Raw genomic sequence first — 44507 nt, forward strand, 5'->3', positions numbered from 1 at the left:
CCAGCGGAAGAATCGGATCTGTTTGGGGGGATTATGCTGCGCAAACTGCGACGATGCAGCGGTCTGAGCGTCATCATTGCGAGCGCCGGCATGATGGATACCGGATGTATCGGAGGCCGACGTCCCGGGACGCTTCCCGGTCGCGGCTCCGGCCGTCTTTGAGTTCGTTGTCTTGTCGTTGTTCATACCTTTATAAGACCACGCTCCCGTATCACTCGTCTATGAGGGTTCGCCCTGATCTTTGCCTGACATTTGGTCATGATCGCCTGATCTTTGCCTGACATCGGCGGAGAATCGGCATGGCCTGACGTTGACTACGGTAGGACTGGAATCATGATGATCGTATGGAATTCCCCGATGCGTGTGATGCCGCGAGCCGATGCCCTCCGACTGGCCGCCGAGCATGGGCGGGACGACGATGGGCTGGGCAACACCGTCAACGAAACGGCGATGCCCCTGACACTCGCGTCCGCACCGCTGCTGCGTCCCGACCGCAGGCACGGCGGATTGCTGTGTGGCGTCTGTTCGGGACTGGCCGCTCACCTTGGTCTGCCCACGCCGCTGGTACGCGCGCTGATGGTATTGCTTGCACCGGTACTTGGTTTCAGCCTGGTGTTGTATGTGTTTCTGTGGGCGTTCGTTCCGCGTGGCGATCCGCGCGCATCCTCACACGAGCCGCCGGACTTTACGCAACTGCCACTGGCCAGGGGCAACGCGCGGATCGTTGAGATGGACGAACCGTCGAGCGTGAGCGCAGGCGCAGGTGCCCGATCATTCGCCGACATTTTGCACGACGCATCCACGATTTCAGTGGTCGTCGCCACCTACACGGCATTGATTCCCGTGTCGGCGATCGTGGGCATGCTGGTTCACGAATCGTCGCCCGTGCTGACGCTGCTGTTCGCGGCCACGGGCGTGCTCGCCGACTGGTCGCTTCGCCGGTATCCGCGGACTTCCGGCAGGATCAGTCTGGTCACCGGATGTTCGTTCCTGATGCTGGCGTTGCTGGCATTCGCCTCGTCGATCGGGTATGAGGATTCCCGCGGCATGCCGTTGCGCATCATCGTCTGCGTGATCATGCTGATGACCGCCGGCGCGATGATGATCCGTCCTCGTATCGCCGAAATGACCCGTCGTCTTGCCGATGAACGCGCGGCGAAGGAGCGCGAGGAGGAGCGCGCCGACATGGCCGCGCATCTGCACGATGGTGTGTTGCAGACGCTGTCGCTGATTCAGGTGAACGCCGACGATCCGGCGATCGTGCGGCAGCTGGCCCATGCGCAGGAGCGCGAACTTCGTTCCTGGCTGTACCAGAAGCGCGCGGTGGCGACCCAGTCGTTCGCCGCGGAGCTCAAGGACGTGGTGGCCGATATGGAGGCTCGCACCGGCACGACGATCGAGACCGTGACCGTGGGCGACGCGCATCCCGATGAGTCGCTCACCGCTCTGCTGGAGGCGACACGTGAGGCGTTGACGAACGCCAGCCGTCATGGCCGGCCGCCGATCAGCGTGTACTGTGAGGTGATGGACGACGGCGTTGATGTGTATGTGAAGGATCACGGTGATGGTTTTGATCCGTCGCTGGTTCCGGAAGGCCGGCTGGGGGTGCGCGAGTCGATTGTGGGCCGTGTGCGTCGGCGCGGCGGGCATGTGGATATCGATTCGTCAGCCCGGCTGGGCACCGAAGTGCATATGCATATGCCGATTGTCGGCGGACTGTCGTGAAGGACGCACAGGATCGTCTGGAATCATGCGGAACCATGCGGAATCATGAACCGCACGAAGAATGGGAGGAAGGGTGACGACGATGTCCGAGGCAATGATGGACAGCACTCAGCCCGATGAGCACATTACCGTGGCCATCGTGGATGATCATGAGGTGTTTCGAGCCGGCGTAATCACGATTCTCGGCAATCGGTTCGATGTGGTCGGTCAGGCTGCGGATGTGGAGGGGTCGGTGGCGATGATCACGCAAACCAGACCGGATGTGGTGCTGCTTGACGTGCACGTGCCGGGAGGAGAGGGCGGCGGAGGCGCGGAGATCATTCTGAAGTCGCGCAAAGCCTCGCCGAATTCCGCGTTTCTGGCGCTGTCGGTGTCGGATTCCGCCCAAGATGTGGGCTCGGTGATTCGTGCCGGGGCGTTGGGATACGTAACCAAGACGATCTCGCGTATGGATCTGATCTCATCGATTCATCAGGTGGCGCAGGGGTACACGGTGTTCTCACCAAAGCTGGCGGGATTCGTGCTGTCCATGTTCCAGGCCGGAGCGGCGAGCGCCGGCGATCCCGGATCGTCCAACGGCACGGCCAACGTGGGGTCCACACACCGCGCTGAATACGATGACGAGCTGAACCAGCTTACTCCCCGCGAGCGCGAGGTGATGCGTCTGATCGCCCGCGGCTACACGTATCGGGAGGTGGCGGCCAAGCTGTTCATCTCCATCAAGACCGTGGAAACCCATGCCTCGCGCGTGCTGCGCAAACTGCAGCTGTCGAATCGGGCCGAATTGATCCGTTGGGCGTCCGATCGCAACATCTAACGGAGAAAAAATCACACAACTGCAATGTACCCAAATTGGAGCATTGGGATTCCAACGGTCATTATGGCGTACATTGCAGTTGTGTGATTTTTTGAATGTGTATGGAAGGCAAACAGCAGCTTTCGACTTCGCGCACAGCCTTATATTCCGTCACCCCCGTAATACAGTGGATAAATATGAATCTTCGATTTCGTAAAAACGGCACGTTCCGAGTGCTGCAGATGGCCGATATTCAGGACGGTCCTGACGTCAATGAGGACACTATCCGCCTGATTCGTGCGGCGATCGCGGAAGGAGATCCCGATCTCATCGTGCTCACCGGCGATCAGATCCGCGGATATGATCCCGCCTACATTGACACGTTCCTGCGTCGTCGTGACGATGAGCCCGGCGAGCATATCCGTTCGGTGACCAAACTTGAGGCCCGCGTACGCGGCATCACGCCGATGGACGAGTCCGGCCCCGATGTGGACGCCGACGCCGCCGATCACAAGGCGCTGCTGGCCGCCGCCATGGACGCCACCCGACAGAAGGTTCGTCGCACCTTCGCATCGTTCCTGTCGCCTGCGATCGAGGCGCATGTGCCATTCGCGGCCACGTATGGCAATCATGACTTCCAGTGCGGCATTCTCGTGGACGAGCAGGATGATATGTACCGCGAGTTCGACGGCTGCCTCAATCCGAAAATCAATCCGAAAGCCGATACCAACACGAACGCAAACGGCGACCCGCTGACCTGCGAGCCCGGCACGTTCGCCCTGCCCATCGCGGCATCGGACGGCAGCGATCGCATCGCCATGAGCGTGATGATGGTCAACTCCGGCGACTACGCCGGCAAGGCCGGGGACGAGGACGGCGAGCCCGCCTCCTACATGGAAGGCACTCCGCAGGCCCTGCACTCCTTCACTCACGAGCTCTACGCCCGGCATTCCAGGACCATCGATCTGGCCGACAGCGCCGGCTACGGCTCCCCCAGCCCCGAGGCCCTGCAGTGGCTCGGTGACGTGCAGCGTCATCTGGGCGAGGCCAATGGCGACAACGCGCCGGTACCGTCCATCGTGTTCCAGCACATTCCCCCGCAGGAGTTCTACCGCTGTCTCAGGCAGGTTCCCGCGTGGACGCCCAACGCCGTGGAGGGCACGCGCGCCTTCGCCCACCGTTGCTACGTGATCGACGAGTCCATCTGCCGTCCCGGCGCGATACTCGGCGAATCGATCGGATGCCCGGATGAGGATTGCGGCGAGGTGGACGCCATGCGCAACGCCGGCGGCTATTTCGCCCTGTTCACCGGCCACGATCACAAGAACGCTTTCATCGGCCATGTGGACGGCATGGATCTGGGCTACGCTCCCACCTGTGGATTCGAATCATACGGCCCCAAATCGGCATTGCGCGGCATTCGTCTGTTCGTGTTCCACGAGGACGATCCGGCCGCCTACGACTCCCGCATGCTCACGTTCGGTGAACTGATCGGCCGCCACAGCAACAACGAGCTGCGCGTGTTCATCGGCGATCATCTCATGACCGATGGCGCTTCGGTACGCAATCAGCTGCGCCGTCCGAAGGTGTTCGCGGCGGCCCTGCTCACGGCCGCAACCACCGCCCATGTGGTCTGGCACGATGTGATCCGCCGCCTGTGGCGCAGATAGTCAGGTATCAAGTAGTTGAGGATTGCGCCCCCGTAACCCTTCTCATCTGGAGAACGCGCCGAACCCGGCAAGCTGGGCACGCGCGTCAAGCGCGTTGGTGAACACGAAGGAACGGAATCCTGCCTCCTGCGCCGCGTGCACATTCCATGTCTTGTCGTCGATGAACACGGACCGTCCGGGATCGATGTCGAATCGTTCCGCGGCCAGTTCATAGATCCGACGATCAGGCTTCTTCAGCCGTTCGGTGGACGAGACGACCACGTCACGCAGCAGATGCAACGACGGATACTTCCCCATCGCGTAGTCCACGGCGTCCTGCGTGAAGTTCGTCAATCCCCACAGCGGCACGCCACGACGGTCAAGATCGACAAGCAGCGTATCCATGCCCGTGATCATGCCGCGGAACGCCTGCTCACGATGCGCGTAATACACGTCGAACATGCGCTCACACGGCTCGCCCTGATGATGCGTCCGGTAGTCGGCCGCCGCCTCGGCCGGGTCGAGACCGCCGTCGAGCAGACCGTCGTAATGCCACATGCCGTACGGCGCATCCTCATCGTAGAAATCCCGCCAGGCGTCGATGCCAAACTCGGCGGTCAGCAGATCATACGTGCCACCCCGGGGATCCCAGTTGAGCAGCACGTCGCAGAAGTCAAAGACGACGTTCAATCCGTCGCGATCATGATTGTTCCCACTCATATCGGCGACACTAGCACGCACCGTCATGCCACGCCGGGCCTAGACTGGCCTCATGAGACGAAGTCTGATCGATCTGTACACGTGGCGACCGCAGGTGGTGGCCGCGCTGTGTGATGCCTTTGGCGATTCGTTGCGATGCGTGGGGCTGCAGGGCAGTTATCTGCGCGGCGAGGCCAATCCGGACAGCAGCATCGATTTGCTCGTCATTCTCAACGACATGGATATCGACGACCTGTCGACGCTACGACGGGTGATCCGCGATCTGCCGTACGGCGAGCGCGTGGTGATGTTCGCGTCCGGCCGGCGGCAGCTGGCGCACTGGCCGATGTATGAGCTGTTTCAGTTCGCACAGGGCACGGAAACGTGGTATGGCAGTCTGGAGAACAATCTGCCGAGCATGGAGCCGCGTGACACCGTGCTGGGCGCGCAGGCCAGTCTGGCGAGTCTGTATCATCTGACGAACAATGCGTTTCTGCGTCATGGCGATGATCTGGAATCCTGCGTGGAGACGTTGCATGCCGCGTACAAGCATTTCTTCTTCTCCCTGCAGATCATCGAGTATCTGCGGACGGGGCGGTTCCTGCCGACGAAGAGCGATCTGCTGGAGGTGTGCGTACGCGACGGGCATGACGACGAGGCCCGGATGATGGAGTTGAGTATCGACGACAACTCGATTCGTATTGCGATCGCCGATCATGATCTCAATGCTCCGTATCGTTGGCTGCTCGACTGGGTGAGTCGTTCGATGCGACTACTGGGCTGACCGACGTGCAGCGACGTGTAGCACAGCGCATATGCAAAGGGCTCCTCGGCAATCACCAAGGAGCCCGATCGCGGACAGAACGAGATTCGAACTCGTGGTGGCTTGCGCCACAACGGTTTTCAAGACCGTCTCTTTAGACCGCTCAGACATCTGTCCACGGAATTTGCGAGCGGGAGTTCCCCGAACGCAAAAGCACGCGAACCATCATAATGCAAAGCGGCCGGTTCGCCAAACCGATCGGTGTTCGCTCACTTGTTCTGGGCGGCCTCGCGGCGTTTGAGGTCCACGTTCAGCCACACGGCGGTGAGGAACGCGCAGACGGCGAAGATGGCACCGAACGGGCCGAGCCAGCGCATGCCGATGTGGTCGGTCACCAGACCGCCGACGGCCGACCCCAAGGCGATGCCGATGTTGAACGACATCGAGTTGAATGAGGATGCGAGATTCAGCGATCCGGGATGGGTGGCCGCGGCCACGTCCATGTACAGCACCTGCGACGACGTGTTCTGCAGATACATGAGGAAACCGAGGGCCAGCAGCACCACGCACCCGATGATGGGGTTGAGCACGGCGAACGGCAGTGCGACCATGAACACCGCCTGGATCAGGTAGATCGGACGCCCCTTGACCAGCGGCACCACGCCACGGCCACGGTCACCGAGCTTGCCGCCATACAGGTTACTTGCCAGACAGGCCAGACCGTATGCGGCGAGCGCGACCGAGATGTACTGCGAGGGAATGCCGATCTCCTGTTCGAGGATTGGCGTGAGATACGTGTAGAACACGTAGCTGGCAGCGGCCGCGAACACGACGGCGAGGATGCCGCCCCAGATGCGCTTCTCGGTGAAGATGAAGAACTGGGCGAGGAACCGCGACTTGGGGCCGTAGTGGTTCTTCGGCAATACGACGCACATGAGCACGATCAGTGCCACGGTGAGCACGTTGATGACGTGGAATGCCCATCGCCAGCCAAACGTGTTGGCGATGGATGTGCCGATCGGCACGCCGAACACGGACGCGATGGAGAATCCGGAGAACACCCAGGCCACGAATTTGGTGCGGTTCTTCGGTGTGGCCACGTCGTCGGCGAAGGTCATGGATACGGCCACGGTGGTGCCGGAGATCAGTGCGATCACGATTCGTGCGGTCACGAGCATGCCGTAGCCGACGGCGAACGCGCACATGATATTGCCGATGAGGAACACGATGGCGAGGAACAGCAGCGTGCGGAATCGTTCGAACCGGGAGCTGATCGATGCGCCGATCGGGGTAGCGGGCGCGTAGACGAAGGCGAACAGCGAGACGAGTCCGCCCACGGTGGTCAGGGATACGTTCAGACCTTCGGCGATGTCGGGCAGGATGCCGACGACGATGAATTCGCTCATGCCGAGCATGAAGCTCATGGCGATCAGGGAGATGACCGGCAGGGTGAAGAACCGATCATCGCGCAGAGCCGGAGCGCCGGCGGCCGATGCGGACTGAACAGCCGCACGGGAGGATTCGCTTTTGACGTTCTTCTGGCTGGCGAGTTTCGACTCCTGCGTCATATGGTGATCTCTTCCACATACGTCTCCGTCCATGCGATTGAGAACGGAGATCATCCTATAGGGACACGTAAAAAATAACGCTGTCTCCTGACAAGAAAAACGCCGGCCCCGTCGTAGCCAAGACAACGGAACCAGCGCTTGCGCAGAAACGGTCATCCGACGGTTCGACAGCGACCTGAGCCGGTCGCATTCCGTACAGACAACCAGACAAAAAGGTGGGGACTCCCCCGACTGGGGAATCCCCACCTTTACGCAAATCGGCTATGCGAAATCAGGCTTCCCAGGAGGTGGGTTCGATGACCTCGCGGCCGCCCATGTACGGACGCATGGCCTGCGGGATCACGATGGAGCCGTCCTTCTGCTGGTGGTTCTCGAGGATCGCCACGATCCAGCGGGTGGTGGCCAGCGTGCCGTTCAGCGTGCTCACCGGACGGGTGGAGCCATCCTCGGTGCGCTCACGGATGTTGAGGCGGCGGGCCTGGTATTCGGTGCAGTTCGAGGTGGAGGTGAGCTCGCGATAGCGACCCTGCGTCGGCACCCAGGCCTCGCAGTCGAACTTGCGGGCCGCGGAGGAGCCGAGATCGCCAGCCGCGGTGTCGATGATGCGGTACGGCAGCTCCATCTTGCCGAGCATCTGCTGCTCCATGCCGAGCAGCGCCTGATGCTGGGCGCGGGAGTCCTCCTGCTTGCAGTAGACGAACATCTCCACCTTGTTGAACTGGTGCACGCGGATGATGCCCATCGTGTCCTTGCCGGCGGCACCGGCCTCGCGACGGTAGCAGGAGCTCCAGCCGCAGTAGCGCAACGGGCCGTTCTCCAGATTCAGGATCTCGTTCTCGTGCATACCGGCGAGCGCCACTTCGGAGGTGCCGACCAGGTAGTCGTCGTCGGGTTCGCGCAGACGGTAGATCTCGTCGGCGTGCGCGTTGAGGAAGCCGGTGCCGGCCATGACCTCGGGACGCACCAGCGTGGGGGTGATGGTGGTGATGAAGCCGTTCTCCTCGGCCTGATCCACGGCCATGGTGAGCATGGCGATCTCCATGCGGGCCACGGCTCCGCGCAGGAAGTAGAAGCGGGATCCGGAGACCTTCACGCCGCGACGCATGTCGATGCCGGCCACGCCCACACCGAGGTCGAGGTGGTTCTTCGGCTCGAAGCCCTCGGCCTCGAAGTCGCGCGGGGTGCCGATCTTCTTGACGACCACGTAGTCGTCTTCGCCGCCTTCGGGGGCTTCCGGCTCCACGATGTTGGACAGCTTCCACATGGCGGAGGTGTATTCCTCGGCGGCCTTGTCGGCCTCGGCCTTGTATTCGGAGACCTTGTTGGCCAGCTCCTTGGTTTCGGCGATGATCGCGGCCTTCTGGTCGGCCGGAGCGGAGGCGACCTTCTTGCCCATGGCCTTTTGCTCGGCGCGGGCGGCTTCGAATTCCTTCAGCGCCTCGCGACGGGCGGTGTCGGAACGCAGCACCTCGTCCACGAGTTCCACGGATTCGCCACGCTTGCGCTGCGATTCCTTGACAACGTCGGCGTGTTCACGGATGAATTGAATATCAAGCATACGGCTTACGTTAACGCCCACATGAGACACGGACAGCAACGCTCTTTCCGTTGATTTTTCGGCCCGCCAGCGGTATTTGCACGAGTATCGCCCGAGTTGGGGCACCGTTTGGATGCAGCGGATTTTGTGGGAAAACGGAAGAAATCTGCGAGCCGTTGCGGATTTGCGCGCCGATCGGATAACACAATGGGAATATGTTGTCATCGTTGTCCCCCCTGTGGATCGCGCTTATCGTGATCGTCGTGGTCGCCGTCATCGGCGTTGTCGTTTTCTTCGCCGTGCAGGCGTACCGCAAGCATCGGCTGGCGACGGCCATCGTGCAGAGGGACAAGGCGCCGGTGCATTATGCGTTCATTCTCAACCCGTCCAAGCCCGGTGCCGAAGAGGTCAAGCAGCAGATCCTCGACTTCTTTGAATCGCATCACCTTGCCGAACCGATGATCGTGGAGACACAGCTCGACAAGGACGGACGCGATTGCGCTCGCGAGGCCATGGCACGCGGCGCGGACGCCATCGTGGCGGTGGGCGGCGACGGTACGGTGCGCACATCCGCCAGCGCGGTGGCCGGCACGGATCGTCCGTTCGGCATCGTGCCGATCGGCACGGGCAATCTGTTCGCCCGCAATATGGGCATTCCACTCGGCGACGTGGAGGCCGCACTCACCGTGGCCACGTCACACGGCTCCCGCAAGGTCGACATGGGCCGTATGGCGCTGCTGGATTCGGATGAGCCGGAACGCAAGCACGCGTTTCTGATCATCGCCGGCATCGGTTTCGACGCGGCGATGATCGACGACACCGACCCCGCGCTGAAGAAGAACATCAGTTGGCTCGCGTATTTCGTTGGCGGCGTGAAGAACCTGTTCACGCCGCACTATCACGGCGATGTGACGATCATCGGCACGGACGGCAAGGAACAGACGTCGAAGAACATCTCGTTCCGTACGTTCATGGCCGGCAACTGCGGCCAGATTCCCGGTTTTTCGTTGATGCCGGAAGCCGCGTACGACGACGGCATCCTTGACTTCGAACTGATCGACACGACCGGCGGTCTGATCGGCTGGGCGAACCTGTTCGGCGATGTGGTGCATCAGACGATCATGGGCAAGCCCGGGCAGAACCCGTTGTCAACGAACTCGTCCGTCGATCAGATCCAGGGCGTTCGGGCGCGCATTCGTCTGGAGAAGCCCGCTCTGGCCGAAGTGGACGGCGACATTCTGGGCAAGACGTCACTGATCGAATTCAGCGTGCAGCATCGCGCCCTGTGCGTGCGCGTACCCGAGGTGCCCGCGACCGTATCCGACGCCACGGGCGTGATCGCGCCGGTGAACGTGCCGGAGAGTGAGGACGGCAAGGCTGGCAAAACCGGCAAGGCGGAGAATTCCGCGACTACCGAGAATATCGTTCCGTCGAAAACCGAACACAAGGACGGCAAGGACGACGCCGGCGATCATGCCGACAAACAGTCCGCACAACACCAGTCAGCAGACTGACAACAGACCGAACAAACCAGAACCGAACGAAACCGACCGGCTTGCCCTTGACGTCAGGAGACGCTGGGAGTCCCTCTGACATCAAGGTCGCTGGAGAGCAGCGCGGTCAGCGAGTCCAACGCACGCTGCGCCTCGACGGAATCGTCGTTCACGCTCACGGTGACGATGTCGCCACCGTCCACATTCAGCATCATGATCTCCAATGTGCTGGCGGCGTCGGCCTCTCCGACCGGCGTGGCAATGCGCACCTCGAACCCGGAATCCTGCACGGCCTGGGCGAACAACGCGGCCGGGCGTGCATGCAGTCCGAGCGGAGTGCCGACCTTCACGGAACGGGAAAGCATAGCGGTCCTTTCTGTTGACCCATCCGGAACAGTTCCGGCAATATCCTGTCACATCCGGATGATCACAGTACAGTCAGGCGGTTGTCAATACGGATGGACGACCGTCAGTCAGCACAAGTAGCATTATCAGCGCCATCAAACGAACGTCGAGCCGCCCGGTCACGCGGCCTTGCCCGCCACACGCGCCACGTGCAACGCCAGATACGCCACCTCGTCCTCGGTGATGTCGGCATCGAGTCGCAGTTCCAGCACCGAGGCGATACGCGACGCGCACTGCATGGCCTCCGGATAGGAGTCCCGGATGGCGGACACGATCGGATCAGGTTCGGATTCCAGCTGCTTGTGCTGATGGATGCGCACGAACAGATACCGCAGATGTGTGATGAACCGTCCCACGTTCACCGACGACTGGTCGAGTTTCACACCGTAGCTCTGCTCGATGATCGCCAGCATCTGCTGGATCACGCCCGTCATCGTATACGTGTATGTCAGATCGCCCGAGGCGAAACCGGCGTTCACCAGATGCATGGTCAGCGCGGTCGACTCCTCGTCCGGCAGCACGCCGCCGAACCGCTTGTTCAGCGCGGCAAGCAACGCCTGCGCCTGTGCGTATTCACGCGGGTACAGATTGCGTACCTCCCCCATCAGCGGATAGGCGATATGCACGCCCTTGCGGATGCGCGCCACGGCGTTGTCCACGTGATCGGCGAGCGCCACGACAAGCGTGGTGCTGCCCAGCTCGGATTCGTCCAGTCCTGCCTCGCGCATCGATTCCAGTACGGCACGCAGCGTCTCCGGCGGGATGTCGGTGAGCATCTGCGCCAGATGATCGGGATCGCGCCCATCCGACGGCACGAACTTGCGCACCACACTCGCCGGGTCGATTCTTTTGCCCGGCTTGCCCTGAAAGCCGATGCCTCGGCCGGTGAGGATCACCTCGCCACCGTCATCGTCCTTGGCGAGCACGACGTTGTTGTTGAACACGCGAAGTATTTCCATACCGAATCCCTGTTCCCTTCATCCCATGTCGTTCAGTGCATGTCGTTGATCGTTCAGTATCGTCAGCGTTATCCGATGCCGTCAGCGTTCCACTCTGATCGCCGTATCGCCCGGTTGCAGCATGACGTCAAGTACCGGCGAGACCGTTGCCATCCGACTGCTGTTGGTCACGGTCATCACCGTCACCGCATTGCATCCAGACTCGACGATGCGGCCGAAATCAACCGTCGCCAACACATCACCGGCTCTCACTCGTACTCCTTTGGACGCCATCATGGCAAAACCCGTGCCTTGCATCTTCACTGTACCAATACCGATATGCACCAGCACCTCGATGTCGTCGTCGGTTTTGATGCCGAACGCATGCCCGGTTTTGGCCACGGTTTTGAGAATGCCCGACACAGGTGCGATCACGGGCGTTTCCGCACCGCTGACGGGATCGGATGGCGGCAACACGCCCACGCCTTCGCCGAGGGCGCGCGATGCGAATACGGGGTCGTCCACGTCGTCGAGCGCGATCGTGCGGCCGGGCACGGGGGATCCGATGAGGGTGACACCGTCCTCGATGGGCTCGGCGGGTTTGACGGGCTCGCCAGGTTTGACGGGCTCGGCGGGCGGTGTCTCGACGGTCTTCGCCGTTCCACCGCCATCGCTCACTGCATCGTCATCGCTCACTGCATCGTCATCGTTCGCAGACGTATCGTCATCGTCCGAATCCGCGTCCAAGTCGGCCGCACGCATGTGTGCGCGTTCCTCCGGCGTGCGATAGTCGAGCGCCACGATCAGCAGCATCGGCACCGTGAATCCCACGCCGATCGACACCATATACACCCACATCGGGTCGAACACCGGTATCGTCAGCAGCGACGTGAACGCGAACGCGCTGGCGGTGACCACGTGCACCACCGTTCCCGACGGCGTGACCGAAGGGAACATGAGCCCCAGCACGCCGATCACCACGCCGCCCGCCGCACAACCGGCGAGCATTCGACGGTAGATCAGACGATGCCGAAGATGAATACCGTACAGGCTCGGCTCGGTCAGGCCGCCGAGCAGTCCGGCGGTGAGCGCGCCCAACGCCGTGGACCGCATGGCCTTGTCATGCTCGCGCAACGACACGATGAGCACGCCGGCCGTGGAGCCAAAGCAGGCGAAGTTCCACACGGCCATCGGCCCCTGAATGAAGTCATAGCCGAGCATCTGCACGTTCATCAGCATGAGCGCGTTGAGCGGCCAGTGCAGTCCCACCGGCACCAGGAACGGATAGATCAGCGGCAGCAGCACGGCGAACGCGAACGGCGCATGCACGCTCAGCCATGCCAATGCCGCGCAGATGCCGTTGCTCAGCCACACACCGAACGGTCCGATCACGAATCCGGTGAGCGGCGTGATCACCGCCATGCTCAGAAACGGCAGGAACACCATGCGCATGTTGGCCGGCACCACGCGGCGCAGACCGTGGTAGAGTCCGGCGAGCGCCAGCACCATCAGCAACGGCACGAACACGTTGCCGCTGTAGTCGCTCACCAGCATCGGCACGCCGAACACCGGCACCACGCACGACCGCATTCCCATCGTCGCGTCGACCGAGCAGGACGCGGTCGGCAGATCCATGAGTCCCGTGTACTGCGGTGTCATGAACGCGGCCATGATCATCGCGCCCAGCCAGGGGTCGACCTTGAGCTTGCGCGACGCGTTATACGCGACGATGATCGGCAGGAAATAGAACACGCCCTTCCACATCACGGTGATGAACGTCCCGCCGGGCGAATCGTCGCCGCCGACGGTCATGCCGAACGCTGTGGCCAGATTGACGATGGCGATGATGATCGAGGCACCGAGCAGCACGCCGATGATCGGGCGGAACGAATCGGACAGGTATTCGAAGAACCATGTCAGCCATCGTGCGCCGCGTTCCCGCCATGCGGTGAATGTGGGGATGGGTGTGTCGGATACGGCCTCGTCGAGCGTTACGTCGTCTGTGGTAGTTCCCGTGTCGGCGGTTTCGACGTCGTCGGCGTCGACATCGGTCATGCCGGGCAGCGCCATCACAGCATGGTAGATGTCCTCCACATCACCGCCGATGACCACCTGATACCGATCGCCCTGACGGGGGAATCCGGCCAGTACCGCGGGATTGGCGTCGATCGCCGCCTGATCGACTAGTGTCGCGTCGGCCAGTTCGAACCGCAGACGGGTGGCGCAATGCGTGAGTCCGCGAACGTTGCCCGCTCCCCCGATGGCCGCGATGATCGCCCGCGCCGTGTCACGTTCGCTCGCCATGGTCCGCTCTCCCTCGCTTCTCCCTCGTGTTCGCCATTGACCCACCACAAACTTATCCCGTTTTCTTCGCCGGCACGACAGTGATTGTTCATTTCGTGCACGCGTTTGCGCAGTTTTGTGTGGCAAGATGGTCTTATGGTTGCTAAAAACGCGGGACTTCCCGCCACCCCAGAAGATCTGATCAATGTCGATGAGGTCATCGGCAAGTACTATGACCTCGTCCCCGATCCCTCGGTTCCCGAGCAGCGCGTGTCGTTCGGCACGTCCGGCCACCGCGGATCGAGCCTGAAGACCTCGTTCAACGAGGCACACATCGTTGCCATTTCGCAGGCCATCGCCGAATTCCGTAAGAAGGACGGCGTCACCGGACCGCTGTACATCGGTCGTGACACGCACGCCCTGTCGGAGCCGGCATGGAAGACCGCCATCGAGGTGCTGGTCGCCAACGGCGTGCGCGTGCGCATCGATTCCCGCGACGATTTCACCCCCACCCCCGTGGTCTCCCAGGCCATCCTGACGCACAACCGCGCGGCCGACGGCACGCAGCGCTTCAGCGGCGATGATCTGGCCGACGGCATCGTGGTCACCCCGTCGCACAACCCGCCCACCGACGGTGGTTTCAAGTACGATCCGCCGACCGGCGGCCCGGCTCCGGCCGAGACCACCAACGCGATCGCCGCCCGTGCGAACGAGCTGCTCGGCGACTACAAGTCCGTCAAGCGCGTGCCGTTCGAGCAGGCCGTCAAGTCCGATCTGGTGGAGCGCTTCGACTTCCGCGACCACTACGTGTCCGATCTGGGCAACGTCATCGACTTCGACGTGATCCGCAACAGCGGCGTGCGTCTGGGCATCGACCCGCTGGGCGGCGCCTCGGTGAACTACTGGCCGCTCATGAACGAGAAGTTCAACCTGTCCATCGACGTGGTCCGCCCCGAGGTCGACCCGACCTGGCGCTTCATGACCATCGACCACGATGGCAAGATCCGCATGGACCCCTCCTCCACGTACGCGATGAAGGGTCTGGTCGACGAGCTCAACGCCGGCGCGTGGGACAAGTACGATCTGGTCGGCGGCACCGATCCTGATGCCGACCGTCACGGTATCGTCTGCCCGAACTGGGGCGTGATGAACCCGAACCACTACATCGCCGTGGTTGTGGAGTACCTGTTCGGCGGCAACCGTCCCGGCTGGCCGGCTGGTGCCGGCATCGGCAAGACGCTGGTGAGCTCCTCCCTGATCGACCGCGTGGCCGCCTCCATCGGCGCCAAGCTCGTCGAGGTTCCGGTGGGCTTCAAGTGGTTTGTCGACCCGCTGTTCAAGGGCGAGGTGGCCTTCGGTGGCGAGGAGAGCTCCGGCATGAGCTTCCTGCGTCGCGACGGCCGTGTGTGGACCACCGATAAGGATGGTCTGATCCCCGATCTGCTGGCCGCCGAGATCACCGCCAAGACCGGCAAGAACCCGGCCCAGCTGCACCAGGAGCAGGTGGAGCGCTTCGGCGAGAGCTGGTACAAGCGTATCGACACGCCCACCACGCTCGAGCAGAAGCAGAAGTTCGCCACCCTGTCCGGCAGCGACGTAACCGCCACGCAGCTGGCCGGCGAGGACATCACCGCCAAGCTGACCGAGGCTCCGGGCAACGGCGCCAAGATCGGTGGCCTGAAGGTGACGACCAAGGACAACTGGTTCGCCGCCCGTCCGTCCGGCACCGAGAACATCTACAAGGTGTACGCCGAGTCCTTCGTCTCCCCCGAGGCGCTGGACAAGGTGCTCGACGAGGCCGGTGCCGTGGTCGACAAGGCGCTCAGCGAGTGAGACCGATCGATTGATCGGACCCGGACTATCCGGATAGTCCGGATAGTCCGATAATCACAAGGTCCCGGTATCGCATGATCTGCGGTACCGGGACCTTGGCGTATTCGACGTAATTCAGCGTATTCACGCTCTATCTGCCGGCGAGGAGCCGATCGAGCGCTGCGGAGGGATCGAGTCCCAGCCGACGTCGGATGAACCATCCGCATCCCAATGGCAATGCGGTCGCTGCGGCGACACCGGCCGATCCGGCGGCGATGGTCCGCGCATTGTCCTCGATCAACGGGCCGGCGTCGGCCGCCGATGTGACGCCGTTGCCGTTCGCGCCGGGAGACGCGGAACGACCCGTGCCGTCATCCGCAGTGTTGTCGTCCGCCGAACCCGTGTTCTGCTGCGCGGCGGTGGTCTTCTTCGCCGACGAGCTCTTGGAGCCTGTGGCGTTCGTTCCGGACGAGGTCGAGGACCTGTTCGCAGTCGTACCACCCGTGGATCCGGTCGATCCCGCGACGGCCGCACCGGCACCCGCGGCCGACGCCGCCACCGGTGAATCAGCCGGAACGTCGACCTTGTATGATGCGTCGAACTGCACGGACATCGGCAGCGTGACCTTGGCGAAATCGCGAGCGCCGCCGGCCGTGTACCAGTAGGCGGACTGGCCTGTCTCCAGCTGGAAGTCGACGAACGACTGCGGGAACGAGCCCCAGTATGACGCGTTGGTGTCGTCCTTGGCCGCCTGACCGCCGTGGTCGCCGCTCGCCGTCACCGCGACGCCAAGATATTCCGGGGTGACGGTGAAACCGTGCGCCGACTGCGCCTGCTGGAGGTTCACGTTTCTGATGTCGGCCACGTGAATCGTCCGGGGAGACAGCGTGACCCACTTGCTTGAATCGGTCATGGACGATCCGTAGCCGGAGGCCGTGGCGGTAAGTGCGCCGTTGCCGTTGGCGTCAAGTGTGAGCTTGGGGTCGGTCACGCTCCAGTAGGTCATGCCGCCGTAATAGGCGACCGTCCACGAACCTTTCCACGAGATCTCGACGGAACCGTCCGCGGCCATGCTGCCGGAACCGTTGGCGATCACCACCTGCGATTCGGTGTTGACCGATCGGCCGTCCGCACGCTTGCTCATGGTGACGTTGTCGCCGTCGCGGGTGAGACATTTGCTGTCCCATGATGCGCGCGCCCACTGCCCGGCCGAGTTCGGCTTTTCGATGCTGACGTTGCCGTCCACCGCCTTGTAGAAATCCTGCGTCCAGACCTTGGCTGAGCCGGTGTTCGCCGCCTTGCCCGCCGACAGGAAGTTGCAGTCCCCGTAATAGGCCGCCGAGTTCGTCTCGTCGTTCATGCCCCAGCGGAGGGTGACGTTCGAGTAGGTGACGGTGGCGTCGGTGTTGTCGTTGGAATTATCGCCGGAGCCGTTGTTGTTATTGTTGTTCCCGTTGTTGTTGGAGTCACCGCCACTGTTGTTGGAGTCACCGTTGCCGGTATCGCCTCCGGAATTGTTGTCTCCGCTGCCGTTGTCGCCGCCGGAACCATTGTCACCGGAACCGCCGTTGTTGTTCCCATTGCCGCCGGAACCATTGTCACCGCCATTGTTTCCATTGTCTCCGCTGCCGCCGTTGCCGCCATTATCACCGCCGCCGGGATTCGACGGTGTGCTCGGCGCGGCGTCTCCCCACGCAACGCTGATGGGCGAGGCGACCTTGCGCGGCTGGATGCTGTTGGCGTTGCCATCGGTGGTGTACCAGTACGACGTCTGCCCGGTACGCTCGTTGAACGCTACCCACGACTCGGGGAACGATCCCCACCAGTCCTTGTTCGCATCGGTCTGGGCGACCTGTCCGGAACCGGCCTTCACACCGAGATAATCGGGCTGGGCGTCAATGCGCTCATCGCCGAACACGATCTGCTCGGCGTCGCCGTTCTTCACTCCGGTGGCGAAATCGGCCAGATGGATGGTCGTGGCCTCCAGCGTCTCCCACTTGCTCGGATCGTTGCGATCGGCGCCGTATCCGGTGGCCGTGCCGGTGAGCGTGCCCTTGCCGTCCTTGATGTCGAGCACGGGATCGGCGATCGACCAATAGGTCATGCCGCCGTAATACACGATGGTGAACGACGCGCTCTTCCATTCGATGTGTGCGGTGCCCTTGCTTGCGTCGACGGTGCCGGTGCCGCCGGTCAGTCGCACGACGTTCTCCGAATACGTGGGTTCGGCGTCGGTCTTGCCCTGCGGGGTGAACGTGAGTCCGCCGGTCCGCCCGCTGATGCTGGTGCCATTGCGGTTCGTGCATCGATCGTCGAATCCTGATACCTGCTGCAGATCGCCGTTCGCATCGGGTTTGAGGATCTGCGCGTGCGCGTCCTCGTCGACCGTACGGTACAGCGGCTTGCCGTCGGTGTCGACCGAATCGGCGGTCCAGATGCCGGCGCTGCCGGCGTTGCCCGACGTGCCCGCGGACAGCGCGTTGCATCCGCCGGCGTATGCGCCGCCGCCGCTTTCGGGGTTCACGCCCCAGTCCAGTACGACGTCACTCACCGTGGTGTCGGTCGTGGTGCCATCCCCGTCGTCCGTTGCGGCGAATGCGGGTGCCATGGCCGCCACCGATCCGGCGCAGACCGCCGTGACCGTGGACAGCGCGCAGATGGTCTTCAGTATGGTCTTTCCAAGACTCATCATGATTCCTTCCGCTCGGATCCGGCCGAATCGGTCTTGTCGTCGGCGCCGGAGTTATCGACGATGGGCAACGTCTGCGTCTCCTGCACATCGGATCCCGTGGAACGCAATCCACGCAGTCCGCCGCCGGGAACGAATATGGATGGCGTACCGGCGGACTGTGCAACAGCTGAATTCGCAGTACTGTTCACCGGCGAATCGCCCTGAGACGGAACCGCGAAATCAGACGGATTCCCCTCGGCCATCGCCTGTGCCTTGTCGGCCTTCGCCTGCTCCTTCAACACCCGCTCATGCAGTCGACGACGGTGCTTGGCGGTCCTGATCTCCTCGCGCGCGCGGACGCTGGCGGCCTTGCGCTCGCGACGCGCGGCCTCCCTGTCCAACGCCGCCGGCGAAATGCCGAGCAGCAGCGACTTGGCCGCAAGATATCCGCCGACTCCCGCAGCCAGCACGATGATCGAAATCCCCAGAATGATCACCGCCGCCACGATCAGCCATCCGGCGATTCCCCAGGTCGGTACGTTGGTCATGCCATTCCTCTCCGTTGTCGCTCCCGCAGCCGTGGTCGCCGCATTATCATTCGCCGCACTGTCGTCTGCCGCGGCGGCATCATTGGTCGATGTATTGTCTGCCGTACCGTTCTTCGCATCGGCGTTCGCGTCACCATTCGCCGTATCGGCGGACTGCGTCTGATCGGCGTTCTGATCGTTGGATTCCGTAGAGCCGTCGTCGGACTGATCGTTCTGCGACTGCTGGTCGGACGCCGTCGCGAACGTCATCGGCGTGAACGTCTCGTTCGTCGAATTGGCCACGCCATGCGCACCGATCGTGATGATGCCGCACTGCACGGCCGTGCAATCGACATCGACCGGATTGCCCGACCGGTCCACGCTGGTGAACTTCGCGCCGGGCACGGTGATCTTGGCATGCCACGTGCCATCCGCAGCGAGCTGTCCGCCATTGGCGGCCGACGCGGTCGAATCGCCGGGGAACGCGACAAAGACGTCATAGCCGGTCGGATTGTTCTCGTCATCCGGCACGTACCGGTAGGTCTCCCCCGTCACCCCGCCCTTCGACGGCTTCCAGGAATCCCCGTTCGGATCGCTGACCCAGCCGAACAGCACGTAGATGCCGCCGAATCCGCCCTGCACCGACTGGAATCCGCTGCCGGACAGATCAACGGTCGTCGCCGAATCGGGATGCAAAGTGCCGCCCTCCACCGACGTCGACACCTTGGCGCCGGCCGCGTGTGCGGGCAACGGCAGTGCAACCGACGTGACGATCGCGATCACCACGGCAGTCACGGCCATCATAATCATCGCCGCACGTCGTACCATGCCAAACGTGGCCGTATCAGTACCGACCCCGGATCGGAAACGATGTACTCTACTCAACTCGTCGCTCACTGCACTCCCCCTGATTCCACGGTTCCACCGCCAGCATCAACGCCAGCATCAACATCAACGCCAGTATCAACACCAATGCCATGCCTGCCATGAACATTGCGGTCCACGACCGGACGCCACGGCACGATGATCAGTCCACCATCGGGATGACGCAGCACATCGATCCGGCACTGATACACGTCACTCAGCAGCACCGGCGTCAGCACCTCCTCCGGCGTGCCCAACGCACGCAGACGACCACGCTCCAGCAACGCCACACGATCGGCCCACGCGGCCGCCGCATCCAACGCATGCACGATCACCACCACCGCACATCCCGCGGCCGCATACTCACGCCCGACGCGCATCAGCATCTCCTGATGCTTCACATCCATGGCCGCGGTCGGCTCATCCAGCAGCAGAATCGGCGCGGTCTGCGCCAGCACACGGGAGAACGCAGCACGTCCCCGCTCACCGCCGGACAGCGACGTGTACACACGGTCGGCAAACGGCTCGACCTCGGTCATGGCCATCGCATCGTCGACGATATCGTCGTCATGCATCTCCTGAGCGGTGCCCTCCCACGGGGATCGGCCCATACGCACGATGTCGCGCACATCAAACGGGAACGTCACATCCACGGACTGCAGCAGCACCGCGCGACGCATGGCCAATTCCGTGGAATCCCAAGCGTCGATCGGCTTGCCGAACAGGGAGATGTCACCGTCGTCGAGCGGAATGTCACCGGTGATCGCGTTGAGCAACGTCGACTTGCCGGCACCATTCGGCCCCACCAACGCCAGCAGTTCGCCGGCGCGAATGTCAAGATCGATGTTGGACAGCACCGGGCGCTCGCCGATGGTCACGCTCACATTCGACAGGCCCAGCACGCATTCGCCCGGCTTGGGCATATCGGGCACCAGATGATCGGTGCGCCATGGCAGTGTCAAAGTCATCATGCCCAACCTCCCGACTTGGAACGGCTGCGTCGCAGCAGCCAGAAGAAGAACGGGCCGCCGACCAGCGACGTGAGCATGCCGATCGGCAGATCGGCGAAGGCGATGGTCGTACGTGCGGCGAAATCGGCGATCGTCAACAGCAGTGCGCCGCCCAGCGCGGACGCCGGCAGCAGTGCGCGATGCCGCGGACCGATGATCATGCGCAGCAGATGCGGCACCACGAGTCCGACGAACGAGATGATGCCGGAGAACGCCACCGCCGACGAGACCAGCAGGGCCACCGCGATCATGCAGACGAACCGCAGGCGTTCCACGTTCACGCCAAGATGACGGGCCGACTTCTCGCCCAACGACAGCAGATCGAGACGACGGGCCATGCACTGCACGATGATCATGCCCACCACGCACAGCGGCGTCACCAGCGCGACCTGCTGCCAGCGGCTGCCGTTGAACGAACCCATCTGCCAGAACACGATCTGATCGCGGGCACTGGTGGGCGCGGCGAACGTGAAGAACGCTATGAGCGCCCCTGCGATGGCGTTCACCGCCACACCGGTGAGGATGAGCGTGACGACTTCGGTACGGCCGCCGCGACGGGCGAGCACGTAGACGAGCATCGTGGTGCCCAGACCGCAGACGAACGCCAGGAACGGCGTGGTGAACGAGCCGAGGAACGTCCAGCCCATGAGAATCGAGCAGCTGGCACCCACCGCGGCACCCGACGAAACGCCGACCGTGCCGGGTTCGGCGAGCGGATTGCCGAACACGCCCTGCATCACCGCACCGGCCACGCCGAGCGCGGCACCCACCACGATGGCCATGGCGATGCGCGGGAATCGTACGTTCCACAGCGCCTCGTTGCCGAACGAACGACTGGGGCCATTGAGCCAGTGGATGCCGATCTTGTTGAGCACCGATCCGATCACCTGATCGAACGGGATGACGAGCTGGCCGAGCGACGCCGACACGATGGTCATGATCAGCAGCGCCACGGCCATGATCAGGAACGTGGCGGCGGTTCGGCCCATTCCGGTTCGGGAGGCGTTGGCGGCGAGGGCGAGATCGGCGGCGTTGGCGTGGATGCGGGCCTCGCGATCGCGCTGGGATTGGCGGGTTGTCTGGGTTTGCTGAGACGTCCGGGTTTGCTGAGATTGCTGGGCGACGATGGGGTCCGGACGATCATGCGGACTGGGACTGGCGTCGCCCGCACGTGCCGTATCGTCTGCACTCGTTGTGCGTGTCATGTGTGCGTGCTCCTAATTCTGCTGACTCTGCTGACTCTGATTCGCGCCCTGCAGCTGGTTCTCGATGACCTCGGGCTTCTGGTCGGGCTGATACGACAGTTCCGGCGCATACACGGCGGTGGCGAGCGCGGCCAGCACCTGCGCGGTCTGCGGTCCGAAACTCATGATCTCGTAGTCGCTCATGTCTACCACACGCCGATGCTGTCCGGCCGGTGTCTCCTTGATTCCGGGCAGCTCAAGCATGGAATCAAGGCCGCCTGCGGATTGCACGCCGAGCGTCATGGCGAGGATCACATCCGGTGCAGCCTTGATCAGCGCCTCGGCATTGGTGGGGGCCATGCCGTTGAATCCGACTTCCTTGGCCACGTCCACCGCGCCGATCGACTGGATGAGCGAATCGGCGCCGGAGCCTTCGCCGAACCAGTAGTAGATCGACGTGCCGCGGACGTAGAGGAACACGATGCGTGGCTTGTGGTCGGCGTCGGCCGGCACGAAACGTTTGCCGATCGTATCGATGGTCTGGCTGATTTCGCTGTTCGTGCGTTCGACGAGCTGCTTGCCGAGTTCGCTCACGCCGAGCGCGTCGGCCACGGCCTGGATTTGCGTGCCGACGCCGTTGATGCCCTGATCGCTGACGATGGGCACGAACACGACGGGCACGCCGGACTGGCGCAACTGTAACTGCACGTCGTACGGTCCGATGCTGGTGTCGGTGATGATGACGGTGGGCGACAATGCCATGATCGCCTCGGCGTTGAGATCCATGCCGTTGGCGGTCACCTTGGGCAGCTTGTCCATGCCGGACGAGCCGGTGGCGGTGTCCCTGCCGACGAGGTTGTACCCGAATCCGAGCGCATACACGGCGGCGGCGAGGCCACCGTTCTGGTTGAGCGCCAGGATGCGGGTCGTGTCGGTAACGGTCTGTTCGGGACCGTCGGAGCTTTTCACGGTCACGGGCAGCTGCTGCTGTTCGAATGGCGCGTTGCTGATCGGGATGATCTGGTCGGATTTGGTGTAGGCGGTGGTCGGTCCTTCGATCGTGCGCGGATTCTGCAGTTTGGCCGCAGTGACGTCGGGCAGTTCCGGAGGGTTCGGTTCGGTGGAGGCGTCCGGCACGATGCATGATTCGAGGCTGGCCTCGCTGATGGTGCCGATGTTGGCGCATCCCGCCACGGACAGCAGGCATGCGACCACGAGCGCCGACGTCAGCAGCGTGCGTGCGCCGCGTCGGAAATCGCTGATCATATGTCCGATGTGCATGGGTGATCCTTGTGGGTGTGTGAGTGTTTGTGTGTGTATGTGGGTGTTTGTGTGTGTGGGGGTGGTTGAGGTTGTGGAGTCAGGCAATCGGCAAATATGATCCGGCTCTCCTCCACCCATCGAAGGGTGTCATGACCGATGTCATGACGGGAGGAGAACCGGATCGTTACGTGTGATGATCAGTCGGATGATTGGTGCGATCTCGACGATCTCACGAATCATCCGACGATCAATCGTCACCCAATCGTCACCGTGACTCAGTCGCGGTTCATGCGGCGACGGGCGGCGAGCGCGATGCCGGCGCCGGCGGCCAGCACGAGGGCCGCACCGAACACGCCGAGGACGGCGGAACCGGTCTTGCTCAGCGTGGCGGGCTTCTTGGTGGCGTTCGTGGCGTTGGCGGAAGCGTTGCCATTGCTCGTCGTGGTGGACGAGGTGTTGCCGTTGCCGTTCGACGTGGTGCCGGAGGTGCCGTTGTTGTCGGCATCGCCGTTATTGGTGTTGCCGTTGTTGTCGGTACCGTTGTCACCGGTGTTCGGCGCGGACACGTGCACCGGCAGCGAGGCGGACACGGCGACGTCGTCGATGGTGGCCTTGATGGTCACGGTGGCGGAGCCGACCTTCAGCGCGTTCACGGTCGCCTTGGCACCGGTCTTGTCGGCGGTCACCTTGGCCACGGCGTCGTCGGAGGACTCCCAGGCGACGGTCACGTCGTCGGTGTTCTCGCCGGCGATCACGGCGTTCACGGTTGCCTTGCCGTCCACGTCGAGCTTGAGCTCGGTGATGGTCTTGCCATCGGCGTTGGCGAAGGTCAGCTTCGGCGCGATCGGTGCGGGGGCCACGGCGGTGCCGCTCTGCGCGGCGTCACTGGTGCCCTTGGCGTTCTTGGCGGTCACGGATGCGGTGTACTCAGTGGCCGGGTCCAGCTTGGTGAAGGTGTGCTGGAACGTGTCGGCGTCCACGTCGGCGGTCAGGGCGGAGGCCTTGACCTTGGCCGCGGAGGCGTCCTTCGGCGTGAGGGTCACGGTGTAGCCGGTGATCGCGGAGCCACCGTTGTCCTCGGGCTTCTCCCAGCTGACGAGCAGCTCGTGGGCGGCACCCTGCTTGGCGGTCACGTTGCGCGGGGCGGACGGCTTGGTGGCCTCGGTCGGGGTCACGGCGGCGGACTTCTCGGACGCGGTCGAAGAGCCGGCCTCGTTCTTCGCCACGACGGTGGCGGTGTAGGAGACGCCCTTGGCGGTCAGGCCGTCGAAGGTGACGGTGGTGGCGTCGGCGGCCACGTCCTTGGCGATCGGAGCGCCGGTGGACGGGGTGAGGGTCACGGTGTAACCGGTGATCGCAGAGCCACCGTCGGACGGAGCCTTCCAGTCGACCTTCACCGAGCCGGCGGCCGGCACGGAGACGGCGGGCTTGGCCGGGGCGGCCGGAGCCTGGGCCTGGGCCTTGAGCGAGATGGTCTTGGCGGTGTCGAGACGACGGTCGGTCAGCGACAGTCCGTGCGCGGCGGTGGTGCCCACCACGTAGGTCTTGCCGTACTGGAAGGTGTTGGCGGGAATCGTCACCTTGGTGGTGAACTCGCCATCCTTGATGTCGGCGGCCTTCACCCAAGCGGCCTTGAGGAAGTCCTGAGGGCTGGTCGGGTTCTTGCCGGCGGTCCACACATCGGCGTCGGCGACCACGGCGTAGGCGCCGTAGTAGGCGGCACCACCGGTGAAGCCGGTGCCCTTGACGGTGAAATCGGTGTCCTTGGTCGGGTCGATGTCGGAGACCGGGGTCACGGTGATGGTCGGGGTGGAAGTCGGGTCGGCGTTCGGGGTCACGGCGTCGGAGGCCGGGGACGCGGCGCTGGAGCCCTTGTCGTTCTTGGCAACCACGCTGGCGGTGTACGACACGGCCGGGGCGGTGAGCTTGCCGAAGGTGGTGGAGGTGGCGTCGGCGGCAACGTCCTGGGTGATCGGGTCACCGGTGGACGGGGTGAGGGTCACGGTGTAGCCGGTGATCGCGGAGCCACCGTCGGACGGAGCCTTCCATTCCACCTTCACCTGGTACGGATCGGCCATGGAGCCGGCCACGGTGGCAGTCGGCTTGGCGGGGGCGGCCGGGGCGGTGGCCTCGGGCTCGGCGGCCTTGAGGGTCAGGGCCACTGCGTGGTCGAGGTTGCGGTTGGTCACGGACAGCATGTGCGCGGCGAACGTACCGACCACGTATTCCTTGTTCGGGTCGAGCGTGTTGGCGGGGATGTCGAGCACCTGGGTCCAGTTGCCGTCCTTGTCCAGGTTGGAGTAGCCGTCCTTCGGATCGTTGGCGGGACGTACCCACTTCTGCACCAGGAAGGCACCCTGGTCGGTCGGGACCTTGCCCGGCTCCCATACGGACTTGTCGGCGATCACCACGTACGTGCCGTACGCGGCGCCGGAACCGGTGTATCCCTTACCGGTGACGGTGATCTGCTGGTCCTTGGTCGGGTCGATGGTGGTCGGATCCGCGGACAGCGTGCCGATGTTGCCCACCTTGGACGGGTCCTCGGCGGCCTTGGCGGTGTAGGCCACGGTGATCGGCGTGGGGGCCTTGGCCGAGGCGTTCGCATCGGAGGCGCCGTTGTTGTACCAGTAGGAGGACTGGCCGGTCTTGTCCTGGAAGGTCACGAAGTCCTGCGGCCAGGATCCGCCGTCCGGGGCCTCGGTGGTCTTGATGGAGTTGTACTCGGGGGTGACGGTGAAGCCGGTGTCGGTCACCTTCACGTTCTTCAGCTCGGCGATGGTCTGGTTCTCGGCGACGGGTAGCTTGCTCCAGCTGCTGCCGCCACGATCGGTGCCGTAGCCGGACAGGTCGGCGGTCAGTGTGGCGGTGCCGTCGGCGTTCACCTTCAGCTCCGGATCGGCGGCGAACCAGTAGGTCATACCACCGTAGAACGCGACGGTGAAGGAGCCCTTCCACGTGATGTCAGCGGTGTTGGCCGTCGTGTCGATCGTGCCGGTGCCCTTGCTGAAGTTGACGGTGGCACCGGTGGAGGAGCCATTGCCGCCGGAGTACGGCGTGGCGGTAGCACCGCTGGCGGTGAGGCACTTGGTGTCCCACGTCGGGGTGACGGTCAGGTCGCCCTTGGCGTCAGGGTACTTGATGCTCACGTTGCCGTCGGCGGCCTGGAATCCGGGCTTCGGATTGTCTGCGGTCCAGGCGGTCATCGCCTTGCCCGTGTCTCCGGCCTCGCCGGCGGAGATGAAGTTGCAGCCGCCCACCCAAGAGCCGCCGGTGGCGATCTTGCTCAGGCTCCAGCTCAGCGTGGCGTCGCTGGTGGTCTTGGCGGTGGTGTCGGCGGCAGAGGCCACCGGCACGATCAGACCGGCACCCATCGTGGCCGCGGCGACCACGGAGGCGAGCGCAGCGGCCCGTTTCCTGTTGTTGAAGAACACTGGTGTTCCTTTCGTCTCATTCCCCAGCGCCCGCTGCGAACCCCGATCGGCGCATGACTGCGTTACGCGATCGTCGTTCCATTTCGTACACGTCGTTCACGTTCATCAGGGCACGGAACGAATCCCATGAACCCCAACGAATTCGATTGGCGTGTACGACTCAACGTCTATTCCGGAGCCTCCCTTATGGGTCACCGGTTCGTGTCAGGCGGGCATCGGTGCCAGCGTTCCGACGAGACGATCCCGGCATGCATCAACCATCGACCCGTCGTCGGCTGTCACCGACTTTCGTTTATTCGTTTCGGCCACCGGCATGCCGTTTGGGCACAGCCGCTGGTCCAAGCGTCGGTTCAGTCGACGGCCTGCGCCGTCGGCTCGGTCGACCGCAATGATCATGACGATCCTGCGGGATAGTCCAACACTGTTCCACGACCATCGCCTCGACTGATCCAACTGTGTATGACAGGCGTGGTCCGTGAAGAACACTCGCACGATACGACGAGGAAAAAATCATTCTCAAGTCTTGATTTATCCAGAAAAACTACGTAGTCGCGCGCGCGATATCAAGAATCATTCGCAAAATCAATACCTGTGATAAGAATCACATTCCCTGTTTTCGCATGTCCACCGCGCATCCGGGTCCGCAGTATGGCGCAGCTCGCTCAGGATCTGCGGCAAGCGCCGAAACCCCCGGCAGAGACCTCTGCCAATCCAGCACAATCAGTAATCAACACAATCCGTAACAGCAACGCACTCATTGCGGGTTTGTCACAACTGAAAACCAACCCGCAGTGAAAGGTGACCTTCACTGCGGGTGCAATAGAATCGCACGATCAACCCGCAGCAAGGACCAGTCCCCCGTGCGGGTCCACCAACGCAACATAGAAAACCCGCAGTGTAGATCGCTCCTCACTGCGGATACATTGCAATACGGATATCAACCCGCAGCAAAGCCTCCTCCTCACGCAACGAATCCACCTGTAGCGTCTGGTTGAGCAGGTCTGCAGCCCCACGCACAACGGATCCGCCACACCAAACCTACTCACCAACCCAACGACAGCCCCTTTCCACTGCCGATGCGGCAATAAGCGAATCCACTGCGCCTCAACGGAATCAACACGAATCCACATTCGACCACATTGGCCAATTCCCCTGGTCAAGCTGGTTCCCACGCAATAGCGTCGATCATATGAGAACGAACACAGCCATCGAGACCCTCCTCGACAATGCACAACAGACACGACGCTGCGCTGCCGGCGCCAACGAATCCCAACGGAAATCACTACGATTACGAGCGCATCAACAACTCCTCGTAACCCCGTATCGCAACATGTACGCACGTCCGGAATACTGGCAATCGCTAAGTCCTCCAGAACGACATCTGCATGTGGCACGAACACTCTCCGAAATCCACTCTGCATGGACTTTCGCCGGTCTGACCGCCATCTGTGCGTATGGAATCGAGCATTCGTATGCATTGCATCGAGAATTGACGGTTCATATCGCAAGTGCCACGAAGATCGTGAATCGCAAGAACGCTCCGATACGCCGAATACATGTCCACGACATTCGACGCTATCAAGCCAACGGCATACCCGTCACCGACATCCATCGCGCACTCATCGATTGCGCATCCATGTATTCGTTCACCGACACACTGCCGATGTTCGATTCCGCGGCGCATAAAGGAGTATCACTGAACGGTCTTCCGGAATCCTGCCGGACACTCAGCATCGACAGCGCCAACGTCGTCGCACTGTGCGCATACGCGGATCCGCTGAGCGAGAACGGCGGTGAATCATTCGCCCGCGCGACGATCATCGAACTGGGATTCATCGTGCCTCGACTGCAACGGCCGTTCATGAATCCATCGAATCCGAACGCGCCGTTACGCGCGGATTTCACGTGGGAGCTGCCTGGAGGCATACTCATCGTGGGTGAATTCGATGGCATGGAAAAGTACGTCATGAACGATACGACACGCAGCAGCGTTCAGGCCAGAGTGCATGCCGAACGAGAACGAGAGAACCAACTCAAGGCTCAGGGCGTGACCACGATCGTACGGTTTGAATTCGAGGATCTCACTCATCCCGAACGGCTGGAGCACAAGCTGCTGCAAGCAGGCGTGCCGAAGCGGCGGTGATATGACCGTAAGTGCGGATCGTACCGTACGTGGAATCATACGGATGAGCGTGATGTGTACCAGCAACAACCATCCTTCGATGCCGATTCGGCACAGGCTGGATGCAGACCCGCAGTGAAGCGGTCAGCCCGCTGCGGGTCTGCATCACATTATGCGCGAACCCGCAGTGAAGAGCATGCATAACTGCGGGAATAGCGGAGTAGTACTACCAACCCGCAGTCAGCGGTTCTCCTCCATGCGGGTTGCTGTCAAACCGCACACCAACCCGCAGCAAACAGCTCTCTTCTATGCGGGTTTTTACTGATCCACACACCAACCCGCAGCAAAGATCATGTTCCATCTGCGGATCCGAACAAGTCGTCAGCGTCCAGCTATCCATCAGTTACCGAGGCAAAGCAATACCGATCAGAATCCACGTACATCCACGCATATTTGACGTGCCTCGCCGCTCCTACAAGCCAGACCTAGATCAACAGGAGAATCATTCCGCAAGCGATATCACACCCTCATGCGATGGACAATTGGACTGCAAGTGGACAACGGCGCGACGCGGATGTTCCCGAGAAGGGCAGACGGTAGGGTGGGGCGTATGACGATTACTGTTTCCACAGACGGCAGCGCACTGGGCAATCCGAACGGTCCGATGGGATGGGCGTGGGCCGATCATGAGGCGCATGCCGGCGGACGTCCCGGTCACGAACACAGCGGTGACTGCGATGCCGGCGGTGCCACGAACGGCACGAATCAGATCGGCGAATTGTGCGCAGTGCTCGAGGTGCTGCGCGCGCATCCCGGCAGCGAGCCGCTGGTGATCGAAACGGACTCCCAGTATGCGATCAACTGCTCCACCAAGTGGGTACACGGTTGGAAGCGCAACGGTTGGAGGAACTCGCAGAAGAAGCCGGTGAAGAACGCGGCCGTGATCAAGGCGATCGACGTGGAGCTTGCAAAACGTCCCGGACCGGTGAAGTTCGTGTGGGTGAAGGGGCACGCGGGCAACGCCGGCAACGAGAAGGTGGACGAGCTGGCGCGCACGTACGCGGAGGACTGCCGGTCCGGCGCCCGCGATGGATACCTGCCCAGGGAGGGTTGGGAGTCGCTGCTGGCGTCGGAGTACGCCAAGGGCACGGATGTGCCCGCCGACGCGCAGATGCTCATGGATGGGAAGATCACGGCGGCTGAATATCATCTGGGACACGGCGAGGATACGGGTGGCGTTGGCGCGGCCGGTGGATCGTCGGGGGGTGCGACACGCGCCGGCGCACGTGGTACGAGTATGACTGCCGATCGCAGTGAACGCACCGATCGCGGTGAACGATCGCACACGTCGCATACGTCGCGTGATCATGGCACGAAGTCGTTGGCGCAACAGCTCGCCGGAGAGGAAGGTGTCCCCGAACTGGCCGATTTTTCGGCTGCATCGACGGCTGCGAACGCGTCGGCAGACGGTACCAGCACCAAACGCAATGGTTCGCATAAACGTACTGTCGGCATTGACATCGACAACGGTTCAGTCGACGACGGTACGGCCGGAGACGGCTATATCGATGACGGCACGACCGATGTCAATGTGCATGACAACGTGCATGACAACGTGAGCGTTGACGACGGCTCTGTCGACGGCCGCACACGCCACGAAACCGATACGGATCGGCGCAATGCAGCCACGGCAGAGGATGCCGGGAACGCCGCGTATAGCCGCCAATCGCCTGATCCGCAAACATCCGTTCCCGCGACCGGAGCCGTCAACGACATCGTGCAGAATACCCGTCAGACCGCCGCCCGACAGACGTCGCCTGTTGTTTCACAATCGCCACGACGGGCGACCGGAAGCGGACTGCATGCGTCGGGCAGGATCCGGATCACGCCTCCGCCGTCGAGTAGTCCGTCGTTCGCCGGCGGCACGATCACGATCAACGGCACGATCTCGTTCACCGGAACCGTGGATGCCGACGGATACATGCAGCTTGACGGCGATGTGACGATCATCCCGCATGGTTCGCGCGGGTGATGGCAGAACGAACCGTCGCCCGCGAGCCGAACCGTCACCCACACGTCACCCGCCAGCCGAACCGTCACCCGCCAGCCGAACCGCCACCCACGACAATGCGGCAATATGGCCACCCCCGAAATTCCACGCGGCCGCCTAGACTGGGCAGGGAACTCATAGAACGTTCAAAACCGATCGCTCAGACGCACATATCGCGAAGGAGAAGACATGGATAAGGCACAGCAGGACGCACTGAAGAAGGCGGCGGGCATCGAAGCCGCCAAGCTCGTTGAGAACGGCATGATCGCGGGTCTGGGCACCGGCTCCACCGTGCGCTTCCTCGTTGACGAGCTTGGCCGCCGCGTGCAGGAGGAGGGCCTGCAGTTCACCGGTGTGACCACCTCCCGCCGTACCCAGGAGCAGGCCGAGGGCTATGGCATCAAGATCGTGGATGTGGATGATGTGGACCACATCGACGTGACGATCGACGGTGCCGACGAGGTGGACAAGAACTTCAACGGCATCAAGGGCGGCGGTGCCGCTCTGCTGTGGGAGAAGATCGTGGCCATCAACTCCAACAAGATCGTGTGGATCGTGGACGAGTCCAAGGTGGTCGACACCATCGGCAAGTTCCCGCTGCCCGTCGAGGTGATTCCGTTCGGCGCCGGCCACGTGGTCAAGAAGTTCGAGGCCAAGGGCTACAAGCCGGTGCTGCGTCTGGACGCCGACGGCAAGGAGGTGCGTACCGATGAGAACAACTTCATCGTCGACCTGCACCTCGAGCGCATCGATCATCCGCAGGATCTTGCCGAGGACCTGATCAACACCGTGGGCGTGGTGGAACACGGTCTGTTCCTCAACATGGTCGACACCGTGATCGTCGGCGATCCGAACGGTCCGCGCGTGATGACCAACGGCAACAAGTGATGCAACAGTGACCAGACGACGAACGGATACGATCCGATCCATCTGATTTCGCGGTTTATCCAGTAGTGCCGTCGACATCTTTGTCACAATATGACGATAGATGCCGACGGCACCTTTGTATATCGTTCTTTATATCCGTTTCCGCCATATACACGGGCAGTGAGTATTCATAACGTCGTGTGCCCACGACCATCGGGACCGTTCGATGCTTATTCGCCTTACGTGTACGTCCGATAGGCATCGCAGTCCATCCCCGATGCTTGTTTGACGCACACATACGACCGATAAGCACCGACACTCTTCCTCGATGCTTGCCCGACACATGCATGTGTCCGATAGGCATCGCAACACATCCACCATGCCCATTCGCCGTACGCATACGTCCGATACGCACCGTAACCCATCCCCGATGCTTGTCTGACGCATGCGCGCGTCATACAAGCAGCCCTTCGGCCACGCAACCAACCAACCCCAATCCCAATCTTTCACATATAACGAAAGGTCCCGAACCACGTCGTGTGATCCGGGACCTTTCCATGCTGTTGAGCTGCTCGCAACGGAGCGCAACACTACTTGCGCTGGTGACGAGTCTTACGCAGCAGTTTGCGGTGCTTCTTCTTGCTCATCCGCTTGCGGCGCTTCTTGATGACGGAACCCATCTGAAGCCTCCATTCTATACATGTCGAAAAGATTGCAACTTGCCCAATAGTACTACGGTTTTCGGACGAACACCACGAAACTCCCACACTTCGTGAGTAAAACGCCGATGTATCACCGAAAACGATCGACCGTCATACGCTTGACGGCCCATCCGTCCGGCCCGCGCACCCGGCGTTACAGGCGTTACGGGCATTACAGCGGGAACTGCTGATAGAACGACAGCACCGCATCCTTCGGGCCGGTCACCTGGAACACCGCCGTATCGTTCTGCCACACGGCCACAGCCTGCTTCTTATCGGAAGCATCGGCCTTCACCAAATACGTACCGGTGTTCGCGCCCGACACCTTCACATTGCCCTGGGCCAGTGTGTCGCCGGTGAGCGTTCCGGCCACAGCGTCATACTGCGTCTTGGCGGCATTCGAGTCGGACCACTGACCAACCAGCACGGTCAGATCCTGAGCCGTATCGCCGGTGGAATACGTGACCGTGTACTCCTCCACCGGATTCGCGGATGCCCAATCCTGCGCGGCTTCGGCACCGGTACGGGCGTAGTTGGTCACGGAGTCGGGTGCCGCCTTGAGCAGGTCCGTCGCGTCGGTCGGCAGAGCGCTCGCCTTGATCGTTGGCGTTGCCGGAGCGGACTGCGTCTGCGAGGCCTGACTGGATCCATTTTGATTCTTCATCGCCCATCCCGGCCAGATGAATGCGCTGGCCAGTGCCAGCAGCACGACCACCGCCGCGATGACCACGACAACAAGACGACGACGAGAGGAAGTGGAATTGTTATTAGGATTAGGCATACGGCGATTCTCTCACGGCGTTAGGACGCTCATACCCTGACCATTCGCAGTGTTTTTCTCAGGTTTTCGTCACGCTTGGCTCATCCTTTATCCACAAAGTTTCATTTTCACGATATTCTCGCCACGTTCCATCTCCTCCCCGCTCGTTAGTGTGATCACACTAATGGGCAAGGCTGGATAGGAATCGGGCTAGGGGGACTCGATCCGTGTGCCACGCGATCAGTTCGTCGCCATGCGCTAGTTCGTCGCCATGCGCTAGTTCGTCGCCATGCGCTAGTTCGTCGCCATCCGACATCTGCCACTTCACGCGTTTGACACCAACGTCGATCTCATGGCACCGTTGCCCAAGGATGTACAAGAATGTCCAAGACTGCTCAGCTCGACCATCATCCATGGTTCGTGCGGAATCTGATCGACATCGAACAAATGTCACCCAACGCCAATAGCGTGGAGATCATGGCGAAATCCTCAACTCAGTATCTGTGCTCGGAATGCGGCTGGAGCGGCGGCAAGTGGTTCGGTCGATGCCCCGAATGCGGCCAGTGGGGCACAGTCGAGGAATTCCATGAGGCACGACCGAGTTCGCGTACGCGCGCGGCGAAGATCACGGTCACGGAGACCGGTGTCGTGACCGCAGGAGGCCGCACCGGCACAGGCCGCGGCATCAACGCCGGAACCGGCTCAACGAATGGCAGTATCCGCGCCGGCAGGACGCGCGCCGCCGGCACCAACCCTGTCTACGACGTCAGCGCGGGCGGCATCGGCGCGGTCCGCACATCGCGTACGGAGGCCGTGTATGTTCCGGATAGCCTGATCACGCCGATCACCGAGGTGGCCGATCATGACGTGGATCGTATCGGCACCGGATTCGAGGAGTTCGACCGCGTGCTCGGCGGCGGCATCGTACCCGGATCGGTGGTGCTGGTGGCCGGCGAGCCCGGCATCGGCAAGTCCACGCTGCTGTTGGAGACCGCGGGACGCGTGGCCAAAAGCATTGGCGAGGCTGCTGTCAGCAACACGTCAGCCAGCGGCGATACCGCCAACAACACCGCCACCACCCCCACCGACCTCACCGGCAAGGTCCTCTACGTCTCCGGCGAGGAATCCACCGCCCAGGTACGCATGCGCGCCGGACGTATCGGTGCGGTGAACGAGAATCTGCTGCTGTCATCCACCACCGATCTGGCCACCGTGCTCGGTCTGCTCGAACAGGTGAATCCGCGTCTCGCCATCGTGGATTCCGCGCAGACCATCACCTCGCAGGACGTCGACGGCATCGCCGGCGGCTCCACGCAGGTGCGCGAAGTGGCGAGCGCGCTCATCGACGTGGCGAAGAGCCGCGGCATCCCCGTGCTCCTTGTGGGCCATGTAACCAAGGATGGCTCGATCGCGGGCCCGCGCACGCTGGAGCATCTGGTCGACGTGGTGTGCCAGTTCGAGGGCGACCCGCAGACCGCGTTGCGTATGCTACGCGCGGTGAAGAATCGTTTCGGTCCCACCGACGAAGTCGGTTGCTTCGACATGAGCGGCGAGGGCATTGACGAGGTGACCAATCCCGGCGCGCTGTTCCTGTCCGACGCGGACGACGCCGGCGGCACCGGCAGCGGCGGCTCGGCGAACACCGAGGGCACGTGCGTCACGTTCACAGTGGACGGCCACCGTAGTCTGCCGATCGAAGTGCAGGCGCTGGTCACGAATTCCGTGCTACCCACGCCTCGCCGCGCCACGAACGGCATTGATTCGAACCGTCTCGCCATGCTCGTGGCCGTGCTGTACCGACATGGCAAGGTGCCGCTGTTGACGAACGACCTCTATATTTCCACGATCGCCGGCGGTCTCGCCAAGGAGCCGTCATGCGATCTGGCCGTGGCGGCCGCGTTGGCGAGCGCCGCGTTCCATGCGCCGATCCCGCGAGACTGGGCCGCCATCGGCGAAATATCGCTGACCGGTCAGGTCCGCCCTGTTCCACGGTTGGAATATCGTCTGCGCGAGGCGGCCCGATTGGGTTTCACACATGTGGTGGTGCCGAAACATCGTCGCGGCGCCAAGCCGATATCCGTGGACGGCATCACCGTGATCGAGGTCGACTCACTGCCGCGCGCGTTGCGTGCGCTGGGCGTGGAACGTAAGTAGTCGCAGCAAGCCCCCTGCACAGCGATCCCCTACTGCACAGTGATCGTCACCGGCGAGGACTTGATCTTCTCATGATCGCGCACGGACAGCGTCGCCACATACGTGCCGGGATCCACCTTGGCACGTGCGTTCTCCGCCTGACACTCGCTGCCGGTGCTGGTCGTGTTCCACGCGATTGTCTGCGTGTCCTTGTCGGAACCGGTCATGAGCAGTTGCCGTGAATCCACCGGGCAGGAATCCGACCGCCAGACCGTGTTGTCACCGGACGTGATCGTCAGAATGCGTGACGCGTTCGACGCGTCGATCACACAGTCGCGTTTGCTGTCATGTTTGATCACGACCTTGAAGGTGACCTTGCCGCCCTGTGCGACGGTGGTCGTGTCGGCGGTCAGGTCCAGCGAGACATCGGACGCCGTGCAGTTGGGGATGCCGGGATTCTTCGCCTTGGTCGAGCTTTCCGACGCGCTGGGCGTGGCGGATTTCGACGTCGATGCGGATTCGCTGGGCTTGGCCGACTGGCTTGCCGACGCGCTGCTCTTGCCGTTCGAGGCACTTGCCGTGGCGCTCGCGCTTTGCGACGACGATGACGACAACGAACCGCTTACCGCCTGCACGCCACGGACCATGCCATACACCAGACCGCACAGTGCGGCGATCACCGCCAGCAATACGATCACTGCGACGATGCGACGACGACGATAGATCCGCTGCTGTTTCTTGCTGATTTTGCGCACCGGTTTCCGGGCCGGTTTTCTGGTGAATTTCTTCGGGGAGCCATTTGACGTGTTCTTCCGCTGTGCCATAGCACCGAGTGTAATCGGCACCACGGTATTCCAACCAGAACGGTATTCCAACAGAACCGTATTCCACCAGAACGGTATTCCAACAGAACCGTATTCCACCAGAACGGTATTCCAATGGGACAATATCCCGGCGGTCGGTATCCAGCAGGACAACGTCAGACCCGGATGGCCGTAAGTCACCGCGGCAATGTCAATGCCCCATCGGGCAGGATCTCAATCAGTCCGTCCTCGTCCAACGATGCGATGCACGCGTCAAGTTGCACATGATCAGCCCATAGTTGTTCGACCTGCGTTCGTGTGATCACACTAGCGGATTGGGATGGATGGGTTCCCGATTGGATTTCGGACTGCGCTTTACCCGCCTCGCGCAATGCGGCCATCACCAGACCGCGCACCTGACGATCCGTTCCCTGGAACCGCTGCCGTGGCCTGGTCCGCTTCTCCCCCAGCCCCGGCAGCCCGGCCTTCAGAAACGCGCAATCGTCCGACACCGGGCACGATTCGCACAACGGCTTCTTGGCCGTGCACACCACCGCACCCAACTCCATCACCGACTGGTTCCACACCACCGACTGCGCAGCATCGGCCGGCAGTACGGTAGCGGCAAGATCACGCTCGGCACGGGTCGCCGCACCGCCGCACGACTCCTCACCGAGGAACACACGCGACAACACCCGACGAATATTCGTGTCGATCACCGGAACACGACGACCGAACGCAAAACTACTCACCGCGCTCGCCGTGTAGTCACCGACACCGGGCAGATCCAGCAACTGCTCGTAGTCATCCGGCAGACGATCCCCGTAGGTGTCCGACACCACGCGCGCACACTCCTGCAGCCGCAGCGCTCGCCGCGGATAGCCGAGCCGCCCCCATGCGGTGATCACCTCGGCGGTGGGTGCCTTGGCCAGCGACGCCGCGTCCGGCCATGCGGCCATCCATGCCGTCCAGTACGGCACCACGCGGCTCATCTGCGTCTGCTGGCTCATCACCTCCGATACGAGTACACCCCACGGGGTGGCGCGACCGAACCGCCATGGCAGATCGCGCGCGTTTGCCTCCCACCATGCGGCCAGTCTGCGGCGGATACGTTCCCGACTGGTCTGCGTAATGCCACCATTCTGCCTGACGCCTCCGGTCTGTCTGACATCTCCGGTCTGCTCGGTGTCTCCGGTCCGCGCGGCGTCTATGGTCCGCTCGGTATTTACGGCCCGCGCACCGCCTCCGGTCCGCTTGCCATTCCCAGTGTGTGTGATGTCTGAAGTCCGTGTAACGCCTGCCATGTCTACCTGTATTTCCGTCGTTCGTGCCCAACCGCCAACCATATCGACTTGCATGATTTGCCATCAGCAACCATGCCAAACCCGCACCGATCGCGCAACTTCATTGGTCAGATAAGTAGGTCGACGCCGACGAATCACGTGACCAGACAACGGCATGACGCCGATCACCCACGGACTACATCCGTCGGCCACGACCGGTTTGACCCAGAGTCATGGTCGGTTTGATCCAGAAACCACGTCCGGTTTGACCCAGAAAGACAGAAACTGGGTATACCCGGTACACGAAGAGACCGATATCGGCTTGCTCGTGTACCGGGTATACCCAGAGCCGGTTGAAAACGGCCAGACAGCCGAACGCTAGAGAACGCTACGGAACTGTCGCTTGGCGTTCTTATTCTTGACGATTGTGAATATGGAACAGAATCCCGCGAACACGACTCCGACAACCCCCGGAAATCCGCAGAATCCCGCCGAAACCGAATCCGTCTTCGCCAACGCTTCCAATCCTGAGGCCAAGGTCGAGAAGATGTTCGAGTACGGCTACCGCAAGTCGAACTACGGTCCCGACGAACTGGTGACCGACGCCCATGGCAACCCGATCAGCGTGGTGGACGCCATGCTCTCCCCGCACGCCGCCGCCCAAGCGGAAACCGTCACCCCGCACCTGTGCTACTACTCGCCGCGTATTCCGGGCAACACCGGTTCGGCCATCCGCCTGTGCGCGGTGACCGGAACGATCCTGCATCTGGTTGAGCCGCTGGGCTTCAACCTGCGCGACACCAAGCTGCGTCGTGCCGGCCTGGACTACCATGACATGGCCCATGTGGTGCTGCATCCGAACTTCGAGAATCTGGTGGAGTCGATGCCGAACTCCCGCATCATCGCGTTCACCGCGCATGCCACCAAGCTGTACACGGATATCGAGTACCGTCCGACCGACATTCTGCTGTTCGGCCCCGAACCGGGCAACATTCCCGATCCGATGGACATCATGGAGGGGCCGCATGTGGCCGAGCAGGTGCGTCTGCCCATGCGTCCGAGCCTGCGCAGTCTGAATCTGACGAACTGCGCATCGATCGCCATCTATGAGGCATGGCGACAGCTGAATTTCGCCGGCGGCGAGTGAGTCCAATACCACCGACCCAATAGCCCCAGATACAGTTTCGCGCACTCTTCGACAACGAAGCCGAAGAGTGCGCGAAACCTATTACCAATCATCCTTGGAATTGCAACGGTTCTCCGAAAAACTCCCCGTTCACTGACCACAGTCGTTCACGAAGAGTGTGCGCAATTCTCGACCTCACCCCCCACGTGGAGGCCAAATCCTTTAGTTTGAGGTTCCTGTCTTTCCGGAATTGTTGCCGTTGTTCCCATTGCCGGAGTCGGTATTTCCCGTATTGCTGGATCCGTTGTTACCGTTGTTACCGGTGTTTTCATTGCCTCCGTTGCCGTTGTTGTTATTATTGCCGTTGTCCCCGGTGTTGTTACCACCAGTGCTGCCGGATTCCCCGGAAGTTGGCTCCTTGGATGTGGTAGGCGACGAAGTCGTCGGGCTCGGGCTGGTCGGCGAGGTGGAGCTCTTCGTGCTCGGCGAGGGGCTTGTGGTCCGTCGCGGCGTCGTGGTGCGGCGCCGGGTGGTTCCACTGTTGCTGTTCGAGTTGCTCGAGTCAGAGTCGTCGGACTCCGCCTGTCGTTGCGCCTCAAGCGCCGCCTGATACTCGTCCATCGACTTCTTGACGGCGTCGACCGCGCTCTGCAGATCGCTCTTCGCCTTGTTGAGATCGTCAACGGTGGCGTCGGTCTTCCCGAGCACGCCGTTCGCAGCATCGATCGCGGACTGCAGTGCGGTGCGCGTGGATTCATCGGACACTTCGCCTTCGCTGTCGGTCATGGTCTGCTGTGCGGTGCCGACGAGATCCTGCAGCTGCTGCTTGGCGGTGTCGATTTCCTTCTGCTGCTTGCTGTCGGTCACGGCCTTGGCCGCATCGGTCACCGCGGTCGCGGTCTTTTCGATCTTGTCCGCCAGCGTGCGGTTGTCCTTGGCAGCCGTGTTCAGCTGATCCGCCGAGGTCAAATATGTGCAGCTCTTCGCCTTCTCCATGCTGCCAGCCGTTTCGACCGCGGTCTTCAACGTGTTGACGGTGTTGGCATCGGCCACCTGGTCACCGGCGATGCCCTGCGCGTCCTTGGTGCTGCTCAACGCCTTACTGAGCTTTTCATTGGCGATGGTGACACGGTTGTTCGCCGCGATGCACTGGGTCATGGCATCAGAGTGGGCACTGTCTTTCTTCAACGAGTTCCAGTAGACAAACACGCCACGATCAGACCGATCACGACCAGGATCGCCACGACGATCGCCACAATCACCCACGGGGATTTCTTCTTCTCCTCGGGCTTTTCCTCCTCCACCATGTCATCGGAGAATCCGGTGCCGGCGAGCGCGGCCAACGCGGGCTTGTCACTGTGTTCGAAGTCGTCGGGAGCCGAAGACGGTCCGGCGAACTGCGGCAGATCGCCGAACGGTTTGGTGGCGTCGTCGCTGGGAGCTTCACCGGTCACGGATGCCGGGAACTGGATGGGCTCAATGCCCCAAGACGTGTCGACGATATCACCACCGTGCCGCGCGGATGCGGCGGCGGCATCGTCCGGGTACAGCCATGCGGATGTGGACATGGTCGACGTTTTGTCGGATGATTCGGCATTGGCGTTCGCCTCGGCGGCGGCATCGGCGAGCGCGGACGGAGAGAATACCATAGTCGGCGCTTCCGTGACGGTGCCGGGAACATCGACTGCCGACATATTCGAATCGGCGACCACCGTGGGTACGCCGGAAACCCCATCCGGTGCATCATCGTCGGCATGTGACGGATCGATCGACGGTGCGTTGACAGGGATGGAATTATCGAGATTGAGACCGTCAGAAATGGCATCATTCAGATCGAGCGACGACGTCGAAACAGGTGCAGTCGCTGGAGTTACCGGCATTGTTTCCGTTGCCGCGCCCGCGTTCGCGGATGTATCCGTCGGAAAGACGGTCGCATTGATATCCGGAATGGAAACATCCGGAATGACGATATCTGGAATGACATGGGCACCCTGACCGTAGTCATGCTCCTGCTCCTGACCAGAATCCGGACTCTGACCGGCAAAGTCCACATTGTCGTTCTTGCCGTCCACCGATTCAGCGGGAATATTCAGTGGAATATCCACAGGAGTGTTCACCGATGACACCGGAACGGGCCCGGATATCGAGTGGGAATCAGCAACGGCAGGCATGCCGGATCGTACGGACGATCCGGGAATATCGGCCATCATGGGCACATCGGCGCCCACGCCGGAAGCGGCGGCATTGGTCGGAGCCGGACCGACAACTGGTTTCTTGGCACCGTCACCGTTGATACCGTTGGCACCATTGGCGTCGTTGGGTGTGGAAGTGATGTTCTGATCGTCGGTCATTTCGTCAGGGTCGCCTTTCCGCGGTCGACGCCGGCATCAACAGGAGCGGCAATGGGAGGGAGCACAACGGTTTCCGCTGAGGAACCCACGGATTCAATAGCACTACCAGCACTACCAGCACTACCAACACTGTTCCCAATACCACGGGTCGCGGTCGCAGCTCCGGCACCGCCGTCCACATAATGCTTGCGCATGCTGTCCAGAATGATCCACAGCGCCTTGTTGGTCTGCTCCGCGGCACGGCAGAACACGTCGAAGCTCTTGCCCATCGGATCGTCCACGTCGCGCGGCGCGGGGATCATCGGTCGGATGAATGATGCGGCGTCGATCACGGACTGGAGACGCTCCTCAAGCGTCCGCCCCTTGACCAGTTGCTGCTGTGCGGAATACAGGCACATATTGGCGAATTCGGTCACCAGGAACGTATAGTTCACCGTCATCGGTGCCATCGAGACGATGTCGCGCCGCTGTTCCTTTTCGAAGCAGAGGATCAGGTCGGAGTCCTGCGCCATGTCGGCGGTGAGCGGCCGGGATCGGAACGCGCTGGAGTCGATGCCCACGCTGGTCATGAGCTTGGCGCTGGACTGGTGGATCGGATGGCTTTTCAGCCCCTTCACCCCGGCGCTGGACACCACGATCGACGAGCCGGCAAGATACCGCTTCATCATCAGTTCGCCCATGGGCGATCGGCAGACGTTGCCCGTGCAGACAAACATGATGCGCATGGATCGACCTCTACTTACCTTTTCCTTTGCCTGTTTACGTATGTTTCCTAATGGTTCCGTATTCCCATTTCCAGCATGGTCGCATAGATTACCGCCGAATGCAGGCCTGCATGGAGTTGGACGGGGCTCAGCCCAGCGAGGACTTATTGACGTTATCCACCGCACTCTGCAAAGCGCCAGCGGCGTTCTTGTACACGGTGGTGCTCATGATCTGGTTGGTGCTCACCAGCTGCTGTGCCTGATTGATCACGTCAGCCAGCTGAGTTCTCGCAGCCGGGTCGGCCTTGGACGCGGCCGCGGAACTAAAGAACAGCTGCACATCCTTCAGCTGGTTGGTAAGGTCCTGACGGGCCGCCTGGGCTTCCTTGGCATCCTTGGACTTCAGAACGGCATTGCTGGCATCCAGCACGTTTTCGTTCTTGGTGCCAAGATCACGGGTCTGCTTGGTGATGTTGTCGTCGACGGACTTGTTCTGGCCAATGCCCGCGCTCGGATTGCAGTCATTGGTGATCTGGGGCACGTTCTGCGTATCGGAGATGGCTTTCTGCAGATTGTCAAGGGTTGCGGGATCGGCCACCGCATCGGCGGTGACCTGGGTTGCCGGCTGCACGGATTCCACGGTCTTCTTGAGTCTGTCGGTGCTCTGCTGATAGATGGAGACGGACTGCTGGCAGGAGTCGAACGCAGCCTGGGTCGCATCCTTGTTCTGCAGGAACACAAACCCTCCGCATGCAGCGGCAGCCACGACGACCACCACCGAGGTGAGGATGATGGTCAGTCTGCGTGCGGGATCGGACGGTAGCACATTGCCGGAACGTGCGGCGAGCGCGCTGGGATCCAGCAACGGCATACGTCCGGTGGAGGTGGTGGGAGGGAAGGAGAACAGGGTGAATCCACCATTACCAGTGGAGTCATTTTTCGCACCAGCTGCGGCGCGTATGTTGTCAATCGGCCAATTGTATTCCTCTGCCATGCAAACCCTCTCCTGCAGTACCGCTACGAAACAATCCAATAGCTGTTTTACCAAACCCCCGCTACAGTTCGGGGGTGTTCACGGTCTTTCGTTACCTTACGCTTTTTCGCCCCGACCGATGCCGGCCTCGTGCAAAAACTTCACGTTTTTCACGAACACGCCCCTGTCCCGTCGTCCCTTGCCGGTTCGGATTCAGCCCCGTGAACCACAGGAACATCCACAATGCGTAGAATGCGTATCCCTCGAATTGGATGTACAGATAGATCAGCAGGAGGAACCAGCATATCGTCATTCGGTTCCACGCATGATTGCGATTGATATGCATGACGATCAGTACGATCGCGGCGATGAATAGCACCAGTCCGAATTCGGTGATGAAATCCACGTAGGCGTTCATGGTGAAGATGTAATGGTCTTCATGGAGGCTGCCAAGCAGTCGGATTTCATAGCTGTCCTGCGGATTGACGCCTAAAGCCATGATCACGCTGCTGGCAGCGTCGTATCCTCGTGCGATAGCATCCTTGAGGTTGCCCGCACCGAATCCGAACAGCATATGCAACGGGTCCGCGAGCCATGCCTCGATCGGTGCCAAGGAGCGGAACAGACGGGCGAACGCGGATGCGTCACCGGTCAGCACACCGTTCTGGAGTAATGACTGCACGCGCGCATTGCGGAGCAGTACCATGGCTCCTCCCACGCACACCGCCGCAAATCCCGCCGCCGCGATGGCTCGATTCCGCTTGTGCCGGAAATCCACAACTACGGCGATCCACAGCACGAAGGCCACCACCGTATCGATGAGAATCCTCACGCCAGCGCCCATGGCCGCAGCCCCGAACGCATACACCAGTATGAGCAAGAGCACGTCCTTACGTTTGGTGAGCCAGCAGATCGGCATGAGCACGCCGAACAGGTGCATGCCGATGTATGAGGGTTCAGCAAACAGGAACTGGATGTGATGCGGCACATAGCTGCGTTCCATCTTGAACTGGAAGAATCGGATGATGGTCTGATCGCCTGTATGCATAATCACGAACTGCAGCACACCCACGCCGAATGACAGCCAATAGGCCACGGCGATCACCGTGACCGCCGCCGATATGCTCAGTCGTTTGATCCGAAACGCCACATCGAGCGATATCAGACAGCTGATACCAGTGGCCAGCGCCACAAGAGTACGTACCGCGGTGTTGATATGGAAACCGATGGTCAGCCATCCGAAAACGGAAACGAGTACACAGATCACCGGGAACGCCAGAAGGGTGCCGTACCGGGCGACTGTCTTCGGCAGGGACCAAACGTTGAGCAGCGCATACGCGCCGAACAGGATCGGTGCGATCGGCGTCCAGTACATCATGGAGAAGCCGTATATGGTGCCGTCCACCGGCAGCATGAGGAACGCCAGATACAGCACCACGTCGGTGGGATCGGCGAATAGTTTCCGCCTGCGATCTTCAGAGCCGGTACGTTCAGATCGTTCCATTGGGAAAGCTACGTTCATCGTTCCGTTTCCGGCGTGACTCATATTGACCATCAACCTCCCTGATCGTATGATTCACTGTTATCGCCGCGGACATTTCACTTTGATATTTGACAAGTATTCCCGTCCGTATGCCGATTCAGTGCTGGTAATCATAGGTGATCTTCGGCTCGCCTATGACAGGCGTCTGATCGAACTGCAGAGGAGCCGAACCGGACGCGGTCGTCACATCATATTCCAGTGTCACCGTAGCGCCTGGCGCGATCGTGCATACCGGGTCCGCCCAGTATACCGTTCCATTGGATGAAAGCTTGGTGAACGCGCTTTGCAAAGCCGGCACCTGAACGCTCGAATTGCTGGTTATCTTGATGTTCGTGACACTACCGCCCGCCGGTTGCGCGATTATGAACGCGTGTCCTGCCACGCCCGGTTGGCCGAGCTGGTTGAGAGCCTCATGCAATGCCGTCTTGGCTTCGGCCGGCTGGTTGGATTTGTCCACTCGATCCCCAAGCATG

General features: G+C 61.8%; 32 protein-coding genes, 1 tRNA gene and 2 pseudogenes (1 of these 35 only partly in view). 11 read left to right on the forward strand and 24 right to left on the reverse strand.

The features are described 5' to 3' along the window. Nucleotides 1-186, reverse strand: the start of a protein-coding gene (locus EP30_RS05915) for a PspC domain-containing protein (RefSeq protein WP_140556950.1). 1518 nt of this gene lie to the left of the window's left edge; the window shows 186 of its 1704 coding nt (coding positions 1-186); it begins with the start codon at nucleotides 184-186; its stop codon lies beyond the left edge, outside the window. Between the two features lie 147 nt (nucleotides 187-333). Between EP30_RS05915 and EP30_RS05920 the strand changes: the two genes are divergently transcribed. The 3 genes from EP30_RS05920 (at nucleotide 334) to EP30_RS05930 (ending at nucleotide 4191) form a co-directional block, all read left to right on the forward strand. Beyond that, nucleotides 334-1725: an ATP-binding protein gene (locus tag EP30_RS05920; protein WP_140556952.1), complete on the forward strand. Its 1392-nt coding sequence runs from the start codon at nucleotides 334-336 to the stop codon at nucleotides 1723-1725. An 82-nt stretch (nucleotides 1726-1807) separates the two neighbouring features. Beyond that, nucleotides 1808-2542 carry a response regulator transcription factor gene (locus tag EP30_RS05925; protein ID WP_258185390.1) on the forward strand — a complete coding sequence of 245 codons (735 nt, stop codon included), beginning with the start codon at nucleotides 1808-1810 and terminating at the stop codon, nucleotides 2540-2542. Nucleotides 2543-2718: 176 nt separating this feature from the next. Continuing rightward, on the forward strand, nucleotides 2719-4191 hold the full coding sequence (locus tag EP30_RS05930) for a metallophosphoesterase (protein ID WP_140556954.1): 1473 nt from the start codon (nucleotides 2719-2721) through the stop codon (nucleotides 4189-4191). A gap of 42 nt (nucleotides 4192-4233) precedes the next feature. Here the strand turns inward: EP30_RS05930 and EP30_RS05935 are convergent, their stop codons facing one another. Beyond that, a complete protein-coding gene (locus EP30_RS05935; protein ID WP_181160815.1) occupies nucleotides 4234-4890 on the reverse strand; it encodes an HAD family phosphatase in 657 nt (218 codons plus the stop codon). Nucleotides 4891-4942: 52 nt separating this feature from the next. On the opposite strand from EP30_RS05935, the gene EP30_RS05940 reads away from it, so the two are divergent. Continuing rightward, on the forward strand, nucleotides 4943-5653 hold the full coding sequence (locus tag EP30_RS05940) for a nucleotidyltransferase family protein (RefSeq protein ID WP_140556960.1): 711 nt from the start codon (nucleotides 4943-4945) through the stop codon (nucleotides 5651-5653). Nucleotides 5654-5724: 71 nt separating this feature from the next. Here EP30_RS05940 and EP30_RS05945 read toward each other — a convergent pair. The 3 genes from EP30_RS05945 to serS form a co-directional block, all read right to left on the reverse strand. Further along, a tRNA-Ser gene (locus tag EP30_RS05945) sits at nucleotides 5725-5809 on the reverse strand. Nucleotides 5810-5901: 92 nt separating this feature from the next. Beyond that, nucleotides 5902-7056, reverse strand: a complete 1155-nt coding sequence (locus tag EP30_RS05950) for an MFS transporter (protein ID WP_245819381.1) — start codon at nucleotides 7054-7056, stop codon at nucleotides 5902-5904. Between the two features lie 415 nt (nucleotides 7057-7471). Further along, nucleotides 7472-8758: a serine--tRNA ligase gene (serS, locus tag EP30_RS05955; RefSeq protein ID WP_094664318.1), complete on the reverse strand. Its 1287-nt coding sequence runs from the start codon at nucleotides 8756-8758 to the stop codon at nucleotides 7472-7474. A gap of 194 nt (nucleotides 8759-8952) precedes the next feature. Between serS and EP30_RS05960 the strand changes: the two genes are divergently transcribed. Further along, a complete protein-coding gene (locus tag EP30_RS05960) occupies nucleotides 8953-10251 on the forward strand; it encodes a diacylglycerol kinase family protein (protein ID WP_140556963.1) in 1299 nt (432 codons plus the stop codon). A gap of 53 nt (nucleotides 10252-10304) precedes the next feature. On the opposite strand, the gene EP30_RS10910 is transcribed toward EP30_RS05960, so the two are convergent. The 3 genes from EP30_RS10910 to EP30_RS05970 all read right to left on the reverse strand — a co-directional run bounded on the left by EP30_RS10910 (nucleotide 10305) and on the right by EP30_RS05970 (nucleotide 13877). Beyond that, complete coding sequence (locus tag EP30_RS10910; protein WP_181160816.1) at nucleotides 10305-10595, reverse strand: HPr family phosphocarrier protein; 291 nt, start codon at nucleotides 10593-10595, stop codon at nucleotides 10305-10307. A 159-nt stretch (nucleotides 10596-10754) separates the two neighbouring features. Next, nucleotides 10755-11594, reverse strand: a complete 840-nt coding sequence (locus EP30_RS05965; RefSeq protein WP_181160817.1) for a PRD domain-containing protein — start codon at nucleotides 11592-11594, stop codon at nucleotides 10755-10757. An 81-nt stretch (nucleotides 11595-11675) separates the two neighbouring features. Further along, nucleotides 11676-13877 (reverse strand): glucose PTS transporter subunit IIA, encoded by a 2202-nt coding sequence (locus tag EP30_RS05970; RefSeq protein ID WP_140556965.1) that lies wholly within the window; start codon nucleotides 13875-13877, stop codon nucleotides 11676-11678. A 135-nt stretch (nucleotides 13878-14012) separates the two neighbouring features. Between EP30_RS05970 and pgm the strand changes: the two genes are divergently transcribed. Next, nucleotides 14013-15689, forward strand: a complete 1677-nt coding sequence (pgm, locus tag EP30_RS05975; protein WP_094664328.1) for a phosphoglucomutase (alpha-D-glucose-1,6-bisphosphate-dependent) — start codon at nucleotides 14013-14015, stop codon at nucleotides 15687-15689. A gap of 130 nt (nucleotides 15690-15819) precedes the next feature. Here the strand turns inward: pgm and EP30_RS05980 are convergent, their stop codons facing one another. The 6 genes from EP30_RS05980 to EP30_RS06005 form a co-directional block, all read right to left on the reverse strand. Continuing rightward, nucleotides 15820-18360 carry a hypothetical protein gene (locus EP30_RS05980; protein WP_140556968.1) on the reverse strand — a complete coding sequence of 847 codons (2541 nt, stop codon included), beginning with the start codon at nucleotides 18358-18360 and terminating at the stop codon, nucleotides 15820-15822. Next, entirely contained in the window at nucleotides 18357-19670 is a 1314-nt protein-coding gene (locus EP30_RS05985) for a hypothetical protein (protein WP_140556971.1), read from the reverse strand. Before EP30_RS05985 ends, EP30_RS05980 begins: the two co-directional genes overlap by 4 nt. Before the next feature lie 89 nt (nucleotides 19671-19759). Then, nucleotides 19760-20701 carry a heme ABC transporter ATP-binding protein gene (locus tag EP30_RS05990; RefSeq protein WP_219846795.1) on the reverse strand — a complete coding sequence of 314 codons (942 nt, stop codon included), beginning with the start codon at nucleotides 20699-20701 and terminating at the stop codon, nucleotides 19760-19762. Next, nucleotides 20698-21945 (reverse strand): iron ABC transporter permease, encoded by a 1248-nt coding sequence (locus tag EP30_RS05995; protein ID WP_181160818.1) that lies wholly within the window; start codon nucleotides 21943-21945, stop codon nucleotides 20698-20700. Before EP30_RS05995 ends, EP30_RS05990 begins: the two co-directional genes overlap by 4 nt. Nucleotides 21946-21957: 12 nt before the next feature. Then, nucleotides 21958-23205 carry a hemin ABC transporter substrate-binding protein gene (locus EP30_RS06000; protein ID WP_219846796.1) on the reverse strand — a complete coding sequence of 416 codons (1248 nt, stop codon included), beginning with the start codon at nucleotides 23203-23205 and terminating at the stop codon, nucleotides 21958-21960. 257 nt (nucleotides 23206-23462) lie between these two features. Next, a complete protein-coding gene (locus EP30_RS06005; protein ID WP_140556973.1) occupies nucleotides 23463-26618 on the reverse strand; it encodes a fibronectin type III domain-containing protein in 3156 nt (1051 codons plus the stop codon). A 1522-nt stretch (nucleotides 26619-28140) separates the two neighbouring features. On the opposite strand from EP30_RS06005, the gene EP30_RS06010 reads away from it, so the two are divergent. The 3 genes from EP30_RS06010 to rpiA all read left to right on the forward strand — a co-directional run bounded on the left by EP30_RS06010 (nucleotide 28141) and on the right by rpiA (nucleotide 31678). After that, nucleotides 28141-28761, forward strand: coding sequence for a hypothetical protein (locus tag EP30_RS06010; RefSeq protein ID WP_140556976.1), 621 nt, complete (start codon nucleotides 28141-28143; stop codon nucleotides 28759-28761). A 589-nt stretch (nucleotides 28762-29350) separates the two neighbouring features. Continuing rightward, nucleotides 29351-30772 (forward strand): ribonuclease H, encoded by a 1422-nt coding sequence (locus EP30_RS11340; RefSeq protein WP_375137739.1) that lies wholly within the window; start codon nucleotides 29351-29353, stop codon nucleotides 30770-30772. 207 nt (nucleotides 30773-30979) lie between these two features. Beyond that, complete coding sequence (gene rpiA / locus EP30_RS06020; protein WP_094664346.1) at nucleotides 30980-31678, forward strand: ribose-5-phosphate isomerase RpiA; 699 nt, start codon at nucleotides 30980-30982, stop codon at nucleotides 31676-31678. 569 nt (nucleotides 31679-32247) lie between these two features. Here rpiA and EP30_RS06025 read toward each other — a convergent pair. Both EP30_RS06025 and EP30_RS06030 read right to left on the reverse strand, forming a co-directional pair. Then, nucleotides 32248-32337: a 30S ribosomal protein bS22 gene (locus tag EP30_RS06025; protein WP_004268639.1), complete on the reverse strand. Its 90-nt coding sequence runs from the start codon at nucleotides 32335-32337 to the stop codon at nucleotides 32248-32250. A gap of 193 nt (nucleotides 32338-32530) precedes the next feature. Continuing rightward, nucleotides 32531-33139 carry a hypothetical protein gene (locus EP30_RS06030; protein ID WP_140556978.1) on the reverse strand — a complete coding sequence of 203 codons (609 nt, stop codon included), beginning with the start codon at nucleotides 33137-33139 and terminating at the stop codon, nucleotides 32531-32533. A 456-nt stretch (nucleotides 33140-33595) separates the two neighbouring features. Here EP30_RS06030 and EP30_RS06035 point away from each other — a divergent pair, with 456 nt between their 5' ends. Continuing rightward, complete coding sequence (locus EP30_RS06035) at nucleotides 33596-35272, forward strand: DNA repair protein RadA (RefSeq protein ID WP_258185392.1); 1677 nt, start codon at nucleotides 33596-33598, stop codon at nucleotides 35270-35272. A 29-nt stretch (nucleotides 35273-35301) separates the two neighbouring features. On the opposite strand, the gene EP30_RS06040 is transcribed toward EP30_RS06035, so the two are convergent. Further along, the gene (locus EP30_RS06040) at nucleotides 35302-36075 is read right to left on the reverse strand and encodes a hypothetical protein (RefSeq protein ID WP_140556980.1); all 774 of its coding nucleotides are present in this window, start codon (nucleotides 36073-36075) and stop codon (nucleotides 35302-35304) included. A 176-nt stretch (nucleotides 36076-36251) separates the two neighbouring features. Next, nucleotides 36252-37358 carry an A/G-specific adenine glycosylase gene (locus tag EP30_RS06045; protein ID WP_140556982.1) on the reverse strand — a complete coding sequence of 369 codons (1107 nt, stop codon included), beginning with the start codon at nucleotides 37356-37358 and terminating at the stop codon, nucleotides 36252-36254. A gap of 526 nt (nucleotides 37359-37884) precedes the next feature. Between EP30_RS06045 and EP30_RS06050 the strand changes: the two genes are divergently transcribed. Beyond that, nucleotides 37885-38484, forward strand: coding sequence for a tRNA (cytidine(34)-2'-O)-methyltransferase (locus tag EP30_RS06050; protein ID WP_094664371.1), 600 nt, complete (start codon nucleotides 37885-37887; stop codon nucleotides 38482-38484). A 201-nt stretch (nucleotides 38485-38685) separates the two neighbouring features. On the opposite strand, the gene EP30_RS06055 is transcribed toward EP30_RS06050, so the two are convergent. From EP30_RS06055 to EP30_RS06080, 6 genes and pseudogenes are all read right to left on the reverse strand, one after another. Further along, nucleotides 38686-39651, reverse strand: coding sequence for an FIVAR domain-containing protein (locus tag EP30_RS06055; RefSeq protein WP_140556985.1), 966 nt, complete (start codon nucleotides 39649-39651; stop codon nucleotides 38686-38688). After that, entirely contained in the window at nucleotides 39648-40814 is a 1167-nt protein-coding gene (locus tag EP30_RS06060; protein ID WP_140556987.1) for a hypothetical protein, read from the reverse strand. Before EP30_RS06060 ends, EP30_RS06055 begins: the two co-directional genes overlap by 4 nt. Before the next feature lie 179 nt (nucleotides 40815-40993). Beyond that, a pseudogene (locus tag EP30_RS06065) lies at nucleotides 40994-41539 on the reverse strand (phosphotyrosine protein phosphatase); the annotation flags it as partial. A 127-nt stretch (nucleotides 41540-41666) separates the two neighbouring features. After that, nucleotides 41667-42512 (reverse strand): hypothetical protein, encoded by an 846-nt coding sequence (locus EP30_RS06070; protein ID WP_094664358.1) that lies wholly within the window; start codon nucleotides 42510-42512, stop codon nucleotides 41667-41669. Nucleotides 42513-42603: 91 nt separating this feature from the next. After that, entirely contained in the window at nucleotides 42604-43995 is a 1392-nt protein-coding gene (locus EP30_RS06075; protein ID WP_181160819.1) for a hypothetical protein, read from the reverse strand. A 136-nt stretch (nucleotides 43996-44131) separates the two neighbouring features. Then, nucleotides 44132-44507 (reverse strand): annotated as a pseudogene (locus EP30_RS06080) (hypothetical protein); the annotation flags it as partial.

It is taken from the genome of Bifidobacterium sp. UTCIF-39 (genome assembly GCF_006408715.1).
Classification (GTDB): domain Bacteria; phylum Actinomycetota; class Actinomycetes; order Actinomycetales; family Bifidobacteriaceae; genus Galliscardovia; species Galliscardovia tissieri.

Coding starts and splice junctions, on each gene's coding strand:
- EP30_RS05920 (WP_140556952.1), top strand. CDS start 334: ATGATGATCGTATGGAATTCCCCGATGCGTGTGATGCCGCGAGCCGAT.
- EP30_RS05925 (WP_258185390.1), top strand. CDS start 1,808: ATGTCCGAGGCAATGATGGACAGCACTCAGCCCGATGAGCACATTACC.
- EP30_RS05930 (WP_140556954.1), top strand. CDS start 2,719: ATGAATCTTCGATTTCGTAAAAACGGCACGTTCCGAGTGCTGCAGATG.
- EP30_RS05935 (WP_181160815.1), bottom strand. CDS start 4,890: ATGAGTGGGAACAATCATGATCGCGACGGATTGAACGTCGTCTTTGAC.
- EP30_RS05940 (WP_140556960.1), top strand. CDS start 4,943: ATGAGACGAAGTCTGATCGATCTGTACACGTGGCGACCGCAGGTGGTG.
- EP30_RS05950 (WP_245819381.1), bottom strand. CDS start 7,056: ATGAGCTTCATGCTCGGCATGAGCGAATTCATCGTCGTCGGCATCCTG.
- serS (WP_094664318.1), bottom strand. CDS start 8,758: ATGCTTGATATTCAATTCATCCGTGAACACGCCGACGTTGTCAAGGAA.
- EP30_RS05960 (WP_140556963.1), top strand. CDS start 8,953: ATGTTGTCATCGTTGTCCCCCCTGTGGATCGCGCTTATCGTGATCGTC.
- EP30_RS10910 (WP_181160816.1), bottom strand. CDS start 10,595: ATGCTTTCCCGTTCCGTGAAGGTCGGCACTCCGCTCGGACTGCATGCA.
- EP30_RS05965 (WP_181160817.1), bottom strand. CDS start 11,594: ATGGAAATACTTCGCGTGTTCAACAACAACGTCGTGCTCGCCAAGGAC.
- EP30_RS05970 (WP_140556965.1), bottom strand. CDS start 13,877: ATGGCGAGCGAACGTGACACGGCGCGGGCGATCATCGCGGCCATCGGG.
- pgm (WP_094664328.1), top strand. CDS start 14,013: ATGGTTGCTAAAAACGCGGGACTTCCCGCCACCCCAGAAGATCTGATC.
- EP30_RS05980 (WP_140556968.1), bottom strand. CDS start 18,360: ATGATGAGTCTTGGAAAGACCATACTGAAGACCATCTGCGCGCTGTCC.
- EP30_RS05985 (WP_140556971.1), bottom strand. CDS start 19,670: ATGATGGCCGTGACTGCCGTGGTGATCGCGATCGTCACGTCGGTTGCA.
- EP30_RS05990 (WP_219846795.1), bottom strand. CDS start 20,701: ATGATGACTTTGACACTGCCATGGCGCACCGATCATCTGGTGCCCGAT.
- EP30_RS05995 (WP_181160818.1), bottom strand. CDS start 21,945: ATGACACGCACAACGAGTGCAGACGATACGGCACGTGCGGGCGACGCC.
- EP30_RS06000 (WP_219846796.1), bottom strand. CDS start 23,205: ATGCACATCGGACATATGATCAGCGATTTCCGACGCGGCGCACGCACG.
- EP30_RS11340 (WP_375137739.1), top strand. CDS start 29,351: ATGACGATTACTGTTTCCACAGACGGCAGCGCACTGGGCAATCCGAAC.
- rpiA (WP_094664346.1), top strand. CDS start 30,980: ATGGATAAGGCACAGCAGGACGCACTGAAGAAGGCGGCGGGCATCGAA.
- EP30_RS06025 (WP_004268639.1), bottom strand. CDS start 32,337: ATGGGTTCCGTCATCAAGAAGCGCCGCAAGCGGATGAGCAAGAAGAAG.
- EP30_RS06030 (WP_140556978.1), bottom strand. CDS start 33,139: ATGCCTAATCCTAATAACAATTCCACTTCCTCTCGTCGTCGTCTTGTT.
- EP30_RS06035 (WP_258185392.1), top strand. CDS start 33,596: ATGGCGAAATCCTCAACTCAGTATCTGTGCTCGGAATGCGGCTGGAGC.
- EP30_RS06040 (WP_140556980.1), bottom strand. CDS start 36,075: ATGGCACAGCGGAAGAACACGTCAAATGGCTCCCCGAAGAAATTCACC.
- EP30_RS06045 (WP_140556982.1), bottom strand. CDS start 37,358: ATGGCAGGCGTTACACGGACTTCAGACATCACACACACTGGGAATGGC.
- EP30_RS06050 (WP_094664371.1), top strand. CDS start 37,885: ATGTTCGAGTACGGCTACCGCAAGTCGAACTACGGTCCCGACGAACTG.
- EP30_RS06060 (WP_140556987.1), bottom strand. CDS start 40,814: ATGACCGACGATCAGAACATCACTTCCACACCCAACGACGCCAATGGT.
- EP30_RS06070 (WP_094664358.1), bottom strand. CDS start 42,512: ATGGCAGAGGAATACAATTGGCCGATTGACAACATACGCGCCGCAGCT.
- EP30_RS06075 (WP_181160819.1), bottom strand. CDS start 43,995: ATGGAACGATCTGAACGTACCGGCTCTGAAGATCGCAGGCGGAAACTA.